The organism is Paenibacillus cremeus, from assembly GCF_007786445.1.
Taxonomy (GTDB): Bacteria; Bacillota; Bacilli; order Paenibacillales; family NBRC-103111; genus Paenibacillus_G; species Paenibacillus_G cremeus.
In genome coordinates this window covers 57672-114063 of sequence record NZ_VNJI01000020.1, presented here as the reverse complement: position 1 = coordinate 114063, position 56392 = coordinate 57672, and the positions used below count along the sequence as shown (strand labels likewise).

Annotated in this window: 60 protein-coding genes and 1 pseudogene (1 of these 61 running past the window's edge); 7 read left to right on the top strand and 54 right to left on the bottom strand. The window is 53.9% G+C overall.

Translation table 11 applies throughout. The features are described 5' to 3' along the window. Positions 1 to 189 precede the first annotated feature (189 nt). From FPZ49_RS17220 to FPZ49_RS17210, 3 genes are all read right to left on the bottom strand, one after another. Positions 190 to 654, bottom strand: a complete 465-nt coding sequence (locus FPZ49_RS17220; protein ID WP_144849144.1) for a hypothetical protein — start codon at positions 652 to 654, stop codon at positions 190 to 192. After that, positions 629 to 1450 (bottom strand): hypothetical protein, encoded by an 822-nt coding sequence (locus FPZ49_RS17215; protein ID WP_144849112.1) that lies wholly within the window; start codon positions 1448 to 1450, stop codon positions 629 to 631. The genes FPZ49_RS17220 and FPZ49_RS17215 overlap by 26 nt, the downstream gene beginning before the upstream one ends. A 280-nt stretch (positions 1451 to 1730) precedes the next feature. Continuing rightward, positions 1731 to 2192: a hypothetical protein gene (locus FPZ49_RS17210; RefSeq protein WP_144849109.1), complete on the bottom strand. Its 462-nt coding sequence runs from the start codon at positions 2190 to 2192 to the stop codon at positions 1731 to 1733. Positions 2193 to 2620: 428 nt separating this feature from the next. On the opposite strand from FPZ49_RS17210, the pseudogene FPZ49_RS17205 reads away from it, so the two are divergent. After that, positions 2621 to 3322 (top strand): annotated as a pseudogene (locus FPZ49_RS17205) (ATP-binding protein); the annotation flags it as partial. Between the two features lie 20 nt (positions 3323 to 3342). Here FPZ49_RS17205 and FPZ49_RS17200 read toward each other — a convergent pair. From FPZ49_RS17200 to FPZ49_RS17080, 25 genes are all read right to left on the bottom strand, one after another. Continuing rightward, positions 3343 to 3717, bottom strand: a complete 375-nt coding sequence (locus FPZ49_RS17200; protein ID WP_144849103.1) for a YraN family protein — start codon at positions 3715 to 3717, stop codon at positions 3343 to 3345. Beyond that, positions 3714 to 4031: an EscU/YscU/HrcU family type III secretion system export apparatus switch protein gene (locus tag FPZ49_RS17195; protein ID WP_144849100.1), complete on the bottom strand. Its 318-nt coding sequence runs from the start codon at positions 4029 to 4031 to the stop codon at positions 3714 to 3716. The genes FPZ49_RS17200 and FPZ49_RS17195 overlap by 4 nt, the downstream gene beginning before the upstream one ends. Continuing rightward, a complete protein-coding gene (locus tag FPZ49_RS17190) occupies positions 4028 to 6223 on the bottom strand; it encodes a hypothetical protein (RefSeq protein WP_144849097.1) in 2196 nt (731 codons plus the stop codon). The genes FPZ49_RS17195 and FPZ49_RS17190 overlap by 4 nt, the downstream gene beginning before the upstream one ends. Positions 6224 to 6383: 160 nt before the next feature. Next, entirely contained in the window at positions 6384 to 7004 is a 621-nt protein-coding gene (locus tag FPZ49_RS17185; protein ID WP_144849094.1) for a ribonuclease HII, read from the bottom strand. 166 nt (positions 7005 to 7170) lie between these two features. Continuing rightward, complete coding sequence (gene ylqF, locus FPZ49_RS17180; protein ID WP_144849092.1) at positions 7171 to 8046, bottom strand: ribosome biogenesis GTPase YlqF; 876 nt, start codon at positions 8044 to 8046, stop codon at positions 7171 to 7173. 33 nt (positions 8047 to 8079) lie between these two features. Beyond that, positions 8080 to 8661 (bottom strand): signal peptidase I, encoded by a 582-nt coding sequence (gene lepB, locus FPZ49_RS17175; protein ID WP_144849089.1) that lies wholly within the window; start codon positions 8659 to 8661, stop codon positions 8080 to 8082. Between the two features lie 78 nt (positions 8662 to 8739). Then, positions 8740 to 9081 (bottom strand): 50S ribosomal protein L19, encoded by a 342-nt coding sequence (gene rplS, locus FPZ49_RS17170; RefSeq protein ID WP_144849086.1) that lies wholly within the window; start codon positions 9079 to 9081, stop codon positions 8740 to 8742. 154 nt (positions 9082 to 9235) lie between these two features. Next, positions 9236 to 9988, bottom strand: a complete 753-nt coding sequence (gene trmD / locus FPZ49_RS17165; protein WP_144849083.1) for a tRNA (guanosine(37)-N1)-methyltransferase TrmD — start codon at positions 9986 to 9988, stop codon at positions 9236 to 9238. Then, on the bottom strand, positions 9985 to 10509 hold the full coding sequence (rimM, locus tag FPZ49_RS17160; protein WP_144849080.1) for a ribosome maturation factor RimM: 525 nt from the start codon (positions 10507 to 10509) through the stop codon (positions 9985 to 9987). The genes trmD and rimM overlap by 4 nt, the downstream gene beginning before the upstream one ends. A gap of 95 nt (positions 10510 to 10604) precedes the next feature. Beyond that, complete coding sequence (locus FPZ49_RS17155; protein WP_144849077.1) at positions 10605 to 10835, bottom strand: KH domain-containing protein; 231 nt, start codon at positions 10833 to 10835, stop codon at positions 10605 to 10607. A gap of 66 nt (positions 10836 to 10901) precedes the next feature. Next, positions 10902 to 11174 (bottom strand): 30S ribosomal protein S16, encoded by a 273-nt coding sequence (rpsP, locus tag FPZ49_RS17150; protein WP_144849074.1) that lies wholly within the window; start codon positions 11172 to 11174, stop codon positions 10902 to 10904. Between the two features lie 67 nt (positions 11175 to 11241). Next, a complete protein-coding gene (gene ffh, locus FPZ49_RS17145; protein ID WP_144849071.1) occupies positions 11242 to 12609 on the bottom strand; it encodes a signal recognition particle protein in 1368 nt (455 codons plus the stop codon). Between the two features lie 27 nt (positions 12610 to 12636). Further along, a complete protein-coding gene (locus FPZ49_RS17140; protein WP_144849068.1) occupies positions 12637 to 12984 on the bottom strand; it encodes a putative DNA-binding protein in 348 nt (115 codons plus the stop codon). Positions 12985 to 13095: 111 nt separating this feature from the next. Then, the gene (ftsY, locus tag FPZ49_RS17135; RefSeq protein WP_144849066.1) at positions 13096 to 14091 is read right to left on the bottom strand and encodes a signal recognition particle-docking protein FtsY; all 996 of its coding nucleotides are present in this window, start codon (positions 14089 to 14091) and stop codon (positions 13096 to 13098) included. Positions 14092 to 14118: 27 nt separating this feature from the next. Then, complete coding sequence (smc, locus tag FPZ49_RS17130) at positions 14119 to 17694, bottom strand: chromosome segregation protein SMC (RefSeq protein WP_144849063.1); 3576 nt, start codon at positions 17692 to 17694, stop codon at positions 14119 to 14121. Between the two features lie 175 nt (positions 17695 to 17869). After that, positions 17870 to 18574 (bottom strand): ribonuclease III, encoded by a 705-nt coding sequence (rnc, locus tag FPZ49_RS17125; protein ID WP_144849060.1) that lies wholly within the window; start codon positions 18572 to 18574, stop codon positions 17870 to 17872. A 97-nt stretch (positions 18575 to 18671) separates the two neighbouring features. After that, positions 18672 to 19910 (bottom strand): beta-ketoacyl-ACP synthase II, encoded by a 1239-nt coding sequence (gene fabF, locus FPZ49_RS17120; RefSeq protein WP_144849057.1) that lies wholly within the window; start codon positions 19908 to 19910, stop codon positions 18672 to 18674. Between the two features lie 117 nt (positions 19911 to 20027). Beyond that, entirely contained in the window at positions 20028 to 20261 is a 234-nt protein-coding gene (acpP, locus tag FPZ49_RS17115; protein WP_144849054.1) for an acyl carrier protein, read from the bottom strand. Between the two features lie 148 nt (positions 20262 to 20409). Beyond that, entirely contained in the window at positions 20410 to 21150 is a 741-nt protein-coding gene (fabG, locus tag FPZ49_RS17110; protein ID WP_144849052.1) for a 3-oxoacyl-[acyl-carrier-protein] reductase, read from the bottom strand. Positions 21151 to 21188: 38 nt separating this feature from the next. Continuing rightward, positions 21189 to 22130 (bottom strand): ACP S-malonyltransferase, encoded by a 942-nt coding sequence (fabD, locus tag FPZ49_RS17105; RefSeq protein ID WP_144849049.1) that lies wholly within the window; start codon positions 22128 to 22130, stop codon positions 21189 to 21191. A gap of 44 nt (positions 22131 to 22174) precedes the next feature. After that, a complete protein-coding gene (locus FPZ49_RS17100) occupies positions 22175 to 23161 on the bottom strand; it encodes a beta-ketoacyl-ACP synthase III (protein WP_144849046.1) in 987 nt (328 codons plus the stop codon). A 3-nt stretch (positions 23162 to 23164) separates the two neighbouring features. After that, a complete protein-coding gene (gene plsX, locus FPZ49_RS17095; RefSeq protein ID WP_144849043.1) occupies positions 23165 to 24163 on the bottom strand; it encodes a phosphate acyltransferase PlsX in 999 nt (332 codons plus the stop codon). Further along, entirely contained in the window at positions 24147 to 24770 is a 624-nt protein-coding gene (fapR, locus tag FPZ49_RS17090) for a transcription factor FapR (protein WP_144849041.1), read from the bottom strand. The genes plsX and fapR overlap by 17 nt, the downstream gene beginning before the upstream one ends. A gap of 210 nt (positions 24771 to 24980) precedes the next feature. Then, positions 24981 to 25154: a 50S ribosomal protein L32 gene (gene rpmF / locus FPZ49_RS17085; protein WP_144849039.1), complete on the bottom strand. Its 174-nt coding sequence runs from the start codon at positions 25152 to 25154 to the stop codon at positions 24981 to 24983. 31 nt (positions 25155 to 25185) lie between these two features. Beyond that, positions 25186 to 25653 (bottom strand): YceD family protein, encoded by a 468-nt coding sequence (locus FPZ49_RS17080; RefSeq protein ID WP_261381459.1) that lies wholly within the window; start codon positions 25651 to 25653, stop codon positions 25186 to 25188. 198 nt (positions 25654 to 25851) lie between these two features. Between FPZ49_RS17080 and FPZ49_RS17075 the strand changes: the two genes are divergently transcribed. Continuing rightward, positions 25852 to 27087 (top strand): nucleotidyltransferase, encoded by a 1236-nt coding sequence (locus FPZ49_RS17075; protein ID WP_144849035.1) that lies wholly within the window; start codon positions 25852 to 25854, stop codon positions 27085 to 27087. Positions 27088 to 27098: 11 nt separating this feature from the next. Here the strand turns inward: FPZ49_RS17075 and FPZ49_RS17070 are convergent, their stop codons facing one another. Then, positions 27099 to 28190 (bottom strand): SepM family pheromone-processing serine protease, encoded by a 1092-nt coding sequence (locus FPZ49_RS17070; RefSeq protein ID WP_144849033.1) that lies wholly within the window; start codon positions 28188 to 28190, stop codon positions 27099 to 27101. A gap of 133 nt (positions 28191 to 28323) precedes the next feature. Here FPZ49_RS17070 and FPZ49_RS17065 point away from each other — a divergent pair, with 133 nt between their 5' ends. After that, the gene (locus FPZ49_RS17065) at positions 28324 to 29628 is read left to right on the top strand and encodes a sporulation protein (RefSeq protein WP_144849027.1); all 1305 of its coding nucleotides are present in this window, start codon (positions 28324 to 28326) and stop codon (positions 29626 to 29628) included. Here the strand turns inward: FPZ49_RS17065 and coaD are convergent, their stop codons facing one another. Together coaD and rsmD are read right to left on the bottom strand one after the other, a co-directional pair. Beyond that, the gene (gene coaD / locus FPZ49_RS17060) at positions 29629 to 30156 is read right to left on the bottom strand and encodes a pantetheine-phosphate adenylyltransferase (protein WP_144849024.1); all 528 of its coding nucleotides are present in this window, start codon (positions 30154 to 30156) and stop codon (positions 29629 to 29631) included. It lies immediately after the preceding gene. Then, on the bottom strand, positions 30149 to 30721 hold the full coding sequence (gene rsmD, locus FPZ49_RS17055) for a 16S rRNA (guanine(966)-N(2))-methyltransferase RsmD (protein ID WP_144849022.1): 573 nt from the start codon (positions 30719 to 30721) through the stop codon (positions 30149 to 30151). Before rsmD ends, coaD begins: the two co-directional genes overlap by 8 nt. 317 nt (positions 30722 to 31038) lie before the next feature. On the opposite strand from rsmD, the gene FPZ49_RS17050 reads away from it, so the two are divergent. Continuing rightward, entirely contained in the window at positions 31039 to 31377 is a 339-nt protein-coding gene (locus FPZ49_RS17050; RefSeq protein WP_144849019.1) for a hypothetical protein, read from the top strand. A gap of 318 nt (positions 31378 to 31695) precedes the next feature. Here FPZ49_RS17050 and FPZ49_RS17045 read toward each other — a convergent pair whose 3' ends face one another. Continuing rightward, positions 31696 to 32448 (bottom strand): DUF1906 domain-containing protein, encoded by a 753-nt coding sequence (locus tag FPZ49_RS17045; protein ID WP_144849016.1) that lies wholly within the window; start codon positions 32446 to 32448, stop codon positions 31696 to 31698. 170 nt (positions 32449 to 32618) lie between these two features. On the opposite strand from FPZ49_RS17045, the gene FPZ49_RS35780 reads away from it, so the two are divergent. After that, positions 32619 to 32759, top strand: coding sequence for a hypothetical protein (locus FPZ49_RS35780; protein ID WP_186445878.1), 141 nt, complete (start codon positions 32619 to 32621; stop codon positions 32757 to 32759). A 155-nt stretch (positions 32760 to 32914) separates the two neighbouring features. On the opposite strand, the gene FPZ49_RS17040 is transcribed toward FPZ49_RS35780, so the two are convergent. From FPZ49_RS17040 to FPZ49_RS16980, 12 genes are all read right to left on the bottom strand, one after another. Next, positions 32915 to 33106 carry a hypothetical protein gene (locus FPZ49_RS17040; protein ID WP_144849013.1) on the bottom strand — a complete coding sequence of 64 codons (192 nt, stop codon included), beginning with the start codon at positions 33104 to 33106 and terminating at the stop codon, positions 32915 to 32917. A 646-nt stretch (positions 33107 to 33752) separates the two neighbouring features. After that, a complete protein-coding gene (locus FPZ49_RS17030) occupies positions 33753 to 34019 on the bottom strand; it encodes a DUF1292 domain-containing protein (protein ID WP_144849007.1) in 267 nt (88 codons plus the stop codon). Between the two features lie 308 nt (positions 34020 to 34327). Continuing rightward, the gene (locus FPZ49_RS17025; protein ID WP_144849004.1) at positions 34328 to 34516 is read right to left on the bottom strand and encodes a DUF3973 domain-containing protein; all 189 of its coding nucleotides are present in this window, start codon (positions 34514 to 34516) and stop codon (positions 34328 to 34330) included. 171 nt (positions 34517 to 34687) lie between these two features. Next, a complete protein-coding gene (locus FPZ49_RS17020; protein ID WP_144849001.1) occupies positions 34688 to 36835 on the bottom strand; it encodes an Ig-like domain-containing protein in 2148 nt (715 codons plus the stop codon). A 214-nt stretch (positions 36836 to 37049) separates the two neighbouring features. Next, positions 37050 to 37484: a DUF350 domain-containing protein gene (locus FPZ49_RS17015; protein WP_144848998.1), complete on the bottom strand. Its 435-nt coding sequence runs from the start codon at positions 37482 to 37484 to the stop codon at positions 37050 to 37052. A 27-nt stretch (positions 37485 to 37511) separates the two neighbouring features. Beyond that, entirely contained in the window at positions 37512 to 38792 is a 1281-nt protein-coding gene (locus tag FPZ49_RS17010; protein ID WP_144848995.1) for a glutathionylspermidine synthase family protein, read from the bottom strand. A gap of 32 nt (positions 38793 to 38824) precedes the next feature. Next, positions 38825 to 39121 carry a hypothetical protein gene (locus FPZ49_RS17005; RefSeq protein WP_315899188.1) on the bottom strand — a complete coding sequence of 99 codons (297 nt, stop codon included), beginning with the start codon at positions 39119 to 39121 and terminating at the stop codon, positions 38825 to 38827. 29 nt (positions 39122 to 39150) lie between these two features. Next, positions 39151 to 39606, bottom strand: a complete 456-nt coding sequence (locus FPZ49_RS17000) for a hypothetical protein (RefSeq protein ID WP_144848992.1) — start codon at positions 39604 to 39606, stop codon at positions 39151 to 39153. A 131-nt stretch (positions 39607 to 39737) separates the two neighbouring features. Beyond that, positions 39738 to 40235 carry a hypothetical protein gene (locus tag FPZ49_RS16995; RefSeq protein ID WP_144848989.1) on the bottom strand — a complete coding sequence of 166 codons (498 nt, stop codon included), beginning with the start codon at positions 40233 to 40235 and terminating at the stop codon, positions 39738 to 39740. Beyond that, complete coding sequence (locus tag FPZ49_RS16990) at positions 40232 to 41497, bottom strand: DNA polymerase IV (protein ID WP_144848985.1); 1266 nt, start codon at positions 41495 to 41497, stop codon at positions 40232 to 40234. Before FPZ49_RS16990 ends, FPZ49_RS16995 begins: the two co-directional genes overlap by 4 nt. Further along, complete coding sequence (locus FPZ49_RS16985; RefSeq protein WP_144848982.1) at positions 41494 to 41859, bottom strand: hypothetical protein; 366 nt, start codon at positions 41857 to 41859, stop codon at positions 41494 to 41496. The genes FPZ49_RS16990 and FPZ49_RS16985 overlap by 4 nt, the downstream gene beginning before the upstream one ends. A gap of 149 nt (positions 41860 to 42008) precedes the next feature. Then, positions 42009 to 44681 carry an alpha-L-rhamnosidase gene (locus FPZ49_RS16980; protein ID WP_144848978.1) on the bottom strand — a complete coding sequence of 891 codons (2673 nt, stop codon included), beginning with the start codon at positions 44679 to 44681 and terminating at the stop codon, positions 42009 to 42011. Between the two features lie 145 nt (positions 44682 to 44826). Here FPZ49_RS16980 and FPZ49_RS16975 point away from each other — a divergent pair, with 145 nt between their 5' ends. Then, on the top strand, positions 44827 to 45702 hold the full coding sequence (locus FPZ49_RS16975) for an AraC family transcriptional regulator (RefSeq protein WP_186445877.1): 876 nt from the start codon (positions 44827 to 44829) through the stop codon (positions 45700 to 45702). A gap of 53 nt (positions 45703 to 45755) precedes the next feature. Here the strand turns inward: FPZ49_RS16975 and FPZ49_RS16970 are convergent, their stop codons facing one another. From FPZ49_RS16970 to FPZ49_RS16950, 5 genes are all read right to left on the bottom strand, one after another. Continuing rightward, entirely contained in the window at positions 45756 to 46043 is a 288-nt protein-coding gene (locus FPZ49_RS16970; protein WP_144848972.1) for a stage VI sporulation protein F, read from the bottom strand. A 117-nt stretch (positions 46044 to 46160) separates the two neighbouring features. After that, entirely contained in the window at positions 46161 to 48215 is a 2055-nt protein-coding gene (recG, locus tag FPZ49_RS16965; RefSeq protein ID WP_144848969.1) for an ATP-dependent DNA helicase RecG, read from the bottom strand. Next, positions 48216 to 49067, bottom strand: coding sequence for a DegV family protein (locus tag FPZ49_RS16960; protein WP_144848966.1), 852 nt, complete (start codon positions 49065 to 49067; stop codon positions 48216 to 48218). A gap of 49 nt (positions 49068 to 49116) precedes the next feature. Then, positions 49117 to 50895 carry a DAK2 domain-containing protein gene (locus FPZ49_RS16955; protein ID WP_144848963.1) on the bottom strand — a complete coding sequence of 593 codons (1779 nt, stop codon included), beginning with the start codon at positions 50893 to 50895 and terminating at the stop codon, positions 49117 to 49119. Between the two features lie 78 nt (positions 50896 to 50973). After that, a complete protein-coding gene (locus tag FPZ49_RS16950; RefSeq protein WP_144848960.1) occupies positions 50974 to 51336 on the bottom strand; it encodes an Asp23/Gls24 family envelope stress response protein in 363 nt (120 codons plus the stop codon). 225 nt (positions 51337 to 51561) lie between these two features. On the opposite strand from FPZ49_RS16950, the gene rpmB reads away from it, so the two are divergent. Then, entirely contained in the window at positions 51562 to 51750 is a 189-nt protein-coding gene (gene rpmB / locus FPZ49_RS16945; protein WP_010498258.1) for a 50S ribosomal protein L28, read from the top strand. A gap of 163 nt (positions 51751 to 51913) precedes the next feature. Here the strand turns inward: rpmB and spoVM are convergent, their stop codons facing one another. The 5 genes from spoVM to pknB all read right to left on the bottom strand — a co-directional run. Beyond that, complete coding sequence (spoVM, locus tag FPZ49_RS16940; protein ID WP_014652194.1) at positions 51914 to 51994, bottom strand: stage V sporulation protein SpoVM; 81 nt, start codon at positions 51992 to 51994, stop codon at positions 51914 to 51916. A 411-nt stretch (positions 51995 to 52405) separates the two neighbouring features. Continuing rightward, on the bottom strand, positions 52406 to 52654 hold the full coding sequence (locus tag FPZ49_RS16935; RefSeq protein ID WP_144848957.1) for a hypothetical protein: 249 nt from the start codon (positions 52652 to 52654) through the stop codon (positions 52406 to 52408). A gap of 6 nt (positions 52655 to 52660) precedes the next feature. After that, positions 52661 to 53320, bottom strand: a complete 660-nt coding sequence (gene rpe, locus FPZ49_RS16930) for a ribulose-phosphate 3-epimerase (RefSeq protein WP_144848954.1) — start codon at positions 53318 to 53320, stop codon at positions 52661 to 52663. A gap of 1 nt (position 53321) precedes the next feature. Further along, on the bottom strand, positions 53322 to 54239 hold the full coding sequence (rsgA, locus tag FPZ49_RS16925; RefSeq protein ID WP_144848951.1) for a ribosome small subunit-dependent GTPase A: 918 nt from the start codon (positions 54237 to 54239) through the stop codon (positions 53322 to 53324). Then, positions 54240 to 56392, bottom strand: partial view of a Stk1 family PASTA domain-containing Ser/Thr kinase gene (gene pknB / locus FPZ49_RS16920; protein WP_144848948.1) — the 3' portion only. 37 nt of this gene lie beyond the right edge of the window; 2153 of the gene's 2190 nt are visible here — the last part of the coding sequence; its start codon lies off the right edge, out of view — the gene reads right to left on this strand; it ends in the stop codon at positions 54240 to 54242.

Genomic DNA, 56392 nt, shown 5'->3' with positions numbered 1-56392 from the left:
AAGCGCCACCAAAGTTAAAGAATCACTTAAGGCTATATAAAGACTAGAGTATAATTATATTGTTGCACAAAAGGAGCAAGGCGCACTCTTACCAGCGTGGGCCTTGCTCCTTTTCATTCCTTTAATTGATTTTCGGAAGGAGATTTGTTGATCATTTTGAATAATTAAAGATTTGAAACAATGTTGTTTTTAACTTACGATTCTCGCCGTACCTAAAGCGAAATGATGCCAAAGAATATCTTCTACCACATCGCCTTGCTTTTCTTCGCATTCCACAATTAATATGACTACTGAATTTTTACCGCGCAAAAGGCGCTTTTTTCTTTTAATAACTTTATAATAAAATAAATCAATTAAAAACCCTAATAAGAATCCTCCAAAAGTCCCGATAAGCCCCCAATAAATCGGTCCCCAGGCTAGTTTAAACCCAACACTTGCTCCAATAACTGCAAATGCAGTACCTAACATCGTTCCTGTACTAATAAGTGAAATCCCATCTGCGTTATGAATGCTATCAAACAATCTTCGCTCGGTTTTTCGATTTGTCAAAGGGACTGCAAAGATGTTTTCTTTATTGATGCCATTTTTCTCTAAAGAAGTAATCGCAAGCTCTAAATTTGTTGAGTGTTCAAAAGTGGAGAAAATTTGGATCACCTTTGTCACCTACCACTTTTCCCTTTTTTACCTTGAACTTGGGGTTTTGGAACTTTTTTATGAGATGAGTTTTTTGTTCAGAATCGAACAATTTGTTATTCTCCACTGTATTCATATACGAATCAAAAACAGCAAATCCCCACATCGAAGGCATATACAAAAGCCATTGTTTATCCAAAACTTCTGTCGCATGCGCTATCTCCCCAAGGAAAAGGTGATGAACGGCGACAAGGGTCTTTGAGAAATATAAAAAGATAATCGTCCATACAAGTGAAAAGAATGCCGTTAATATTCTGTGTATATGCAGTTGCCCAAGTCCAGGCATAAATAAAGACCAAAGGACAGACATAATAGGTTTTCGTTTGTCTAAATAATTGATTTCAAGTGCTCCGATGCTAAATGAGTTAAAGGGAGCATCCTCCCGTTCAGCGAGCAAGTAAACTTTATTCATATCGACGCAGGTTCGATAACTGTCCCAAATCCCAAATAAATAAACGGGAATATACATGAGCATCCATCTTGTGTCGATTGTTTCTTTTGCCAATTGAATATCGCCGCAAAAGGAATAAACCATGGCCAGGTTGATTTTAGCATTATAATTAACAATAACTTCCCAAATAAAAAGCACTAAGCCACGCAAATACTTGCTTAATAAAAGGTGACCAAATCCAGGGAAGGCTGCCGACCACCATGCGATAACATAAGGGTTTCGCAAATGAAATTGTGTTGTTCCAGCAATGCTAACATTGGCTTTGTAGCGACGAAACTTATTTTCAACATTTTCAAAGTTATTCATTAAATAGGCTTCCTTGCTTGCAAATTTTTGTATTTTTTATTATAACCTGTTCACGGTCATACATGCGTAGATGAAAAATGGAATTCGGTCTCGGGATAATCTTGAAATGAATCTTGCTCGATTTAAGAGTAATGGAGGAATTAATTATTCCTAACGGGAAGGAAATCTTAGAAATTAAACGTGCGAACCGACAGACTCCAGAGGAGCTTTTGAAAGGTTCTTTGGTTGTAATAAAATTAAAAAAACAAGTGGCATCTAAATCTGCCCCTTGTTTTTTCTATCAGTCGAAATAATATATTTCATTTTTATATTTAAAAATTAGCGTAAGTCTTTCCCCATCAGGATGAAGAAATAAGATTTCTTTAATATTATTTACTGTGTATTCGAGTTGTTTATTGTTATTACTTATTACCTGAAAATCAATCTCTTCTTCAGGATCCGAAGCATCCATGATCTCCTCTAAGTGGGGGAGCATCATAATCGTATTTTGTACCCGTTCCAAAAATCTTTCGTGTCCCTGTAGCTGCTTAAGCAGCTTTATCTCGTCTAGTTCGCCGCTGTAATCCACCTCGCAGTACATATCATCTATTTTGCCGCCTTCGTAATCGATAATCACTGTGACCGTCTCTGGCCTTGTATCAGACCGATCTAACGGTCTGAACTCTAACCATACTTCCTCGTGCCAGTGCGCCCTGTAATCCAAACATAGCTTTTCAAAATGTATGTCGGTGATATGATACAAACCGATATCACCTCCTCCTGTTACGCTATTGCCTTGCAGAGCTCTGTAGTGGGTTTAGGGGCCCGCTAAACCGCTTGTACGTCGCTTGGACACAATGATACGCTTTAAAGCGATTTTAGGGCAAATAACGAGCTATAGAGAGAATTTAAAGGGTAGGCTAGAGAAAAAATATTTAAGCCACTTAAAACGGATCCTAGCGCGTCTGAGAACAAATTTCGGATACCACAAAAAAGTGCTGAAATATAAAAAACGCTTAAAATATTAAAATTAATAAGGTTATGAACGATTGTGCATAATTCATAACCTCTATGGCACGATTATTTAGCTGAAAAAACCGTTTCTTCATTAATATGGAGAAACGGTTTTTTCGCTTTTGAACGTCCCTGGTCTTACGCTGCTTTTTCGAAATTTTCGGTTCCCTTTTAGTTACCGTTTCAGCTGCAGGGCTGATCGGAGGAGGCGGCATCCCCAAACCAGGTGAGGTCAGCTTAGCCCACCGGGGCGTGTTGTTTTTGGACGAGCTGCCCGAGTTTTCCCGGCTCGCGCTGGAGGTTCTTCGCCAACCGATGGAAGACCGGTTCGTTACCATTGGCCGAGCACGGGCGGTGTACACGTTTCCCGCTTCATTCTTGCTTGCTGCGTCCATGAATCCATGTCCATGTGGGTATTGGGGCAATGAGACGGACAGTCAGGGCTGCATTTGCAGTCCGCTTAAAATTACGAATTACCGATCAAAAATTTCCGGTCCACTGCTGGATCGAATCGACTTGCATGTGGAGGTGCCGCGAATGGATTACAAGGATTTAGGGGCAGCGAAAATGCAAACTTCCTCGGCTGAGATGAAAGCTATCGTGGAGCAGGCCCATGCGATCCAAAAAGAGCGATATGCCGGAAGCGGCCTCATGTTCAACAGTGAGCTCAGCGGGAAGCTGCTGCGCGAGCATGTGCGGCTGGATACCGAGTCGGCGGCGCTGCTGGAAAAATCGTTCGAGCTGCTCGGCCTGAGCGTCAGGGCGTACGACCGGATTTTAAAAATCGCTAGAACGATAGCCGATTTGGAAGGCCAACCGGCCGTGCAAAAGGAGCATGTGGCTGAAGCCCTGCACTACCGCTGCTTGGACAAAAAATAATTCCAATCTCGCGATTGGAATTAAAAGGCGCTGCGGATCTGCTCGATCGTCTGCACGACTCCGACGGAATCCGTTTGGACCGAAATGACGTCGAAGCGGATGGGGCGATCGTATTGCTTTTTTTGCAGCAAATAGACTTGTGCGGTTTCCGTGACTTGGCGCTGCTTGCGAAAATCCACCGATTCAGCCGGGGTTCCGAATTGACTCGATGAGCTTCGGGTTCGTACTTCTACAAATATTAACGTATCGCCTTCCTCAGCAATCAGATCAATTTCGCCCGACCTGCAGCGCCAATTGCGTCCGATGATCGTGTACCCCAGTTTCCTTAAATATTGCTCCGCAGCCGCTTCTCCCAGTGCACCGAGTTGTTTTTTGCTCAGGGTCGAACGGTTCACTTCGCACTCCCCCACCGCTTGGCTCTGCTGTCGGATCGATAGATAAACGTAAGCACTTCGGCTACTAGCATATACAGCTCCGGCGGAATGTTTTGATCGATATCCAGCTTGGACAGCACCTCGACCAGCGAAGCGTCCTCCTGAATCGGAACCCCGCTTTCTTTGGCCTTATCCAGAATGACTTCTGCGATGCGTCCTTTGCCTTTGGCAACGACTTTCGGTGCAGCTGACGTTTCTCTATCGTACTTGAGCGCCACAGCTTTTTTCAAGCCGGGCGAGCTCTTAGTCGTATCTTGGTTGGGATTTTTGTTCATACGCGAATATCCATGCCTTTATATGGTTTTTGCGTATAGACGGAGGTGATGGGCGTCGCCGGTTTGGTTTCGCGAGACTCTGTGGACGTTCCCGACGTGTCCGCTGCAACTTTCTCCGGATATGGACTGCATTTCATGGAAATAAATTGGTAGCCAACAGAAGCGAGCCCCTGTGCAATCTCCTCTTTACTTGCCTCCAGCAGCTGCTGGGTAAATGGAAGATTGTTATGAATATTCAAGCTAACGATACGGTTGACCACCTGCACATCTACCATGGTATCGCCCATGGCCTTCATCTGCAGGTCAAATACCAGGCGGCAGTTGCTTTCATCTAAGCTGCCGTTTTTTCCTTTGCGGGATTGGATATGGATCGCGGCAGTCTGCTCGCCGTTGGCATTCATCAAGGGCACAAAAAGTGTAACGTGTGAAAACATAGCCGTTCGGTCTTGGCTGAGCATCAGCTGCTGTCCGGTGATTTGCTGAACGGCCTGCTGCGCCGAATCCTTGAGGCTGCTGGATATGTCATCCGCCTGCGAGAGCTGGAGCAGGACGCTTTTGAGCGTGTCGGCAGCTTTGGCGTCGGCCGGCGACGCAGCGCTGCTGGCTGGGTCCGCTGTGCGGGACTCCAGCAGCTTCATGGCGTCGTGCTCATGCTCGACGCCCAACGCTTTCATCAGACGGCCCAGCACGTGGCCGTCTGATGAGGGGGCTGGCGCAGCCGCGGGCGCGGCGGGCGCAGCAGGGGCGGCTCCGGCGCTGGCAGCGCTAGCTCCTCCTGGCGAAGCACCAGCTTCGCCAGGAGGAGTTTGCGCGCCCGACGCGCCGGTTCGCGCCTCTGCCGCCGCTGGCGAGCCCTGGGCGCGGCCATCGCCGATGCGCTGCGGCGTATCCGCAGCGCCAGCGGGAGCCTGCTCAGCACTGCGTCTAGGCTGAGCTTCAGGCTGCTGCTGGCCCGGAGCAGCAGCTCGCTGAGGCAGCGGCTCCGCGCTATCCCCGTCCGCTGCCTCAGCGCCTGGTTCACCAGCAGGCGCAGCCGCCTTCTGCTGGCTGTCAACATCACCTGCCTGCAGCTGCGCGCCAGCAGCGCGGTTCACCCCAGCGCCATCCGCGGCGCCCCGCGGTGCTCCCTCAACCGCAGCGGGCACCTTTTGCTGCGGCTCTGCAGCAGCTACATCACTACCACTTGCAGCTCGCTGCGCAACCCCATGCACTCCCTCACTTGCACCATCCACCACATCATCCCCAACAAACGCACGCTGACCACCCGCAGCAGTCGCACCATCCTTACTAACTTGCTGCTGCGATTGCTGCGAATTCCCAACGACAGCTCTGCTAGCCTCCTCCGCAACACCCTGCGAGCCTATCGTCATCGCAGCCGCACCAGTTGCAGACGCCTGCTGCCCTGCTACAGCACCCCCTTGGCTCCCCCGCGGCTGCGCCTCGACTGCACCTCCAACCGTGGTTGCCGCATCATCTGCCGCTGCCGCATCATCTCCTGCAGATGCGATCAGCTGCCCTGCCGCATCCCGCACCTGCTGCACCAACTGCCTAGCGCTCTGCAGCAGCTCCCGCGTCTGCGGTGATAGCGAGGCTTCACCTTCACCGCCCAGCTCCTGCTGCACCAACGCCTCCAGTTGGGTCAACGTCGCGTGAAACGGCTCCCCCTGCACGGCTTGCCGAACCGAAAGCACGGTCTCCGGCGTTAACGGCAGCCCTTTCTGAAACGCAATGACCGCCGAAGGCAGCCATTGCTCCTGAGTCTGCTGAGTCGGCATGCGGGTCTGTAAATCAGCAAACGCCTGCACATTCTCTTTCGTCAAGCTGATTCCAGCTTGGTGAAGCGCTTGAACGAGCTGCCGATTCGCCGGGGAATCCGGCAAACCTACCGTCTTCAGCACCTCTCCCAGCGATACTTCCGCGATCGGGACATTCGAGCTTTGCATCGGCTTCAAAACCACTTGACCGGTCTCGGATTCCGGCTGTACCTGAAGCATCGTCACATCTCCCGGCTTCAGCGGCGTTTCAAGCTTAGCGCGAACCTGCACCCCGCCGATGCTCATCAAGGCATCCTGATCCGAAAACGACTGCAGCACCGTGCCCTTCACCACTTCGCCTACCTTTAGTTCAAGGGCTTTCGGCTCCGCAACCTTCGTTTCTCCAATAAAGCTCCGCATCAATCCGCTAATATTCATAACCTAATACCGCCCCCTTACCCGCTTGTCAGCCTATCCTATATAGATCAAAAGCCGGCCAAAGATCGCTTACGGCTCCTTCCGCATGCAATCCTCGCCGGCTTGTCGTTCCGGTGTACTATTTATATCGGCAATAGCCTCAATGGTTTGTAGGTTGTCGCTAAAACAACACCTGCTGCTCCACCTGAGCCTCAGCCTGGAGATTTCTCAAGAACGTCTTTCGGTGCAGTGGCGTTGCCCCAAACTCCAGAATACGCTCCCTGTGGGCTTTCGTAGCGTAGCCTTTATGTATTGCAATCCCATACTCGGGATACTCCAGATCCCACTGCTGGCACATCCGGTCCCTGGTGACCTTAGCAATAATCGAAGCCGCAGCGATCGATTGACTCAGCGCATCTCCATGGATCACAGCAAGCTGCTCGAGCTCCACGTCCACCTTTTCCGCATCCACCAATAAGAAGTCCGGTCCGGGATGGAGCTGCTCCACCGCAAGCTTCATGGCCAGACGCGCGGCCTGTTTAATGTTGATCTGCTCAATGGTTGGAACATCCACAATGCCAATGCCCACCGCAAGCGCTTCCGCCATGATGACCTCGTACAGCGCATCACGCTTTTTTTCACTCAGCTTCTTGGAATCGTTGACTTCCTCGAGCACCAGCCCTTGAGGCAAAATGATCGCGGCCGCTACCACATCCCCGAACAAGCAGCCTCTGCCCACCTCATCCACACCTGCGATGTACTGTTTTCCCTGCTGCCATAAGTCCTGTTCGTGCTCCAACACCTTGCTTCACCTACTCTTCTTCCATGCATGAACCTCATTATAACGCAGCCGCTTCCCCTCTGCCTATCCCCATTCGACAAAAAAAAATGTTCCCATCCCATTTTCAAGCCTCAGAAAAACAATAAAAATACCCCAGGGCTCAACGGCGAGCTCCCAGGGTATTCATTTAAACCATCAGCTGATGTGGTAGTTCCATACTGATCCGACCGAGCTTTCCAGCGCGCAGTTCGCGGAGAATGGTCAACGATGCTTTTTCCAAATCCACACGTCCACCACTTACTATCGCTCCCCGCTTCCGGCCAATATCCTCCATCAGCTTCACGATCGCGTCCGAATCCTCCGGGTCCGACGGAATGTTATCCAAGCCGAACCGTTCCTTCAGCGCTTCCTTATAATGAACGGCCAAGTATTTCATCGCGTAAAAGGCAATGTCTTCGATGTGCAAAATTTCTTCCTTAATCGCCCCAGTCACGGCTAGCTTCAATCCGACCTGCTGATCCTCGAACTTCGGCCATAAAATCCCCGGCGTATCCAGCAGTTCCATCTCGGTCCCCACTTTAATCCACTGTTGACCTTTGGTCACCCCAGGCTTATCCCCCGTAAGTGCGATCTTGCGTCCAGCCATCCGGTTGATCAAAGTGGACTTCCCCACGTTGGGAATGCCTACGATCAGCGCGCGAAGCGCCCGGGGATTCACCCCTTTGCGGATCTGCGCTTCAATCTTGTGCGCCAGAAGCTCCTTGCTGCGGTTCATGATTTCTTTGACGGGATTGCCGCCTACCGAATCGATCGGCAGCGCCTTGAGTCCTTGCTCCGCAAAATAGGCGACCCATTGCCGTGTGGCTTCAGGATCGGCCAAATCGCTCTTATTCAGCAAGACAAGCCTCGGCTTGTCCAGTAATATGTCATCAATCATGGGGTTTCGGCTGGACAACGGGATACGCGCATCCAGCAGCTCGATCGCCAAATCAATCAGCTTCAGCTTCTCCTGGATTTGCCTTCTTGCCCGTGTCATATGACCCGGAAACCATTGAATTGTCATTGAAGGTACCTACTTCCGTGCAGCCCGTTCGGTTTATTTAAAATGAACCAAGCTGATCTTATCGAACGGCCAAAAAATAAGGTCGGCGCGTCCTACGATTTTATCATATTTAACAAAGCCAACAGACGGGTCCCGGCTATCCGAGCTATTCGAGCGATTGTCCCCCATCACGAAAATACTGCCTTCCGGTACTGTTTGCTCCGCGAAATTTCTTGTGTTATAGGGTATCCCTTTTTTCGCTGCATCATCCAAAGCCGGCTTGATATACGTTTCATCCACCAGCTTGTTGTTTACGTACGTCTTATCGCCTTCCACTCGCACCGTCTCTCCCGGTACTGCAATGACACGCTTTATGTAATCCTTGTCTTTCGTCGCATGGAATACAACGACCTCACCATGTTGAGGCTTTGAGAATCGGTACATGAATTTGTTGACGATCAGCCGTTCACCCGTATAAAAATTCGGCTCCATCGACGGCCCTTCCACAATAAACGGGGCAAATACAAGCCAGCGAATAAAAAACACGAGAGCCGCCGCAATTAGCAGCGCTTTAATCCATTCCCAAGCTTCATTTTTGACCGGATTCGCGTTCTGTACGGTTTGATCCTGCTCCATAAGGGTTCCTGCCCTCTCGTTAACGTGGTTTTTAAAAAACGAAAAGGGGCTTGGTACTCCAGCCCCCTGTAGTTCGTCTTATCGAATTTCTTGAATTCTTGCTGCTTTACCGCGAAGACCACGAAGATAGTAGAGCTTCGCGCGACGGACTTTACCACGGCGAGCCACTTCAATCTTGTCGATTTTCGGAGTATGAAGCGGGAACGTTCTCTCAACGCCAACACCGTAAGAAATTTTTCTTACTGTGAAGGTTTCGCTGATTCCGCCGCCGCGGCGCTTAATTACAACGCCTTCGAACAGCTGGATCCGCTCGCGAGAACCCTCGATAACCTTAACGTGCACTTTCAAAGTGTCGCCTGGACGAAAGTTCGGAATATCGCTGCGGAGTTGTTCCTTAGTAATCTCCTGGATCAAATTCATGGATGACTCCCTCCTTCCACACAGGTGTTCTTGCCGCCTCTTGGGTAGTTAAACTGATCGATGTTATGCGCAGAGGACCACCGTTTTCCGTGACTAAATTGCCACAACGTTTTATATCATAGCACAGCTGCGATGGAAACTCAACTCAAATCTATTATTTTTCCGTATTTTTTTCCTCTGCCGCCTGAAGCTCTCGGAGCCATCGCTGCTCCTTCGGTGTTAGCTGTACATGCTTGAGCAAGTCAGGTCGCTTGCGCCAAGTTCTCAGCAACGACTGTTCGCGCCGCCACGCTTCAATATTCCCGTGATGGCCCGAGATCAGCACCTCCGGTACCTCCCAATCGCGGAACTTGGGCGGACGGGTATAGTGGGGATATTCCAGCAGCCCCGTGCTGAACGAATCCGTCACCGCAGAGGTCTCGTTCCCTAAGACACCTGGTAGAAGCCTTACGACACTATCGATGATCACCATGGCCGGCAGCTCGCCGCCTGTTAAGACGTAATCGCCGATCGACAGCTCGTCCGTTACCAAGTATTCTCGTATCCGCTCGTCGTAGCCTTCATAGTGACCGCAGATGAAAATGAGATGCTCCTCGCCGGACAGCTCCTCCGCTTTTTTCTGAGAGAAGGGCTCGCCCTGAGGGCACATCAGAACGACACGCGGCTTAGCCGTCAGCCCGGCCGTCACATCTTCCACCGCGGAAAAAATCGGCTCTGCCTTCAAGACCATTCCCCCGCCGCCGCCGTACGGATAGTCGTCCACTGTATTATGCTTATTGTTCGCATAGTCACGGAAATTAACCGTGTTAAGCGCCACAAGTCCCTTGTCTCTGGCCTTTCCAAGAATGCTGGAGGAAAATACGCCGTCAAACATCGCGGGAAACAGCGTCAGTACATCAATTCTCATAAATCCAACAAGCCTTCCATCAGCTCGACGACGACTTTCTTCTGCTCGATATCGACTTCCAATACCACTTCATCTATGTATGGCAGCAGCAATGGCTTACCAACCGGACGTTCCACGACCCAAACATCATTCGCACCTGGTGACAAAATTTCCGTGATGGTCCCCAGCTTCTCGCCGCTCTCCGTCTCTACTTTGCAGCCGATAATTTCATGGTAGTAAAACTCGTCCTCGTACAGGTCGCTCAAGTACTTCTCCTCAACCTTCAGCAGCCAGCCCTTGTATTTCTCCACCTCGTTGATGTCCCCGAAGCCTTGGAATTTCACGATATACATTTTTTTATGAAGACGCCCTGCCTCAACCAAGACCGGCATTGTCGTTTGCTTCTCAGGGTCAAAAAAGACCAGCTTGCTGCCTTTCGTAAACCGCTCTTCTGGAAAGTCCGTTTGAGGAACGATTTTGAGCTCGCCGCGAATGCCGTGCGTGTTCACTATTTTTCCGACCGTAAATAATTTTTCGCTCATGCTTTTACTGACCCTCCGGGACCTTTTGATAGACACCTATCCCAAACTACAAGAAAAGAGCTAGGAGCAGCTCCTAACTCTCATCTTTTCCAATTTTACGATAAAATTTCAACCGAAACGCGTTTCGGTTCCTTCACTGCAGCGGATGTGACTACCGTCCGGAGCGCTTTCGCAATACGGCCCTGCTTCCCGATCACTTTGCCGATGTCCTCGGGGTGAACGGAAATTTCATAGGTGACATTGCGCTCGTCTTCCTTCGTTGTCACGCGTACTTCATCCGGATGATCCACCAACGCCTTGGCGATAACGGTAATAAGATCCTTCATCGTACCCTCCGTCTACGTTGACGGCGGCCGTGAGCAAGCTCACGGTCCCAGCCGCAACGCCACTAATTACTTCTGCAGCTTGGATTCATGAAACTTTTTCAAAATGCCCGCTTGGCTGAACAGACTGCGAACGGTATCGGAAGCTTGAGCACCTGTTTGAAGCCATTTCAGTGCTTTCTCCTCGTCGATATTCACAGCAGCTGGTTGAGCAACTGGGTTATAAGTACCGATCTCCTCGATGAAGCGACCATCACGAGGGGAACGGGAGTCCGAAACTACCACACGGTAGAAAGGAGCTTTGTGAGCGCCCATACGCTTAAGACGAATGCGAGTTGCCATTGTTAAATTCACCTCCCTAGTAGAGTAAACTTCTGTAAACTTTAATCGGTCTAACATTTATCGTGCGTTAGAACGGAAATTTCATTCCGCGTCCAAGCTTCTTCAAGTTCTTCATCTGCTTCTGCCCTTTCGGGCCCATCATGCTGGAAAATTGCTTCATCATCTTGCGCATATCTTCAAACTGCTTAATGAAGCGGTTGACGTCCTGCACCGAATTGCCGCTGCCTGCAGCCAGACGCTTGCGCCGGCTCGTGCTGAGCAAATCCGGATTTTGACGTTCAGCTTTGGTCATCGACTTCACAATCGCGGCCACGCGGGCCATTTGCTTGTCGTCGACCTTCATGTCCTTCATGCCTTTGATCTTCCCGGCACCCGGCAGCATATCCAGCAGCTGATCCAGTGGACCCAGCTTCTTGACCTGCTCCATCTGCTCGAGGAAATCGTCGAACGTGAACTCGGCCGTACGCAGCTTGCGTTCCATCTCTTTCGCCTTGTCGGCGTCGATGCTTGCCTGCGCTTTCTCGATCAGGGTGAGCATGTCGCCCATGCCGAGAATCCGCGAAGCCATTCGCTCCGGATGGAACGGCTCCAGTGCATCCATCTTCTCGCCCATACCGACGAACTTAATCGGACAGCCAGTGACGGCTTTGACCGACAAGGCCGCACCGCCGCGCGTATCGCCGTCGAGCTTCGACAGCACGACACCCGTGAGTTCGAGCTGCTTATGGAAGCTCTCCGCCACATTCACGGCATCCTGCCCCGTCATGGCGTCCACCACAAGCAGAATCTCATCCGGACCTACCGCTTCGACGATCTGCTTGAGCTCTTCCATCAGCGCTTCGTCGATATGTAAACGACCCGCAGTATCGATGATCAAATAATCGTTGTTGTGGTCCTTCGCATGCTGCAATGCTTGCTTGGCAATCTCGACTGGATTCACCTTATCGCCGAGCGAAAATACCGGAACCTTGATCTGCTCGCCCAGAACTTGCAGCTGCTTAATCGCAGCAGGCCGGTAAATATCCGCCGCCGCGAGCAGCGGCCGGTGATTCTGCGACTGCAGCATCTTGGCCAGCTTACCGGTCATCGTTGTCTTACCGGCACCCTGCAACCCTGCCATCATAATGATGGTAGGCGGTTTATTTGAACGGGCCAGCTTGCTCTGCGTGCCGCCCATCAGCTCCGTCAGTTCCTTGTTGACGATGTCGATAACGATCATAGCTGGAGTAAAGCTTTGCAGCACTTCTTGCCCAATGGCACGTTCTTTGACCTTAGCGATGAAATCTTTGACCACCTTGAAGTTAACATCCGCTTCAAGCAGCGCAAGTCGAACTTCGCGCAGCGCCTCGTTTACATCGTCCTCCGTGAGCTTGCCTTTGCCCCGCAGCTTGCTGAACACATTCTGCAGGCGGCCGGCCAATCCTTCAAATGCCATAAGTCGTCACCTCTCTTGGGAGGAAAATTAATCCATTTCAGCAAGCCGCTCCGTAATGCTCCGAATCGAACCTCTGTCTTCAGGAAGCTCTTCGACTAATCGCTTGAGCTCGTGAAGCAGGCGCTGCCGTTCACCGTACTTCGACAGCAGCTGCAGCTTGGTTTCATATTCTTCCAACACGGACTCGGCTCGTTTAATATGCTCGTAGACCGCTTGACGGCTGATGCTGAACTCTGATGCAATCTCGCCAAGCGAATAATCGTCATGAAAATAATGCTTCAAAAAGATCTGCTGCTTCTCCGTTAGCAGAAGCTGATAAAAATCAAACAACAGATTGACGCGATTCGTCTTCTGAAGGACGCTTTCTTCTGTCATCTGTGCCTCACCCCCGTTAAGGTAAAACACTTTACAGCGAAACAACAGAACTTATCATACTGAAAACCCAATCGGTTGTCAAGCATTTATCCTTGTCAGGCAATTTCCCTATTATTCAGCGCCTTTTTCATCCTCGGAGGCGATCCATTTGCTGAACAGTGCGTGGACAAACTGATCGGAATCGAACGGCTGCAGATCATCCATTTTCTCGCCGAGACCGACGAATTTCACCGGCAGCTTAAGCTCCTGGCGAATCGCTACAACGATCCCGCCTTTCGCTGTGCTGTCCAGCTTGGAGAGCACCAGACCGGTAAGGCCGGTCTTCTCGTCGAACAGCTTGGCTTGCACCAAAGCGTTCTGCCCTGTCGTGGCATCGAGCACCAGCAGCACCTCATGCGGCGCATCCGGCACTTCGCGACGAATGACACGGTAGATCTTGTTCAGCTCTTCCATCAGGTTCACTTTATTCTGCAAACGGCCGGCAGTATCGCACAGCAATACATCGACACCACGGGATTTTGCTGCATGCAGCGCATCGAACATGACCGCAGCCGGATCGGAGCCTGCTTGCTGCTTAATCACATCGACACCCGCACGCTTACCCCATTCCTCCAGCTGCTCGATGGCCCCTGCACGGAATGTATCTCCTGCAGCGAGGAGCACCTTTTTCCCCTGCGACTTAAGCATGTGGGCCATCTTGCCGATCGTCGTTGTCTTCCCGACACCATTGACCCCGACAAACAAAATGACGGTCAGACCGGACGGTGCCATTTGCAAGCCCCTTTCCTCGTCTCCCTTAAGCAGACCGATCAGCATCTCGGACAGGATAGGCTGCAATTCGCTTGGATTTTCAATCTTCCGCTTCTTGACTTCAGCACGCAGATCGGCGATCAGCTTGAGCACCGTGTTCACACCAACGTCAGCTGAGATCAAAATCTCCTCGAGCTCTTCATAAAAATCCTCGTCGATCTTCTTGCGGCGTGAAAATAAATCCTCGACCCGGTCCACGAACACATCGCGCGTTTTGGCGAGGCCTTCTTTAAATTTATTGGTGACCGCTTCGGTTTTGGATGAAATGGTCTCTTTCAGTTTCTTAAAAAAGCTCACGAGCTCTCCGCCTCCAATACGTTCCTATTAACCCGCTTCCATGATCGCTTCGTCCTCTTCTAGCCGGACGGAAACGAGCTTGGACACGCCGCCCTCTTCCATCGTAACGCCATACAGCACGTCCGCTTCTTCCATTGTGCCTTTGCGGTGCGTGACCACGATAAACTGTGTTTGCGTTGAAAATTCCCGCAAATATTCTGCAAAACGCGCTACATTCGCTTCATCCAGCGCGGCCTCTACCTCGTCGAGCACGCAGAACGGCACCGGCTTCACACGGATGATCGAGAACAGCAGCGCGATCGCTGTCAGCGCCCGCTCACCACCAGAGAGCAGCTGCAGGTTTTGCAGCTTTTTGCCTGGCGGTTGGGCAACGATGTCGATCCCCGTATCGAGCAGGTTGTCCGGCTCAGAAAGAATCAGGTCCGCGCGACCGCCGCCGAACAGCTTCGAGAAGACGACGACAAAATGCGAGCGGATCGCATCAAAGGTAGTGCGGAACCGTTTGCCCATCTCTTCGTCCATCTCGCGGATTACCGTGTAGAGCGCAGTTTTCGCATCTACCAAATCGTTCTTCTGCGTGGAGAGGAACTCGAATCGCTCATTGACCCGCTGGAATTCTTCAATGGCTCCTAGGTTCACGTTGCCTAAGATGGCGATTTCGCGCTTCAGGTCCCGAACCTTATTCTGCGTCCCCAGGACGTCCTCCGGGACCGGATAGCGCTCTTTGGCCAGCTCAAAGCTCAGCTCGTAATCCTCCGACAGCTTCTTGAGCACGTTCTCCAGCTCGACATCCAGACGGTTCACGCGCACTTCCGTTTGGTGCATCTGTTCTTCGACCTGCCGAAGCTCTGCGCGCTGTTCCTTGGTCTTGTTCTCCTCCGCCTCGAGCTTCGTGATCCATTGGGCGCGTTCGGCCCGCTTCACATCCAGCTGCTCCGCGCAGGCTTGCTTGCGCAGCTTCAGATCGTTCAGCAGCTCAATTTGCTGCACCGACTCCTGGTCATGGCTGTTCATTTCGGATTCCAGGTCCCGCTGCGTCTTCCGGTTCGCTTCCAGCTCCGCCGTCAACAGCTCCAGCTCCGCTCGGAATCTGCGTTCCTGCTCCAAAAGCGATTGCTTCTCTTGCGTGTGGGAGGCCACCTTCACCTTCAAGTCGGTCAGCTGCGTCTGCAGCTCCTCCTTGGCAAATTCGCTCGCCTTACGGCGCACCTCCGCATCGCGGATCGCTTGCTGCAGCTCGGCTTCTTCCCGCTGCAGCCGCTCCAGCGCTTCCAAGGCGGCTCCCCGTCGGGCCTCCAGCTCGCTGCGCTCCTGCGTCAGCGATTCGCCGTCCGCGCCATACAGCGCGAGCTGCTCCGCCACCTGCTTCGCCTCTTGCTCGAGCGGCTCCAATGTAGCGCGAATCTGCTGCTCCTCGATGCGCTTGCTCTCGCCCTGCACCCGAAGCTCGTCCAGCTCGCGGTTCACTTCGGCGATTTCGCCCCGCACCTGCTCGACCTTCTTCCGCATGTCGCCCAGCTGCGCTTGGGACATTGCGATGTCCTTATCCATCTCCTCGATCTGCCGTTGACGGCTCAAGAGGCTGGTGGTCTTTTTCTGCTGGCTGCCCCCGGTCATGGAACCGCCCGGATTAACCACGTCGCCCTCCAGCGTCACCACGCGATAACGGTACTGGATGCGCGCAGCGATCCGGTTGGCGTATTCAAGCGAGTCGGCAATGATCACATTGCCGAGCAGGCTGCCTACAATTTGACGGTACGTATCCTCAAATTGGACCAAATCCACCGCAATGCCGACGAAGCCTTCCATCCCCTGCACCTGACGCTGTTCATGCTCCGGAATGGACCGGCCACGGATGACGTCGAGCGGAAGAAAGGTGGCGCGTCCCAGCTGCCTGCGCTTCAAAAACGCGATCGCCTCGCGCCCGTTCGCCTCATTGTCGACGACAATGTGCTGAAGCGCTCCGCCGAGAGCGGTTTCGACTGCGACCTCGACGTCAGCCGGCACCTTCACGAGCTCAGCCACGGCGCCCTTGATACCGCGTAAATCGCCGCGGTCCTTGGCCTTCAGCACTTCCTTAACGCCGTGCATAAAGCCGTCGTAGTCATTCGCCATCTCGCGCATCGTATCGCGGCGCGACACGAGGGCGTCGATCTTTTGCTCCCACTTGCGCACGGTTGCTTGAGCTTCTTCCGACAGGGTCTGCTTCGCCTTTAGTCCAGTGCTCAGGTCCAGGTACTGATTGCGCACATCGGCTATGCTCTTGACGGCTTCCTGCAGCCGCTGCTCCAGCTTCGCTTTCCGCTCGCTAATGCCCTCTTGCTGCTCCCGCCACTTGCGGTGCTCATCTCCGAGCCGCTCCATCCTGCGGCTGAGCGCTTCTAGCTGCTGCTCCGCGTAACGCGACTCATTGCGAGCGTTCGCCATTTCATTCAGCTTCTCGAGCAGCTCGCCCTTCAGCCTGTCCTCTTCCTCGCTGCTGAGTCCACCCGCTACGCCAAGCAAGCGGTCTTCCTCTTCCTTCAGCTTCGCTTGAAACACGTTCAGCTCCGCCGAAATGGCGGCGAGCTTCTCCCGCTGCTGGGCGATCTCCGCTTCCTTATCGAGGATGCGCTGCTCTTGCTGGGCGATTGTCAGCTGGAGCTGACTGCTGTTGGCCGCATAATTTTTCTTGCGCTCCTTGAGCACTTCGCCTTGGCCTTCGCACTTCTCGAACTCCTCGCTAAGCTGCAGCAAATCTTGCCCCAGCTTCTCGATCTCCTCGTCCAGCCGACGCGTTTCCCAGCGGTCCTTCTCGAGCTGAGCATCATGCTTGCTGACAAACCCGGACAGCTCCAGCTGCGTTTCCTTCAGCTTGTCCAATCTTGCATTGGTCTCCGTCCACGTCTCATAAATCTGCTCAATCTGGTAGACGTACATCGCGATTTCGCTGGACTTCAGCTCCTCCTTCAATTGCTTGAAGCGAACCGCCTTTTCCGATTGGATGCGCAGCGGCTCCAGCTGATCCTCCAGCTCGGAAACCAAATCATGAATCCGCAGCAAATTTTGCTCGGTTTCCTGCAGCTTCTTCTCGGTTTCCTTCTTGCGCGATTTATATTTAACGATCCCCGAAGCCTCTTCAAAAATGCCGCGGCGTTCTTCTGATTTCGTACTTAAAATTTCTTCAATGCGCCCCTGTCCAATGATCGAATACGCTTCTTTCCCGATCCCGGTATCCATGAACAGCTCGGTAATGTCCTTCAGCCGGCAAGCCTGGCGATTGATCATATATTCGCTCTCGCCGCTGCGATGCACCCTCCGGGTAACCGTCACTTCGCTAAAATCCAGCGGCAGCGACTGGCTCGCATTGTCGAGCGTCAGCGAAACTTCGCCGTAATTGACCGCTTTGCGGGCATCGCTTCCGGCAAAGATGATGTCTTCCATCTTGCCCCCGCGGAGCGACCTGGCACTCTGCTCCCCCAACACCCAGCGGATCCCGTCGGAAATGTTGCTCTTCCCACTACCATTGGGACCGACGACCGCGGTGATCCCTTGAACGAACTCCAGCTCGGTTTTATCTGCGAACGATTTGAACCCTTGCAGCTCGATTCGTTTTAAAAACAAATTGTCTCACCCCTATTGCAACTGTTACAAGCATTACTTGTCAGTTGTCAATCATTCTATTTCAACTCAGTCGTCCCTCTATTGTACCATAATCCTAGGGGATAGTAGAGACTGCTCCCCACACAAAAAAAGGCGACGGCCCGCATGAGGCCGCCACCGCTTTCCCTGACTCCTGCTATGATTGCTGCACTCTGATCTTGAGTGTTGCCAGCGCCTCTTCCGCCGCATGCTGCTCTGCTTCTTTCTTCGAGCGACCCGACCCCCGGCCGAGCAAATGCTCATGAATGTAAACTTCGGCTACGAATTCGCGCTCATGCGCGGGTCCGCGTTCGTCCACAATTTTGTACTCGATAGGGCCCATATTGTGCTGCTGTGTATGCTCCTGCAAGAATGTCTTGTAATCGGCCGTCAGCAGCTTGCCCTGGGTCGGAAGAAACGGAAACATATGCTTCTGCAGGAACGAGCGTACAACCTCCAGCCCCTGATCCAAATAGAGCGCACCGATAAACGATTCAAACACATCCGCGAGCAGCGCCGGGCGGGTCCGCCCCCCAGTCAGCTCTTCTCCTTTGCCGAGCAGCACATAGGAACCAAATTCGAGCTGCTCGGCGAAGCCGACGAGCGAAGGCTCACAAACGATGGAGGCTCGGAGCTTAGTCAGCTCTCCTTCCGGGCGATCCGGGTATTTGTCGAATAAATACTCCGAAACCGTCAGTTCGAGCACGGCATCCCCTAAAAACTCCAGTCGTTCGTTATCCTTAAAATGACCGATACGGTGTTCATTGACGTAAGAGGAATGTGTAAACGCTTGACGCAGCAGATCGGAATTGCGGAACGGCAAGTGTAGCTCCGCTTGCAAATGCTTGAGGTTACGATGCATGTTCATCACCTACATGTATGCGGTTGACCCGCTGCACAGGACCGCGATCCGGCCCTGCACAACAAGTAATAATCTAGTATAGACTGTCGGCAAAGAATTATGCCTCGTATTTCTTCATGATGATGGTCGCGTTATGTCCGCCAAAGCCGAAGGAATTCGACATAACCACCTTCAAGTCCGCAGGACGCGGTGTGTTTGGAACGTAGTCCAAATCGCACTCCGGATCTTGGTCCTCCAGGTTGATCGTCGGTGGAATGATGCTATTCTTCAGTGCGAGCGCACAGATGAGCGCTTCTACACCGCCGGCAGCGCCGAGCAAATGACCCGTCATCGACTTGGTCGAGCTAACGGCCAGCTTGTAAGCGTGATCGCCGAACGCTTTCTTCACGGCGGTCGTTTCCGACTTATCGCCTACAGGAGTCGATGTGCCGTGTGCGTTGATGTAATCAACAGCTTCAAACGGAATGCCTGCATCCTTCACGGCCTTCACCATACAGCGTGCTGCGCCGTCCGGATCCGGATCCGTCATATGATAAGCGTCGCCGCTCATACCGTAGCCGATCACTTCGCCGTAAATGCGTGCGCCGCGCTTCTGCGCATGCTCCAGCGATTCGAGAATCAGAATACCCGAACCCTCACCCATGACGAAGCCATCACGGCCGATATCAAACGGACGGCTGGCTTTCTCCGGCTCGTCGTTTCGGGTGGACATCGCGCGCAGAGCGCAGAATCCTGCGACACCAGTCGGGCTGATTGTCGCTTCGGCGCCGCCTGCGATCATGACGTCCGCGTCACCGCGCTGAATCGTCTTGAAGGCGTCTCCGATTGAATGCGTTCCGGTAGCACAAGCGGTAACTGCCGTGCTGTTCGGTCCCTTAGCGCCGGTCATCATGGAGATCTGCCCCGAAGCCATGTTGGCGATCATCATCGGGATGAAGAACGGGCTGACGCGCTTCGGTCCTTTTTCAAGCAAAATCTTGTGCTGCTCTTCCCAAGTGGACAAGCCGCCGATCCCGGAGCCGACATAGACGCCGACGCGTTCCGGATCCGTATCTTCCTTGATGTTCAAGCCGGCATCCTTCACGGCCATCAGCGATGCCGCTACTGCGAACTGTACGAAACGGTCCATGCGGCGGGCTTCTTTTTTATCGAAATAATCTTCCGGATTAAAGTTTTTAATCTCAGCCGCGATTCGCGTCGGGTATTCCGATACGTCGAATTGCTCGATCATGCTGACGCCGGAGCGTCCTTCCATCAGGCTATTCCAAAACGTTTCGAGGTCACGTCCAAGAGCGGACATGACGCCGAGACCTGTAATGACGACTCTTTGATTCACGTTGACCACCTCTATTGAAAATAACTTGCGTTATGATTTTCCGTTGAATAAATGACCTTAAGCTTGCAGGAATGGAGATAAGTCCCGTTTGTGTTAGAAACGGGACTTAAACACTTTTTAAGTATGAGATTTTATGTACTCAACCACTTGACCAACGGAAGCGATCTTCTCTGCATCTTCATCAGAGATTTCCATATCAAACTCATCTTCCAATTCCATAACCAACTCAACTACATCGAGAGAATCGGCTCCTAAGTCATCTTTAAAATTCGCCTCAAGGGTCACTTCGGCTTCATCAACGCCAAGGCGATCCACGACGATTCGTTTTACGCGATCCAAAATATCGGACATCCGGTTCACCTCCTCCTTTGGTATTATACTTAACTTATGGACAAAATGCCATAGCAAGCATGTCTCTCTGTGAAAAAAACCATTTCCAGCTGGCTCAGCGCGGGTTTACGCGTGTTTCGCCTCCCGCCCATTGTTGCCTTTGGACGTGTTACATATACATGCCGCCATCGACGTGAATCGTTTGGCCGGTCATGTACGAAGCATCGTCGGACGCTAAGAAGCGTACCGCTTTGGCAATATCCTCCGGCTGCCCCAAACGAGCCAGCGGGATTTGCTGCTGCAGTGCCGCACGCATTTCCTCCGACAGCTTGTCGGTCATATCCGTCTCGATAAAGCCCGGAGCGACGCAGTTGACGGTAATGCCGCGGGAAGCCAGCTCCTTAGCCGTCGCCTTGGTCATGCCGATGACGCCGGCTTTGGCCGCCACGTAGTTGGCTTGACCGGGGTTGCCGAGCACGCCCACGACGGAAGAAATGTTGATGATCCGCCCCGAGCGCTGCTTCATCATCGGGCGAGTCGCCGCTTTGACGCAGTTGAAGACGCCCTTCAGGTTCGTCTCGATCACTTGGTCGAATTCTTCTTCCTTCATGCGCATAATCAGATTGTCCCGCGTAATGCCTGCGTTATTCACCAAAATATCGATGCGGCCGTAGGACTCGAGAACATGCTTAAACATATCCTCCACTTCTTGAGCGGAGCCAACGTTCGCTTTCACCTTGAACGACTTGCGTCCAAGCGCCTCGATCTGCTGTACGACTTCTGCTGCTGCCGCTTCGCTGCCAGCGTAGTTCACCACGACATCCGCACCGGCTTCCGCCAGCGTTAACGCGATGGACCGGCCGATGCCTCTGGAAGCCCCCGTAACGAGCGCTACTTTCCCTGTAAGCATTGGTGATCACCCTCCCATGAAAAAATGTACCGTGCTTGTTACACCGGCGTTTCCGACTGGAACTTTTCGAGCGCTTCCAAGCTGTTGATGGAATGCACCTTGACGCTCCGATCGATCTTCTTCACCAATCCGGCCAGTACGGTTCCCGAGCCAAGCTCGACGAACGTATCCACGCCCTGCTCGATCAGCCAGGCCACACTGTCCTCCCATAGCACGGAAGAGTGCACTTGCTCAACGAGCAAATGGCGCACTTCGTCTGGCCGCTGTACTGGGCGTGCCGTGACATTCGCCACAACCGGAACGCTGGCAGACGACATCTCCACGGCAGCCAATACACCCGCCAACCGCTCGGACGCCGGCTTCATCAGCGACGAATGGAACGGCCCGCTGACTTCCAGCGGAATGACTCGCTTAGCCCCAGCTTCTTTGCCGCGCTCCACAATCGCTTGCACGCCTTCCTTGCTGCCCGACACCACGATCTGTCCCGGGCAGTTCAGGTTGGCGAGCTCGACAACAGAGCCCGACTTACTGACCGCTTGGCACAGCTGCTGCAGCGCGTCGCGCTCGGCGCCCAGCACGGCGGCCATCGCTCCCAGGCCGCCAGGAACGGCCTGCTCCATAAATTCGCCGCGCGCGCGTACAGTCCGCACGGCATCTTCAAAGCTCAGCACGCCGGCAGCTACCAGAGCGCTGTATTCGCCCAAGCTGTGGCCTGCTACAAAGTCCGGCTGCACACCGTATTTTGCCCGGAACAGCTCCAGATACGCTACGCTCGTGGTGAGCAGCGCCGGCTGTGTGTTCACGGTTTTTTTGAGCTCATCGTCCGGTCCTTCAAAAATGATCTTGCTCAGCTCGAACCCCAGCGCCGCATCGGCTGCATCAAAAATGCCGCGAGCCGTACTGTCTGTCTCATAAATGTCTTTGCCCATGCCTACGGCTTGAGCTCCCTGACCCGGGAATATAAACGCCACTTTTCCCACTATGCTTCAGCTCCCTTCACGACATCAACCCATTCAAGCCATGCTTACCAAACGAGAACGGTAGCGCCCCATGTCAAGCCGCCGCCGAAGCCGACCATCACCAGACAGTCGCCCTCTTTAACCCGTCCGCCTTCTACGGCCTCTGCCAGTGCCACTGGGATCGATGCAGCTGACATGTTGCCGTATTTGTCCAGGTTGATCATGCACTTGTCCTCGCTCAGACTCAGCTTCTGCAGCGCAGATTGGATAATCCGGATATTCGCTTGGTGAGGCACCAGCAAATCGATATCCGATTTTTCCATGCCCGCCTTGCGCAGTGCTTCCTCCGCCGCGCCGCCCATAATACGTACGGCAAATTTGAATACTTCCGCTCCTGCCATATAGATGAAGTGCTGTTTACCTTCCAAGCTTTGCGGGGACGCCGGGCAGCGGGACCCTCCACCTTGCACCTTGAGCAGTGGACCGCCGGTTCCGTCGGCTCCGAGCTCGAACGCCTTAAAGCCGCGGCCTTCCGGTACAGGACCCAGCACGACCGCACCTGCGCCGTCGCCAAACAAGATACACGTATTCCGATCGGTGTAATCCGTAATTTTCGATAAGCATTCCGCCCCGATAACGAGCGCATATTTATAAGTGCCGGTTGCGATAAAATTGGCTGCATTGGCCAAGCTGTAAATAAAGCCCGAGCAGGCGGCGGACAAATCGAACGCTGCCGCTTTCTTTGCTCCCAGCTTCTCTTGCAAAATACATGCGGTGGATGGAAACGCCATGTCCGGCGTGATCGTCGCCACGACGATCAAATCCAGCTCTTCCGGCGCGATCCCCGCGTTGGCTAAAGCGATCTTCGAAGCTTCATAGGCCAAATCGGACGACGCCTGTACCTGCGATGCGATCCGGCGTTCACGAATGCCAGTACGCGTCACGATCCATTCGTCGTTCGTATCGACCATCTGCTCCAGCTCCTGATTGGTCAGGACCCGCTCCGGAACATATTTTCCAGTCCCAATAATGCCTACCGGTAGTAAATTCATAGCCTACATCTCGCTTCCCTTACTAATTTCCGTCGATATGCTGTTCACCAGGTCGTTCTTCAAGGCCAGCCGCGCTTGACGAACCGCATTCTTGATGGCGATGCCATTGGACGAGCCATGGCTCTTCAGCACCAGCCCATTCAGGCCAAGCAGTGGTGCAGCACCATGCTCCGTGTAGTCCATCTTTTGGCGCAGCTGCATGACGCCTTTCTTCACGACAGCCGCCGCCAGCTTGGTGAACACATTGCGCATAAACTCTTGCTTGAGCGTTTTCATGACGACCGATGCCGTGCCTTCCATCGACTTTAGCATAATATTACCTGCGAATCCGTCGCACACGATGACATCGCAGGGTCTAAGCAGTACGTCGCGGGCTTCCACATTGCCTACAAACCGAATCGGCGCCTGCTCCAGCAGCGGATAGGCCGCCTTCGTCAGCTCGTTGCCTTTCATCGCCTCGGTGCCTACATTCAGCAGGCCAACGGAAGGCTCGCTCAGTCCATGCACCTTGCTGCGGTAAATGCTGCCCATGACCGCATACTGCACGAGCTGCTCCGGCGAGGCATCCATATTGGCGCCCAAATCCAGGGCAAGCACACCTGCCCCATCCATCGTCGGAATCATCGGCGCCAACGCAGGACGTTCAATGCCCTTCATCCGGCCCACAACCAGCAAGCCTGTCGTCATCAGCGCTCCGGTGTTCCCTGCCGAGATCATGGCATCTGCTTCCCGCTCTTTCACCATCCGTCCGGCGACCACCATGGAGGCGTCTTTTTTGCGGCGCACGGCTTTGACCGGCTCGTCCTCCGCTTCGATCATTTCCGTCGTATGATGCAGCACCAGGTTCTTAAGCTTTTTCCCTTGCAGCAACGGTTCGATGACCGCCGTATCTCCCACGAGCACAATCGTCGTATCGGTCCATTCCTCCGCAGCTGCGATTGCTCCTTCTACGGTTGACTGGGGTGCGTGATCGCCGCCCATGGCGTCAATCGCTATCCGCATGAAGCTCCCCTCCATCGCTACGGTCTTTACTTGCGTGATAAATTATAAAATTCCCTTGGAACACCATTTCATCCCCGACATATGTAAACACTTCGACCTTGGCCTTCCCTTTGGAGATGGAACGCACGTAGGCTTTGGCGATACATTTCTCCTGAAGCTTGACCGGTCTCACAAACCGAATATCCGCCGCAGCAGTCAGTGCCACCTGATCGTTGATGAGCGCCACGGCCAGCGAATTCGCTTGAGAAAAAATATGATGCCCCCGCGCGATCTTCGTTCTGGAGAACACATGCTCCTCTTTGATTTCAAACATAGAAATACCGCTCTTGTCGAGCTGCAGGTCAATGACATCTCCAATGACCTCATGCAGCGGCAATGAGCGGACCTGATCGTAGGACTGCTCCGCCATCAGCTTCATCCGCTCCCGCAGCTCGGGAATGCCAAGCTCAAGGCGATCCAGCCGGATCGTCTGAATGCTAACGTGAAACTGGCGCGTTAAGTCTTCGTCCGTGATAAAAGGGTTTTCCTCAATCGCTTTCGTAAGCTGCTGTTGGCGCTGTCTTTTAGGTAAGCGTTCGATGACGGTAGCACCACCTTTTTTGGGCATGGCAGGGCAGCCCCTTCCTATGCGGTATGATCTGACACTTCATCTTATGACCAAGTAATAAGAGATAGTATAATGGATTAGGGACAAAAATGGAAGCAACCCCGCGCAAAAAAAATAGCCCCTCACTAAGGGACTTGTCGACTGGCCTGAACGGCTGTGTCAACAAGCACCCCAAGATGAGGCACTATCTCTTCTCATCATCCAATGCAATTATTGGCTGATGATCTCTCTTTTCTTATAGTGACCGCAAACCTTGCACACACGGTGAGCCAATTTCGATTCTCCGCAATTGTCGCATTTCACCATACCTGGTACTTCTAATTTAAAGTGAGTCCGGCGCTTGTCACGGCGCGTCTTGGATGTTCTCCTTTGAGGTACTGCCATATTCCCACCTCCTTCAACGAATTCAACACGGTCAATCGTTCTTAAAAAAATCCGCCAGTCCAGCTAGACGCGGATCCACCTTGTCCTGTTTACAGCCGCAAGCCTGCTCGTTCCGGTTATTGCCGCAAACGGGGCAGAGGCCTTGGCAATCTGCACTGCAAAGCGGTATGAAAGGCAGCCCCATCAAAACAACTTCCGCCAATATCGGCTTCAGCTCGATTCGATCGTCCGAGACATACAGTACTTCTTCCTCGTCGTCCTCGACTTCTTCCTCATCGGATGGGTCAAAATCCTTCTCCTCACCCTTCACAAACGTTTCATGAAACGGAATGGTTAAGCTCTGCCGCACCGGAGCCAAGCAGCGGGAACACGATTGCTCCACATCAATCTTCAGCTCGCCGGATACTTCGGCTCTCCCATCTTGATTCCGTGCTTCCAGCTGCACATGCAGCGGTCCGAATCCGAGCAGGTCGCCCTTCTTCGGTAATACATCAGTCAAGTCTTCCGTTCCTTCCACTCGGATGGTGCCTTTAGAGACTAGGTCTTTCAAGTGTATGAACATGAGTATCACCCCAAACAAACAAAGATTATTATAGCCACTCCGCTTCTGTTTTGTCAACATTTTCAGTTCGTGATATAGTGAATTTCATACCGAAGTTTGGAAATATGTGACTTGACTTGTCTTACGGAGGGTCTTATGCGTACCGTTGGCTTAATTGTCGAATACAATCCGCTGCATAACGGACATTACTATCATTACCAACAATCGAAAAAGGTAACGGAAGCGGACGCCGCCATCTGCGTCATGAGCGGGCACTTCCTGCAGCGGGGGGAGCCCGCCGTCGTGAACAAGTGGGCCCGCGCCGAAATGGCGCTGCACATGGGCGTTGACGTCGTCCTAGAGCTGCCGGTCGCCTACTCCGCCCAGCCGGCGGAATGGTTCGCCTACGGCGCTGTGTCCGCGCTCGACGCCACCGGCGTCGTCGACAGCCTTTGCTTCGGCAGCGAAAGCGGCGACATCGGCTGGCTGAACCAAGCAGCGGAGCTGCTTCATCAGGAGCCGGAGCCGTTTCGCGCGCTGCTGCAAAGCGAGCTGAAGGCCGGAGCGCCGTATCCGGCAGCCTACAGCCGCGCGGTCGCCCGGCTCATCCCTGGCGCCGACGCGGAAGAGCTGGCCAAGCCGAATAACACGCTCGGCCTGCATTATTTGATCGCGCTGCACCGCTTAGGCAGCTCGATTGTGCCGCAAACGATCGGCCGAACGAAAGCCGGATACCATCAAACAGACATTACGGATCGACAAATCGCAAGCGCTACCGCTATTCGCAAGCTGCTATTCGAGGAGCGCTCGTTATCGGGGATTCGTCCCTATGTACCGCCGGGCACGCTTGCCATCCTAGAGCGTGAATGGGCAGCCGGACGCGCGCCCATCGACTGGGAGCGGTACGCACAGCCGCTCCTGCTGCAGCTCCTGCATCATACGCCAGAGCAGCTCGCCGGCTTCCACGAAGTCACCGAGGGGCTGGAGCATCGCCTGCGGCGTGCTTTAACCGAGCTGCCGACATGGTCAAACGGCGGCCCTACGGTGGAGTCCCTGCTGTCGCTGCTCAAAACCAAGCGTTACACCCGTACGAAGCTGCAGCGGACGCTCACCCGGATCCTGCTGAACCATTCGAAGCAGGAGCTGTCTTCCGAGGTGCTGCGCCGCGGCGTCCCTTATTTACGTGTGCTTGGGTTCTCCGGCAAAGGCCGCGAGCTGCTCAAGCGGATGAAGAAAACCGCCAGGGTCCCTGTCCTGACCAAAGTAACGGAAGGCGAACATCCGCTGCTCGACCTCGAGCTTCGCGCGACGTCCGTTTATGCGCTCGGTTACGAGGCGCCCGGCCCGCGCGATTTGTTTCGCGATTACTACGAGCCGCCGGTGCAGCTCTAGCTTGGTTAGATTTATGACTTAGGCGTAAGTCCCGCCAAATAGTTCAATGCGTCGTCCATCGTGCCTACGGGGACGACTTTCATTTTTGTATGGATCTCTTCCGCCCGCTTCACCGCATCAGAGTAGTTCGGGATGGATTGGCCTTGCAGCTGCGCATCCTTCGGTGCGAAAAAGATTTCCGCCCCCGCCTTATCCGCCGCTACGATTTTATGCTGAATGCCCCCGATGACACCGACCTGTCCCTTGGGATTAATCTCGCCGGTCCCTGCGATTTTGTAGCCTTTCGTGATGTCCTCGGGCACCAGCCGGTTGTAGATTTCGAGCGAAAACATCAGTCCGGCGGATGGCCCTCCGATGTCACCGGCTTGAATCGTCACCTGCTTATCCTCCGATTCCGCCTTGATGCTCTGCACCTCAGCCGGCACAATTCCGAGCCCCGCACGCTGCGGCTGCCCTTCGGTCGGTTTGGAGCCATCGTCATTCGGCAGAACCCCCAACTGAATGTCCTTCGTCGCCGTGACACCTTTGCGCTTGTAGCTTACGGACACCGTATCGCCCGCTTTTTTCGACTTGAAATAGCCTTGCAGCTCCTCTAGCGTGGTAACCGGCATGTCGCCGACCTTCACTATGTAGTCGCCCGCTTGCAATACCGCATGTGCCGGAACGTCCGGGTACACCTGTTGAATGACGATGCCGTCCGTATTGATTTTATACGGGACCTTCAGTTTGTTGTACGCCGCCTGGATCGCATTCGCCTGTGAAGACAGCATCACCACTTCTTGCCTCTGGGTGTATTCCTGCTCGGTTTCGTTCTTGCGAAGCAAGTCCTGCTTCATCCGCAGCTCCTGGTACGGCTGTACGAACGTCATCAGGTAGCCGAACAGCGTTGCGTCCGCCACCCGTACCGTTGTGAGCATAAATTGCCCTTTATCCTCTGCCGCCGGCTGTTTGACATGCACCATCGGCTCCAGCACTTCCGCCGTTCCCGGTTTAAAGATATACATCGGCAGCGGTAAAAAATAAACCAGATACACGAGCGCAATCGCACTGAATACCGAAAATACGATGCGTGAAGCGCGTTTCATCTGTCTAGCCTCTCCCATTCTCCTCGCCCCCTGCCCGTTCGCCACGATCTCTTTCTAGCCTACGCTAATTGTCTCGAACTGATACTTTGGTCTAAAGCATGCGGACAAAGCGTAAACATGTACCATTCTATTGTGCGCTGGAGTGATTTGGATGCAACTACGGCAAGCCCTGTTCTCTCCCCGTCTCGCTACGCTCTTACTTGGGGGTTCCGCTTTGGGGTTAGTGGCCGGCATTATTTTGTTTCCCGACCGTGCGTTCCAGGCGTCACTTCAAGGTCTTCATCTCTGGTGGAAGCTGGTGTTCCCTGCGCTGCTCCCTTTCCTGATCATTACCGAGCTGCTGCGGGGTCTCGGCGTGCTGCATGGCCTAGGCGGGCTGTTCGAGCCGCTGATGCGCGCCTTGTTCCGTCTCCCCGGGATCGGCGGCTGGGTGCTGTCCCTCGGCTATACCTCCGGCACGCCTGCCGGGGCTGCCGCCGTCGGCGAGCTTCGCAGAGATGGAACGCTTACGCGAGATGAAGGAGAGCGTCTGCTTTCCGCCTCGCACGTGCTCAGTCCCGTCTTTATTATCGGCGTCGTCGGCACCGGCTTTTTGCAAAACCCTACGTCCGGACTAGCCTTAGCCATCATTCACTACGTGTCCGGCTTCGTGCTTATGCTGCTGCACCGCTTTGGGATCGGCCTTGGGGCGAAAAGCGCCGTACCGGCCAAACAGGTGCTGCCCGACCCACCCAATGGCCCTGCCCGAGCCAGCTGGCTCGCCCATAGCTTCCATTCGATGCGCCGGGCCAAAAGCCGCGATGGACGCACCTTCGGCAAGCTCCTGGGCGATGCGGTGATCGCCAGCATACAGCAGCTTTTTATCATCGGAGGCTGCATCATGATGTTCTCCGTTATGCTGCAAATCCTCTCGCACCTCCAGTTCGGCACAATCGCAGCCAGCATCGGCGCGCTTCTCGGGATGAATCCTACGGACGCTTCCTCGCTGTTCACTGCGATGCTGACCGGACTGCTGGAGCCGAACTTGGGCGCTTTCGCCATGGCCCAGCTGGCCCAGCCGCTTTCGGACACCCTTCCCTTTAGCGGCCAGTATGCGCTTCTAAGCTTGTTTCTCGCCTGGGGCGGCTTGTCCACCCATGCGCAGGTGAAAAGCTTGACCGCTTCGACCGATCTGCGCTTCTCTCGCTTTCTGGTCTCTCGCGTTCATCACGGCGGCATCGCCTTCGTGCTGACGATCCTCTCGTGGACGCCGTTAACGAGCTGGCTATCCCGCGAAATAGAGCAGCCCGTCTTCGCCGGCCGTCCTGCCCTTAGCACCGGCTGGTTCAATGATCAAAGCAGCCTCTGGTCGATGGTCAGCCCGATGCTGCTGCAGTTCGGAGTCATCCTTTTGCTTCTGCTGCTGCTGTCTATCTTCACCGCCAGCCTGTTCAAGTCAAAACGCCGAATCGGTTGACTATGGTTTTGCACTGTATTTGGCTCTCAGCGCCTTCTCTACCTCTGCCGGCACCAAGTCGGTTACCGGCCCGTGAAAACGGGCTATTTCTTTTACAATGCTGGAGCTTAAGTAGGAATACTGCGGTGTCGACGTCATAAAAAAGGTTTCTATATCCTCGCTCAGCTTCCGGTTCGTAGATGCCATCTGCAGCTCGTACTCGAAGTCCGTTACCGCGCGCAGCCCCCGGACGATGAGATTCACATTTTTTTGCTTCATATAATTAATCAGCAAATCACGGAAGCTGTCGATCTCTACGTTGGGCAAATCAGAGGTCACCTGGCGCAGCAGCTCCTTCCGCTCGTCGACTGTAAACAACGGATTTTTGCTGGTATTGTTGAGTACTGCCACAATCAATTTATCGAATACCTTCGCAGCCCGGTGAATGATATCCAGATGGCCGTTCGTCACCGGATCGAAGCTCCCCGGGTATACCGCCGCCCTAAAGCCATGCTGTTCGAAGACAATTACTTGTTCCTTTTCATCCATCTATCTCAGCTCCCTTAACGTTACGGTAAATCGTGATCGCCGTATCCCCATACTCCGCTCGGCGGATCCATTCCAGCGCACCGACCGGCTCCTCGTACTTGTCCTCCGCATCATGCTCGATGACTACACGGGCTCCGTCCGACAGCAGGTTCCCCTGCAGCAGCTCTTCGAGCAGTTCAGTAATAATCTTGAGCTTATATGGCGGGTCCAAAAACACCAGATCAAAGCTCATTTCCCTTTTGCTTAGCGCCTTCAGCGCTTTCTGTGCGTCATTACGGTATACTTCCGCCTTGCCGCTTAGTCCGGTTGCCTGCAAATTGAGGCGAATTGTGTCGATCGCTTTTTTATCCAAGTCCGTCAACACGGCGTGCTCCATCCCCCGGCTGAGCGCCTCAATGCTTAGTCCCCCCGTACCTGCAAACAGGTCCAGCACATGCCCTCCGTCAAAATAAGGGCCGATCATGCTGAACACCGCTTCCTTCACTTTATCCGTTGTGGGCCTTGTTCCCATGCCCGGCACCGCCTTGAGCGGCCGTCCCTTGGCACTGCCCGATACGACTCTCATCCTGTGTCATCCTTTACCCCTTAATAGTAATGCTATCGTACCATAAACGTCTTCTTTTGCACAAAAAATCCAAAAAAATAATGTCGGATTTCCTCGTAAAACATATTTTCGTCACCCATATTATGACAAAGCAAATAGCGGAATGGTATAATACCTCCTACTGAGTTGACCTTATGAATGGAAGCAGGCGATATCCATGAGTAGGCCGTAGGCTCTACTGTATAAAGAAATAATCTAATGGATATTTTATACAAAGAAACGCTATGAGATCATTTTATGCAACTGAGGGAAATTGACTCGGGGAAGGATGCTTTTTCATGATTTCTTTTGTTAAATGGATTTTGATGGTGGCTTCCATTTCTATTTTGTTGGTTGGATGCACAACACCCAACAAATCGTCGTCTAATACATCTAATCCAGCTGCAACACCGCAGTCGGAGCCTGAAATTACGTGGAAGCAGTTTGACGATTTGCAGCTGTCTCTTAAATTCGACGATGTAACCAAGCAGCTTGGTGCGCAAGGCAAATACGTTGGTGACCAAAACGACAAAAAAGTATACGAATATAAAATTAAAGATAAAGCTGATACTTATGCCCAATTATTTTTTAGCGGGGGAGAAATTGTTGATAAAGCTTCATTTGTTCGAGCCAAATAAAGTGAAATATGAAAAGACCTTCTCGTTTAGTGAGAGGGTCTTTGTTTGGTTTTTATGTTAGGGCTGGTGGGCGCTTTTTCAGCTATAAATGATTTCAGGCCCCGTCTCGCGACGAGGCCCTTCATGGGAGAGGAGAAACCGGACGAAGAGCTTATGGGGAACGTAAGTCTTCTCCGCGGTTGTCTACGACATTTTCGGATGTCGATGATATTAGGATGGTCCGTTTTGAAGAAGAATATACATCCGCTGGTAACATTTTTTGTGAATTATTTTTGTGAAGGAGCTTCACAGGTTTTATCGATTTCATGGACCACTTTATTAAGCGGTTGGTTGACCTGATGCCTTGCGCAGCTCATTGGCTAGCCGGTGAAATTCCTCACGTCCTGCCGGATCCTCGATGGCCATATAGCCCGCGCTCAAGTAAGCGATCACTTTATTGGCATCTTCTGGCGCCAGCTGCGGCTCTGCCGGTTCGGGAGTAATCACGCCCCCAACCTTCCACCCTCCCGCATCTCCATTCGATTCATCCAAATCAATTTCAATCCCGTTTTGGGAAATGTCATTCTGGTACTGATAAATGCTGATCGGGTCGAACTTCTTGCCCCCGCTCCAGGCGTAGGTCTGCATCAGCTTGCTCGTTACGCCGCGCTCATACATCGCTTTGACCACGGAGTAGGAACCGTATACACCGAGCTCGTAGCCGTTGATTTGTTCATTAAACGCCCGCATGTACGCCTCGATTGCGTCAAAATCGTTCGCCGAAGCGTCGTAGTCTACTGCAGCGTAAATGGTCGAGCCTTCGGGCTGCTGAACCTCCCCGGCATATTGGAGCGCGAGCTGGCCATCTTCCGTTCCTGCTGCTGCTCCTTCACCTGCCCGATTGGCATAGCGTTCAAAAAAAGAGACGATGTACAAACCTGCATCCGTAATGTCCTGTGCCTCCGCCGGTGAAAGTCGTTTCCATGAACCGGGGTCCGCCAGGTAGCGACCGACAAAGATATACCCTTGACTAGCAAACACTTGAGCTTTGGCAGCACTAAGCGGTGTGGAGCAATCGAAGCCCTTGGCCATAGTGAATCAACTCCCTTTTTTTATAACGTATGCTTCGGACTTCGAATCGGCGATTTTCTTCCGCTGCTGCACCGCGTTTTTTCCTAATACACCGGTTTAAAAAGTTACGTACACCCCCGTATGTTTGCCGCATTTGCATCATAAATTGGGCCTAAGGGGGTTGATGACTTATGTTCACAGAGGAGCCGTTATATTCGGTGGTAACCAATGATCAAACCTATTTTTTTGCCACGGCGGATGATTTTTATGACTTTATGGCGGAGCACAGCGACCATCTGACCATTAACCGAATCGAGAAGTACGAGAACTAGGCCCCCGACCGTGGCCAAAATTTCAGCCGCAACCGCCTTGTGCGGTCAGTCGCTGGCTCAGTGCTTAAGAATGGACGTGGGCTTAATCTTAATCCATGAACAATGAAAAACGCTGATTCGTGGAATCAGCGTTTCGTTGTTTTATGAGGCCCCCGCTACGTAAAACAAAGAATCATCATCAGATCCTGCTCGTGAATTTCAATCGTCCCGGCCGAGCTGCGAGTAAACTGATACCCTCTAGATTCCATGTTTTGAATAATGTACGCCATTCGGTGTTGATCCAAGCCAAGCAGGCTGGAGGCCTGGTTCAGACTAAACCCTTCTTCTCTCTCCACCATCTCGATCATATAACACCCGCCATGTTCATTTTTTCTGCCTATGGATTACTGTATCACCTTTGCACCAAAAAGGATCTCGAACCGTGTCGAGTAACCCGGCTCCTGCTTGGAGTTTCACGAATTGTTCAAAAAAGACCTCTCTCGAATCATTTCCCGGGCAACCGCAGCATTCGCCTTTTTCTCTGAGCTTGCGACAACCGATGGTCGGTGACCGCTTGGTGAGCGTGTTTGGTCATCTCCATAGTTCCTAGGGGCTATTTGTGCTGCCTATGGGCACCCTTTTCCTGCTTTGGGCATAGTGTATTGTGTAATTTCATGAAGGGAGCATATTCGATGTCTGAAGAGTTGTCTCGCCCTGTCGTTCATAGCGGCCATACAGGAACATACATCGGTCACACCGGTCATACGGATTATTATCCTCATCATGGCTACCACGGCTATCCCCCTTATCCGCTAGTCGTACCGATTCCTGTTCCCTATTCCCCTTATCCTTACCCATATCCGCCAGCTTATCCATATCCCTACCCATCTCCTTACCCCTATCCGTATTATCCAGGCGCATACCCAGGAACTTATCCATCGTAAGCCCATGAAAAAAGAACGTTCCCCGGTTGATCGGGAAGCGTTCTTTTTCCTTTTCTATGACGGCTTCATATTATTCCGGCTCCATCGCCTCGTCAAAGGCCGCAGACACCTTCTCAAATTCCTCGTCGCTCTCGATAGCCGACAATTCATCATTGTCCGCCACACGCAGGAAAAAGACATCGACATCCTCTTCCGCCGACTCCTCTTCCAGCTCGTCCAAATAAGCGACCGCTATGTAGTTCTGCTCCTCGATCGTTAGCGCGCCCAGCACTTCGACTTCCTGCTCCATCTCTTCTTCATCCACAAGGGTGAACACTTCGCCAACTTCAATTGCCATCCTGCATCCTCCTTTGTTGCAACGGTTATCGCAACCTAGAAAAAGAACCCCTTGCGGAGTTCTTCTTAACGGTGAATGGATTCAGTTGGTACTCTTGCCTAGAACCTCTTGGTCAGCTCGGTATTTACCATAACGCGTTATCCGTGTCTTTGGCACATCTCCTCGCTTCTATGGTCGATTCAAGAACAACTTCCCTGGTCTTTCTCGTCAGGATAGCCCAACGGAACAACACCTCACTACTCACCGTCGTAATGTATTATGTCCGTTTGCTCGCTGTTTATTCACTGTTCTGCCCTGCTGTAAAATTTCTACGCGGTTGCCGACTGTACCTGTACCTGCGCGGGCTGGCTTGCGCATATGGATTGCTGACATACGCCGGCTGAATACAGCGTATCGTTGATGTATCGAAAGCCCGTCTTGAAGATCCATTCGCTCGTCATTTCGAGCGTCTTGTAATTAGAGTGATGGATTTCACCGCAAAGGATACAATAATACATTTTTCGACCCCTTTTCCCATATAACTTCAATTATAGACAATATATATGATTTGAACATGCATTTTATGACGCAATTCACTTAAAATTTCTTTAGAATTGGATAGGATGAAGGGAAAATAAAAAACAGCATCCGCACTAGATGTACGGAATGCTGCTCGTGTCGCCGGTCTCCTAATTGACTGTAACGCGGATACTGACGGTTTTCTTATTGAATGTAGCTTTGATCGTTGCCGAGCCTTTCTTCACTCCTGTAATCACACCGCCGGATACGGTCGCCACATACGTGTTAGAGGACGTCCAGATCGCTTCTTCGGTTTCGTCGACCGCTGCCCCATTGTCATACAATGCTTGAACGTGAACGACTGCCGTTTCCCCTGCTTTCACCTTCACCGATGTGTCGGAAGCCTGCAGCTTCATTAGCTTTGGAACGACCTTGACTTGAATGCTCAGCGGCTTGCCCTGGTACGAGCTGGTAAGGGTCGCTGTCCCTTCTCCGACCGCTTTGACAAAAGAGCCCTTGGCGGACGCAACACTGCTATCCGAAGAAGTCCATACGACCTTGGTCGTAAGCAGCACTTCGTTCCCATCGGCGTAAGCGCCTTTGACACGGATGGATTGGCTGCGCCCGGGATTTAACTCAATGGACCCCGGTTCCACCGTCAAGCCGTCCAGCGGTTCTTCCAGCAGAACCGGAATGGTCACGCTTTTGTTCAAATAGGTTCCCACCAAATTGACTTTGCCGCTGAGCAGCGCCTTCAGCTTGCCCTCCTTGACCAGCAAGTTCGGCGATGACGGCTTCCACGTAATGAGTGAGCCGATATCCTGTTCAGTGCCGTCTTCAAAAATGGCTTTGACGGATGGCAAGCTAACTTCGTTCCCGACAACGATGCTCAGGTTCGTCATCTCGGGGCGTACGACTAACACTTTTTCCTGCACGGTCACTTTCACCGTATCCGTGAATCCTTTCATCGTGACCGTCAGCTGAGCCGTTCCAGGATGGACAGCCACCAGCTTGCCATTTACGGTTTTGGCGACGTCTTCGTGATCGGATACCCATTCAGCCAGCGGTGAAAAGTCAAGCTCCTCTTCGTCCAGGTCTTGTCCATTCACCGATGGAAGATCACGCATTTCATCTTTAAACAAGGTGATGTCTTCCGAATCGATGGTCACTTTGGAGATGACGGGCAGAACCGTAACGGCGAGCTCTTTCGTCAAGCCGCGATAGCTGATTTTGATCGTGCTTTTTCCCACCGCCTTCGGTGAGACCAAGCCGTTGCTGACCGATGCTACCATCGGATTGCTGGTGGACCAGCTGGCCTGCAGTGTAACCTCTGATCGGCTTATCGCATCGTTGCTGACAAACGAGCTGAGCTGTACCGGCGAATCGGAGGTAAACATGTACAGGTCCTTTTGCGGTGAGACGATCACCGCTTGATAGGGAAGCCGTATGATCACTTGCGTATCCGCAGTGACGCCCAAATAACTGACCGCCACTTTGGCCGTACCCGCGCCCACCGCCTTGAGCTTCCCCTTCTCTACGGTCAGCACGGAGGTATTGGAGGTTGTCCACGTCCCTTTGTCCGTCACCTCTTCATAGGAACCGCCCGTTAAGACGGCTTTAGCCTTCAACGCCGTGTCCTCTTGGCCTACCATGAGCTCCAGTCCCGCAGCACCTTCGATTTGCAAGGACGTGTAAGGGGATGCGACGTTCACTTTGACGGAGTCAGACAGTCCTTTGTATTTGACGGTGATCGTAGTCGATCCTTTCCCGACTGCTATGATCATGCCATTGCTTACAGTTGCGACAGTCGCGTTAGAGGATGTCCATGCCGCATCGTCGGAAACATCATACGAATGGCCATCCGCTTCCACTGCGAACGCGTTCACTTCCATCGCCGGTGCTCCGAGATCCAAGTCGATGGCGGTATCGGTGCTTAACTTCAGCTCCTCGAACAAAAAGCTGGACGTGGCGCTCAAGGTCAGCGTAAAGCCTTTGTACTTGGCCGTGATCGTTGCATTTCCTTTGCCGAGCGGCGTCAGCAGCCCTTTGTCGACTTTCACGACCTGCGGTGCGGACGATACCCATACGGCGTCGCTGGTCACGTCTTTTTTCGCTTCCGCCCCTTCAATGGTAGCCAGCACTTTCAGCTGCGCCGTTTGCTGCTCGACATACAGAAACACAGGCGTTGCGTTCTCGAATTCAATCCCTTTGACATCGCCATTTGCTGCAAAAGCTTGCATCGGCGCTATCAGGCTGACGATGAGGGTGAACACCAGGCTCAACCACCCGAGACGCATCTTCTTGTCTAACCGGTACATCAGTATTCTTCTCTCCTCTCTAGTTCACCTAAGTGCAATTTGATCCCGATTTCATGTAACGGTCAGGGTCATAGTTTTTATCGTCAGCCGTTCCTAGAAAATTTAGGAAAAAATTTTTGTGGTTTCTGCAACCTTTTGGCGATTCCTGTCGTTTATAATTGTTTACACAGGAAAAACCGCCAGGACTAATCTCCTGACGGTGTCACGCGATGCTTTAGTAGCTGATTAGCGAGGCCATGAGCAGCCCCGACGCCAAGCTTAAACAAAAAGAAAAAATGCCGACCGCTACATTGCCTTTAGGAATTTCAGCCAGCACTTTAAACGGTGTCAGCAGCTCGAAGAAATAGAAAATGATAATTTGAAATGCAATGCCGATCAAGCCCCAGACAATCAAATCAAGGAGCCCGAGGGAATGATACACGGCCGAAGCAAGTACGAGCACCTGACCGATCATTTTTCCGCCCAGATCGTAGGCTGCCGCTTTTCCTGCCGCGACCTTCGCCGGATCAGTCACTTCCCCGCCATGGCGGATCAAGCCGAATTCACTGTACGGTGTAGTCAGGTTGAAAAACAAAAGGCCCACGCCCATCAGCGGCACCGTCACTCCTAAATAAATCAAAAAATTTACGATCGCAGCCCATTGCGTCATTCGGGTCATCCCTCCTGCGGTGGTGTGTCAGCTAAGCGCTGACGGTAAATAGTACGACAGATTGCTCGTAATGCGTCCGCCAACCCGGGCGATCACCGCAGCGCCTCGGCCGTCGATGAGGAAGCAGCCCCATAAGAGTCGGCCATGATATGGCCCGGCGAGCGTCTCCACCTGAACCTCCGGCAGCTCCGCGTACTGCTGATAAACCATCGGCTGATCCGAATATTCGCTCTCGCCGTTCTTCTCTTGAATAGCTCCGCTCTCACCGTAAATCGTCACTCCGCTGCCCTCACGGCCGAGTATCGGCTTCGCTACATACGCAGTGCCTTCCTCGAAGCACGGCTCCAGGTACGTGGGGAGCATGTAGGTTGCGATCACCTGATGTTCCTCTTGCGTAAAAAATTGCCCCGCTTCATGCAAATTCCAGATCAGCGCCTGCAGCGCCTTCGTTTGCGAAACGAAGCCCGACGGCGGGTTGATCACAGCGAGGTAACGGTCCGCAATCAGCCTTAACACATGCTTCCCGGTCGGGTAGCCGTCCTCATCACGGTCCTCCGCCAGCTTCTCGATCGCATGCAGCCGGTACAGCACGTCAACCGGCTCGTGCTCCCCCTGGCTCCCGTCGGACGCAGGCGCCCATAGCCGCTCCCCCGCGACGCGAAGGTCGGCTAAAGGCACGAAGCGGGCTCCCGGCACACCCGATTGTGCGAGCAAGTAGCGGGTCGTTCCCGCATCCTCTTCGTGCCAATCGAGCGCGCTGAAGACGACCCGCTCCGTCCGGTCGCCCGCTTCGCGGTATACGCCGAGCAGCCGGCGAAAGGCGTCCTGCAGCCGGCCGCTGCAGTCCTGGTTCGGGTCCACGGCCCCGTACGCTGCGCAGACGCGGCCGTTGACGTGGAACGCTTCCACAATGCCTGTCGGCGTATCGCTGTTGAACTCCAGCATTTTGAGCCCGCCCGGCGTGTACGCAAAATCAAACCGGCCGATCAGCGTCGGCACGGCAGGATCATAGCGCAGCGCGATCGCACCGAACGCCGCCTCCGGCAGCCCGAGCTCGGACCACAGGTCCGGTGGTCCCTGCTGCACCGCAGCTGCCGTCTTGGCATAGACGCGCCCTAGCGCTTCTGCTGCGGCCAGCAGCTCCCGGTGCTGCTCACGCGGCAGCCGGTATAGTCCCGCCAGCGCATATTCCTCATCGTACATGCGGTCCCAAGTAAACACGCCTTCCTGCCGAAGCGGGCCATAGATCGCTTCCCGCCGAAGGGCATACTCGCTCGGCAGCGTCTCGCTTCGACCTGCTGTTGTCATCCCTATGATTCTCCACCTTTCATCGCTGTTCCTTAAGAGCTGGACGAACCGCTGCTGCCAAGCCCGCCATGCGAGCCTGACGAAATCCCGCCGGTCGAGGTGCCAGATTTCCCCGAGCTGCCACTGGAGTTAAAGTAGGCACGGCCGCCGCTGCTGCTGCCACTGCCGTTATCGCAATAGCCGTCGTTATTCTGATCGACGCAATTGGACTGCGAGCCGGAGCAGCCGGTCGCGCCCAGAAGCAGGGTCGAAGCCACGAACAGCTTCAACATTTTAGGAGTGGACAGCGTTCGCTTCATCGGCTTTCCGCTGTCTTGCTGCTGTTCCAATGGACAATCCCTCCTGTCGGTTTCAATGTTCAGTGGTTCGGAACGGCGTAGAACACATACGTTTCCCGGTCCTCATCAATCTCAGCCGAGGTGCGGCACCACTCCGTGTCCCCCACCATCAAATAATTTGCCTGCAAATGCAGCAGCGCCTCCTGCGGATCAGGGAAGCTGAACGTGCGAATGAGCGGATAATCGGCGGTTCCCTCTTGATACTCCCTCAGCTCCATGGTGATTGCCCGACGACTAAAGCCCTTCGGGGTTCCCCATAATGGCATCACGCGTTCGTCCTCGGCCTCTTGGACATAGATCACATAGCATGAAGCTTCGACAGCGCAGGACGTCTTCTCATACACCCGCCCATCCTTGATAAAATAATCGCACGCAAAGCGAAGCAGCACCTCGTCTTTGCCGATCCGGTCATAATAATACAGCAGCGGATACGTCTCACTGCCCTCGGCATACAATCGATATTCCAATCGGGACACGGCTATCAGCACTCCTTTCTTGTTCTATAGTTGCTGGCTCTACTCTAATCTGTATCCATTAATACGCATAACATGAGAAAAGGATGCGGTCGCCACCATCATACGAAGCGAGCACATCCTTTTGGGCTATATTATTTAGGCTTGGTAGCCGCCTCTTGAAGCAGCGTGACAAGCCCCTGCACGTAATGTCCGATTTTGACGCTGATGCCGGCCTTCATAAACTCTTTGGTCATGATCAGCCGATCCTCACGGCCGCGGCACACGTACCGATAGTGAAGCGCGGCGTCATCCTTGGCCTCGTCGAAGACGCGGATATCTCGCTCGAGCAGCGCCTTCTTCGTTTTCTTTACATCCTCGCGGATCGTGATCGCCAAAATTTTGGTCGCGGCCGCGTACATCAGCTTCAGCGTCTGCGAGGAGCGTTCCACATCCACGCTGATCTTTTCGACCATGCGAAGAGCCATCGGAAGCAGGATCGAATCCCGGATCATCTCGAGCTCCTTGCGGCTCGGCGGCTCCTGGTTCAGCGAAGGCGCACCCTGGTGACTCGACATCGATTGTTCTTTATGCTGCGGGAGCATCATGCGGCTGGATTCCCACAGCCCATTGCCTTCGAGTTTCTTGCTCATCTAAAATGTCCTCCGATTTTCTTCGACCTGTCGAGCGCCTGCCCGGATGCGGTGACCGACGAGGCGCGGACGATCGCGGCGCTGCCGTACCGGTCCTTGATCTGATCCGTGGCCTTATCCAAGGCTCTGGATTTCACTTGATCCTGGAACAGCGTCAGCTGATAGCCGTCATCGTCGATCAGATTGCTGAGCATGATGCCAATGCGCCGAACCGGCATTTTATCCCAGTACCGATAAAACAGCACCTTAGCCGACTCAAATACCGCGTTCGTATTGTTGGTGGGGTCCGGCATCTTCATTTGGCGGGAGAAGCCCGTAGGCGCCTCGTAAGGGCTGCACATGCAGCTGACCGACACCACCCACCCCATATAGCCCTTACGGCGGCAATCCCGGCACACCTCCTCCGTCAGCTCCAGCAGGATCGTATCCACCTCGGAGGTCTCGATATAGTCTCTAGGCAGCGTCATCATATGGCCCACGGATTTGGGCGGCGTATGGAACGTGCCCGGCGTCACGGGAGAGTCGTCAATTCCGTTCGCGGTTCGCCACATAACCTCGGCGTGAATATCGCTTTGCTTGCCGAACCGCAGGCGGAATTTTTCTTGGAGTTTCGGCAGCGGGGTCTGCGCAATATCGCCGATCGTATGCATGCCCAGTCGGGCAAAATGCGCACTCATCCGGGAGCCGACGCCGAACATTTTGTGCACCGGCTCGCTCCAGAGCTTCTCAATATCGGCTTTGTGTAAAACAAATAGGCCTTCCTTGTTCTTCTTCGCCCAGATGTCCGTGGCAATTTTGGCGAGAATTTTATTGGAGCTGATGCCGACTCGCACCCAAACGCCGGTTTGCTGCATAACCTTTTGCTGAATAGAGCGGGCAATCGTCAGAGGATCCCCGAACATGTGCAGGCTTCCGGTCACGTCCAGAAACTGCTCATCGATAGAGAAAATCTCCACCAGATCCGTATATTCCTTATAAATGTCCGTAATCATAAGGGAAACATCGATATAATGCTGCATGCGCGGACGCATAACGACAAGCTCCGGACACTTGGCCAGCGCCTCGCCCAGCCGCTCCGCCGTCGTGACGCCAGCCTTCTTGGCAATCGGACAGGCCGCCAAAATAATACCCGAACGGCGCGCCGGGTCGCCGGCCACCGCCACCGGCTTCCCCTGAAGGCCCGGATGATCCGCCTTCTCCACACTGGCATAAAAGCTCTGGCAATCCGCCAGAAAAATCGTTCTTTCGCTTGTTCCCGTCATTGCAACCGCCTCCGCAAGTTCATCAGCATGGTCATCAGCTCCGCCTTCACCAAGCTTCGCAGCATCCGAAAATGATGAATATAGCCGCGAACCTTGTATTCCACTTCGATACCCAGCGCATTCATTTCGGTCGTCAGCACTTTAATGTCCTGCCGCTTCATTCGGCTTCGAACGGTTTGCAGTTCCGGATAAATACAATTTTGCACTTCCTGAAGATAATAAATCACATGATGGTACACCAGCTTATCCTTGTACAGCTTGAGTTCGTCAATATCTCTGGCCAACATATCCAGCAAAATGGGCAGCAATGTGTACTCCTTGATGACTTGAATATCTTCTTCGGTTTCGACTCTTGGATTCATACCCATTATTTCACCACCATGATGCGAACATATATTCTTATTATATATTATATACCGAACATAGGTTCGTTATGCAAGTGAATATTTTTGAATACAAAAAAACCACGACGATGGTATTATCCAACCTCGCCGTGGTCTGTTTTGATTTATTAGCTGCTGATCGGGTAGGTGAAGTGATACTGACCTGATCCAAGCACCAGCCGCACGCCTTGGTCGGTCGTCTCCGCAAGCCGCACCCCTTCAGCGTTTATCGCCGGGGAGCCGCTTTCCAGCAAGCCCTCCGTCCGGGCGTCCGGCAGCAGAACGCTGGCGTTCGTATTCGGCGGCACCGTGACTTTAACCTCCAAGGTCCCACCCTCCAGCTGCCGCCAAGAAGAGCCGATCTCGCCGTACATCGACTCCATACGGGCTTCCGCCCAAGTGAGTCCCGGACTGACGTGAGGCCGAACAAGGAACTGCTTGTAGCCCGGCCCGGCCTCATCCGCCTGAATACCGGCCACATAACGGTACAGCCAGTCGCCGATCGAGCCGTAGGCGTAATGGTTGAAGGAGTTCATATCCCGGCTCCAGAAGCTGCCGTCCTCCTTGATGCCGTCCCAATGCTCCCAGATCGTCGTCGCGCCCTTCGTAATCTGATACAGCCACGAAGGATAATCCGTTTGAAACAGCAGCTTGCAGGCGACATCGTGGTGGCCGTTCTCGCTCAGCACCAGGTTCAAGTACGGCGTGCCGACAAACCCGGTCGTCAGATGCGTCTTGCTCTCCTCCAGCAGCGCCAGCAGCTTGTTGACCGCACGGTCTCTCGCCGCTCCTTGGACGAGTCCGAACATGAGCGCCAAGACGTTAGCCGTCTGCGTCGGAACGGACAGCCGTCCGGATGGCGTCACGAACTCCTCCGTGAACGCCTCTACGATCCGGCCCAGCAGCCGCTCGTACTCGCTCGCATCCTCCTCCTTGCCGAGCACCTTAGCGGTTTTCACCAGCAGCGACGTAGAGTAGGCATAGAACGCAGTGGCGATGAAATCCCGGTCGGTAGCGCCAATATACGTATCCGGCTTCGAATCCAGCCCCAGCCAATCGCCGAAATGAAAGCCGGTGTTCCACAGGTACGGATCAACGCCCTGGCTGCGAATGTAGCCGATCCAGGCTTTCATGCTTTCGTACTGCTCCTCCAAAATGCGCGTATCCCCATAGCTCAGGTAGAGCGTCCATGGGCAGATGACGGCGGCGTCGCCCCAGGCAGCGGAGGAATGCCGGCTGGCCGGATCGATCTTGGACAGCACATCCGGTATAACAAATGGAACCCCGCCGTTATCGAGCTGATCCGCCTTCAAATCCCGCAGCCACTTGGTGAAAAACGGCGCGACATTCATCAGAAACGAAGCCGTGCTGATAAACATTTGCGCATCCCCGGTCCAGCCAAGGCGCTCGTCGCGCTGCGGGCAGTCGGTCGGCACATCGAGAAAATTGCCCTTTTGCCCCCAGAGGATGTTATGCTGCAGCTGGTTGACCAGAGCATCGGAGCAGGCAAAATGGCCCGTTCGCTCCATCGCCGAATGCAGCACGACACCGGTAAAGTCGTCCAACCGGACGTCATCGCCAAAGCCGCTCAGCTTGACATATCTGAAGCCTTGGAACGTAAAACGCGGCTCGTACGTCTCTTCCTGCTCCGATCCTATAATGTACCGCACATACTGCTTAGCGCTGCGCAAGTTGTCGGTGTAAAAGTTGCCTTCGTGGTCCAATACTTCCGCATGCTCCAAGCCGACTTCCTGACCGGCTGTGCCCCGAACCGTAAACCGAACCCAGCCGACCATGTTTTGCCCGAAATCGAGCACCGTTTCGCCTTTAGGGGTTGTGATCAAGGCAATCGGCTTCAGCGCCTCTGCTTTCTGGACAGGCACGTTCTCCTGAGCGATGATAATCGACTTGTCGATCGAAAACGCAGTCGCATTCCCCCACTCGCTGTCGTTAAACGAAGACAGGCTCCAGCCCGGTGTTTCCAGACGCGCGTCGTACGTCTCCCCGTGATAAATCTCGGACATGAGGATCGGGCTCCCCGCCGTTTTCCACTGTTCATCCGAGACGATCACATCCTCCCGCCTGTCGGTATAGGTCACGTGGAGCTGCACCAGCAGGGCCGTTTGATCGCCGTACAGCTGCTTTTTATCCTTCCAGCCAAGGAAGCCTCCGTACCACCCGTTGCCAAGCACCGCACCGATCGCATTCGCCCCGTTTTGCAGCAGGCTCGTCACATCGTAAGTCTGGTACTGCAGCCGATGCTCATAGCTGGTCCATCCCGGGGTAAAATAGCTGTCCCCGACCCGCTGCCCGTTCAGCTCGAGTTCGTATACACCGAGGGCGGTAGCATACAGTCTAGCCGACTGAATAGCGCCGCTGACCTGAAAGGTCCGTCGAAGGTATGGACATGGCTCCTCTGCTATCCCGCTTCCAGCGGGCACACCGATCCACTGCGCCTGCCACGCCGAGTGCTGAAGCAGCCCTGACTCCCAATACGCCGGAGCCGACCAACCGGAGCAAGCCCCCTGTCCATCCCAGGCCTGGACCTGGTAGTAATAACGTGTGCGCGGCTGAATCGTCAGCTCCGTTAATGCGATATGGACCGACTGCTCCGACTCCACGCGTCCCGAATCCCAGATCGCGTCCCCTTCCGGCGAGCCTTCCTTCACTTGAATTTGATACGCAGACTGCACCACACCCCGGCGATCCGAGCGGAGCTGCCAGCTGATTCTGGGATGCGCCACATCCAGGCCCAGCGGATTGTCCAAATATTCACAACGAAGCTTCGTCACTTCCAACATGCCAGCCACAACCTTTCACATAGTTCATTCGAGCATTATCGAGTATAATTATATTGGAAAACGGTTTCACTCAGTCCTTGTAAAAGCGACATCCGATCCCGGCAAACACGCCAAAATGAACGAACTAACGCGAGGTGCACCTGGCATGAAACGACCGCAGCAAACCTTAACGGCTGAGCGGGTTTTCGGCAGCAGCTTCCATATTTATGTCAACCGGGCGGTGGAGGACTTCGACCTGCCGCTTCACTCGCACGATTTTATTGAATTCGCCTATGTCGCTGAAGGCAAAGGGTTTCATCACATGGAAAACCAAGTCGAGACCGCGAAAAAAGGCCAGCTGTTCATCATTCCGCTGGGCATCTCCCATGTGTTCCGGCCCAGCTCCGCCGATGCGCAAAAAAACCCGCTCGTCGTCTACAATTGCGTCTTTACGCCACAGGCCTTGGATCAAGTGGCCGTCCTGATCGACGATCCGCACATTACTGAGCAGGTGAACCGACTTAAGGGAGCTTCGCTCTCCCCTTCTTCCATCATGGACGCGACCGGCGCAATGGAGCCGCTCTTCGTGAAGCTTCATCAAGAGTACGCGCTCACCCGGACAGGCTCCCACACCTACCTGTACGCGCTTCTTCTACAGCTGATCGTCGAGGCCTATCGCCTTCAGCATGAGCTCCCAACCCTATCCGTTTCGAGCGAAGGCGCAGCTCATTTCTCTCATGTGCTTCACTATGTAGACCGACATTACGGCGATGACCTCACGCTAAGCGACCTGGCAGAACGATGCCAATGGAGCGAGCGCCATCTGCAGCGGCTGTTCAAGCAGCACACCGGCCAGACCTTCCGCAGCTACCTGCAAAATGTCCGCATCCACCATAGCTGCCACGCCCTCCGCACCACGCAGCACAAAATCAGCTCGATCGCCATCAGCGTCGGGTACAAGGACATCGACTCCTTTATCGGCGTCTTCAAACGGATCGTCGGCGTCAGCCCGCAGACGTACCGCCGGCAGTTCCTGATCTGACCTGGGGGCTACCTCCACCTAAAGAACCGCATAAAAAAAAGAGCATGCCCGCATCAGCGGAACATGCCCCACAGTTTGATCAAGTGAAACGTATTGTTCGGATCAATTTTTTGCGCGATGACGAAATTGACCAGCTGCTCGGTTTGCTGCTCCGTGACCTTCTCCCCGAGCACCTTAGTCAGCATCCCGACAAAGCGGCGCACCTTAACGCGGTCCTGCAGATCGTACTTGGTGACACCTTGCAAAATCATTTTTACCCGTTCCTTCGTCTCGGGATTTTTCATCTTCAGCTTAATCCGCTCCACTTGCGCAGGATCAAACCCATACTTGGTATAGCTCATGCCCCGCACCTCCTCTGTGCAGCGCACCGGACGAGCCGACGCCTGCTGCATCCGTTTGGACAGATGTCACACAGTAAAGTCTATGACGGAGTGCTTGGCCATGTGTACCTATTTCTTTTAATCGAGCAGCTCGCTATTAAAAATGTGCTCCCGCTGCAAATACTGCTTCAGCGGCATAAAGACGGCCTCCGTCCAGAAGTCGGAGCGGCCTACCAGCGCCGCGGCATCGTCGCGCGCCTGCTCCATCACCTCAAAATCGGTGACCATATCGGCGATCCGGAACTCCGGTGCACCGCTCTGCTTCGTGCCGAAGAAGTCGCCCGGCCCCCGCAGCTCGAGGTCACGCCGCGCGATTTCGAAGCCGTCGTTCGTGTCCGTCATCGCCTTCATGCGCTCTTTCCCCACCTCATTCTTCGGGTCGGCAATGAGCACGCAGTAGGATTGATGCTCTCCTCGCCCGACCCGTCCGCGCAGCTGATGCAGCTGCGATAAGCCGAAGCGGTCCGCATCGTAGACGATCATCAGCGTCGAATTCGGCACGTCCACCCCGACCTCGATGACCGTGGTGGAAACCAGCACATGCACGCGGCCGGCGCTGAATTCCCGCATCACTTCGTCCTTTTCGCCCGGCGTCATGCGCCCATGCAGCAATCCGACCCGATACTGCGGAAATTCGAATTGAAGCTGCGCATGCACATCAATGGCGTTCTGCACGTCGAGCTTCTCCGACTCCTCGATCAGCGGACAAATCACGTACGCCTGCCGCCCTGCGGCCACCTCGCGCCCGATGAAGCCCATCACCCGCTCCAGCATGTTCGGCGTTACGGAGTAGGTTTTGATCGGCTTGCGGCCTTTCGGAAGCTCGCGAAGCGTGGATACGTCCATATCGCCGAAGGCGGTAATGGCGAGCGTCCTCGGAATCGGTGTCGCCGTCATCGTCAGAATGTCGGGGTTCATCCCCTTCTGACGCAGGACACTGCGCTGCTGTACGCCGAACCGATGCTGCTCATCCGTCACGACGAGCCCGAGCTTGCGGAAGAACACATCCTCCTGAATGAGCGCATGCGTGCCGATCACGACATCGACCATCCCCATCTGCAGCGAAGCCAGCACGTCCCGGCGCTGACGGTCCGTCAAGCTTCCGGTGAGCAGCGCGGTCTGAATGCCGTACGGCTCAAACAGCCGGTCCAGCGACCGCTTATGCTGCTCGGCGAGAATTTCCGTCGGCACCATGAGCGCGCCTTGGTAGCCGGCCTTCACGACGGCAAACAGCGCCGCGGCGGCGACAACCGTTTTGCCGGCGCCTACATCGCCCTGCAGCAGGCGGTTCATACAGTGCGGCCGCTGCAGATCCTGCAAAATTTCGGCCAGCACGTTTTTTTGCGACTCCGTCAGCGTAAAGGGAAGCGCACGCACGAAGGCACGTACGCCGGGCAGATCGACCGGATGCGCCACCCCATCCGCGCGGGAGTGATTGAGCGCGCGGTACGCCTGCATCTTGAGCTGGAACAAGAACAGCTCCTCATACACCATGCGGCGCCTAGCCCGCTGCCCCTGCTCCATCGAGCCAGGCATATGCAGCAAGGTTACCGCATGCTTCCGCGGCAGCAAATCGTATTTGCGCAGCAGCTCTGGAGGCAGCACCTCCGGAATCAGCTCCGTGAACTGCAGCAGCGCCTGCTGCATCGTCTGGCGAATCCACTTCTGCGTAATGGAGCCGGTGATCGAATACACCGGCTGCAGCGTGCCGATCTGAGACGCTCCCTTGCCGGGAAACTCCACTTCGGATACGGTCAGCTGCAGTCGTTTCAAATCCCATTTTCCCGTCAGTACAATGTCCGCGCCCGCCGTCAGCTTCTCCTTCAAGAAGTGCCGGTTAAACCATACGGCGGAAATGAACAGGTTGTCCACCACGATTTTGCAAAGCATGCGCGACTTGGTGCGTCCATACATCTGCACCTGCGGCAGTCCCGCAATCGTTCCTTGCACCGTGATCTTGTCCCCGTCCTTCACCTGCGTCAAATCGCGAAGCGTGTAGTCCTCGTAGCGGAAAGGATAATAATCAAGGAGCTCACCCACACTCGAAATGCCGAGCGCGAGCAGCTCCTCGGGCTTCTTGCCTTTGACGCCGGACACCTTCGTGACCGGAAGCGAATACAAATCGACCGTCATCTAAACGGGCACCGCTATCGCCGCTACGGTTCCGGGTCCTGCATGGGTGCCGATGACCGGCCCCAGGTGCGTGTAATGCACATCCCGCACCTCAAACTGAGCGCGAAGCAGCGACAACAGATCCTCCGCCAGCTCGCGATCAGTGGAATAAAGCATCGTTACATGAAGCGCCTGACCGGCGAAGTCTTGCTGGAACAGCTCGATGATACGATTCATCGCTTTCTTCTGCCCGCGCACTTTATCGACGGAGTACACTTCGCCCTCCTCCGTAATTGAAAGAATCGGCTTGATGTTCAACAGGGAGCCGACGAGCGCCGCTGCTTTTCCGATCCGGCCGCCCTTTTGCAAATTCTCCAACGAATCCACCAAAAAGTACAGCCTCATATCCTTGCGAAGAGAAGCGATCAGCGCCAAAATCTCTTCTTTACTCTTCCCTTGCCGAGCCGCCTCTGCGGCAGCAACGGCCAAATAGCCGATGCCGTAGGACGCCGATTTGGAATCGACGACGGTCACATCCGCCTCCTCGATCATCGATCGGGCCAGCACCGCCGATTGGTACGTTCCGCTCAGCGCGGACGACAGATGGATCGAGATGATCGGTCCATCGCCTTCTTCGGCCAGCTGTTTGTACGTTTCCAGAAACTCCACCGGCGAGGGCTGCGAAGTCGTCGGCAGCGAGCCCTTCGACTCCGCCAGCCGGACATAGAACTCATCCGGCATCATATCCACCGCGTCGCGGTAAACCTCCGAGCCAAACAGCACCTTGAGCGGCACCATGGCAATCCCGTATTTCTCCCTCAGCTCCGGCGAAATATCCGCCGTGCTATCCGTTACAATTCGAACCTGTTTCAATAAGGTTCACCCCATTTTCCAACATTGAGCGTCGTGCCGTTACTCTATTTTATTCCGCGGAGATGATGTAGTAGTACAGCGGTTGACCGCCTTCATGTACTTCTACTTCCACATCCTCGAAGGTCTGCTCGATGTGATCCACCAGCGTCTCCGTTTGCGCAGGATCGGCGTCCTCTCCCGTGTACAGCGTCACGATCTCCGCCCCGCTCTCCAGGAGGCTAGCCACCAGCTTCTTGCAGGAGTCAAGCAAATCCGGTTCCGCAGATACGATTTTACTATTATGAATACCGATATAATCGCCTTGCTTAATCTCGATGCCATCCATTTGGGTATCGCGCACCGCGTAGGTCACTTGACCGGCCTGCACCTGCTGCAGCACCTGCTGCATCTCGTCCGCGTTGTCGTCCGGCGCCGCGGTTTCTTGGAATGCGATCACTGCGGCAATGCCTTGCGGGATCGATTTGCTCGGGATCACGATCACTTGCTTGTCTTCCACAAGCTCCACCGCTTGCTGAGCGGCCAAAATAATATTCGAATTGTTCGGAAGCACAAAGACCGTCTTCGCGTTCACTTCCGCAATCGCCTTGACGATATCCTCCGTGCTCGGATTCATCGTCTGGCCGCCGAACAGCACTTGATCGACGCCCAAGCTTTTGAAAATACCGGAGATCCCTTCCCCGACCGAGACTGCTACAAATCCGTACGGCTTGCGGTCCACCTGCGGTGCAGCCGGGGCTCCAGCGCTTACAGAAGCCTTCGCCTCTTCTGCTTCCTCCATTAAGATGTGAGAATGCTGGTCGCGCATATTTTCAATCTTGATGCGGCTCAGATCGCCGAACTTCTGCGCCAGATTCATGACCGTCCCTGGGTATTCGGCATGGATATGCACCTTGACCAAGTCTTCATCGGCCACCACCAAGAGCGAATCGCCCATCGCAGACAGCTCCTCGCGGAAGCTCCGCTCATTGAAAGCGCGGCTGCCAGGCTTCAGTGTCACGATAAATTCGGTGCAGTAGCCAAACTCGATGTCCTCGGTAGCGAGCTTCGCTTGAGCACGCGTAGGCTCCCCATGTCCATGTCCATGCGCACTTGCATGCGGATGCGCCTGCGCGGATATCGGGGCTTCTTCCGCCGGGTCCTGTACGATCGCTCCGAGCGCCGCATACGGGACTTGAGCGGGGACGTGCTCTTCCCCTCCGGATTGCATCGCCGAAACAAAGCCTTCATATATATAAACAAGCCCTTGACCGCCCGAGTCAACCACTCCGACCTGCTTCAAAATGGGCAGCATGTCCTGCGTTTTAGCCAATGCTTCTTGTGCTTTCGTTAACACCTCCGCCATGACGGCGTTCACATTCGTCTGCCGCTTGGCAGTCGTAACCCCCTGCTTCGCCGCTTCCTTCGCGACGGTCAGGATCGTCCCCTCCACCGGCTTGACGACGGCCTTGTAGGCCATGTCCACACCGCTTTGGAATGCCGCAGCCAACTGCTGGGCGTTCGCCGACTCCAGTTCCGTCACCGCCTTGGAAAAACCGCGAAACAGCTGCGACAAGATGACGCCCGAATTGCCCCGCGCGCCCATTAACAGTCCTTTTGCCAGCGCCTCGGCCGCTTTTCCCAGATGCTCGGACGGACGACGGCGAAGCTCCTCCACTCCAGAGGTTAAAGTCAGATTCATGTTCGTTCCCGTATCCCCATCCGGCACCGGAAAAACGTTGAGTGCGTTGACCTTATCCACGTTTCTTTGTAGGGCGGCGGCACCAGCCTCCACCATCAGGATAAAATCACGACCGTTAATTTCATTTAAGCGCTTACTCAAAAACACCATTCCCCTTCCTGCAATTGCCCCTGTTCGAGACGTGCCCAGCCAAGCCAGCAACCGGTATTCCCGGCTGACAGGCCGCTGTTATTGCGTTACACGTACGCCTTGAACGAAAATATTCACTGTGTCGACCTGAAGACCTGCCACATCTTTGAGCATGTATTTTACCTTGGATTGCACATTGTGTGCAACAACGGATATTTTCGTACCATAGCTGACGACAATATATAAATCGATGGTCAATACGCCTTGCTCATCCCGATGCACCTCTACGCCGCGGCTCAAATTGTCCCGACGCAGCAGCTCGGCGATCCCGTCCTTCAGTTGGTTCCGCGAGGCCATACCTACGAGTCCATAACAATCCAATGCGGCGGAGCCAGCAAGCACAGAAATCACTTCATCCGTAACAAAAACTTTGCCATATTCTGTAGACAGTTCAATAGCCATCTCCATACAGCTCCTTCGATATAGATTAGGATGGACTATTTTTCATTGTACTATAGATAAGTCGAGAAATAAATAAAATTGGTGAACAGTGGAGAAAATCCCATGTTCCGCGTTGACGGGGCTAATTGGGCTGTGATATGATATTTGAGTGTGTTTTCAAAGTGATCACGAAACATGTGAGTTATCGAAGACGGAACGTCGTCGGAGCTTTAAGGAGGTGTAACAATGTCCCGCAAATGTTTTATTACTGGTAAAGGTCCAGGTACTGGCAACCACGTTTCCCACGCGAACAACAAGGCGAAGCGTACTTGGGGAGTAAACGTGCAAAAAGTCCGCATTCTGGTGGACGGAAAGCCGAAGCGTGTTTGGGTAAGCACCAAAGCGTTGAAATCCGGAAAAGTAACTCGCGTATAATCAGCGGACGCACATGCGATCGCAGACAAAAAGCACCTGCTACAGGTGCTTTTTTAGTTGGTTTCTTCGCATCAACCTTGACAAACGCGCGCTCGTCCCCGGGACGACGGAGACGTTTATCCCCTGGTTTTTGGCGGATGCCTAAGTATGAACACGCACACCTTCAGTTTTTGCTGAATGTATTAAGTACGGCCTTGACAAATCCACCTAAAAATTTAGGAAGCTTAATCGTGTAAAATTTCATTCGTCATCCTCCTCCTTCCGGCTTCGCTTGATGCCAAACCACCCTCGTCAGTCAAAGCAAAACCATTTCCTTTAAACACATCCTTATTCTATTCCGCTCGGATCCAAAACGTTCCTTTCCCGCTGCAGATGATCCTCCGAGCGATAGAGACACTCCCAAATCATTGTTACAATGTATGAACCGGCAGGGGGGATTATTCTTCCTTTTGGCTTTCGGCCGCAACAAAAAAAGACCGCGATATAGGGACTGTTGACAAAGTCCTTAGCTAAATAAAATGCTGATGATTCACTACAATATATAGTGGATCATCAGCGTTTTTAATTCCATATATTGTATCACCAAGAGGTGAAGTGCCGTTTGTCAACAGTCCCATATACGCGGCCTGATCTTGAGCCATATGACCTGGCAGTCCTATGCAGCCTGCTGCTGTTGCATGGTGAGATAAATCGCATAGAACACAGCAAAGATGAAATAAAACAGCACCGTGGTAACGACGAACGCAATGCGCATGCTTCGCGTTTCATACCGTTTAAAGAACTGAATTCCGACATATAAAGCGCCCAAGGAAAAAAGATACTTCAATAAGTCCTGAATTTGCGAGAACAAGGTGAGCATACCTGCGCACAGCAAGCTAAATCCGATCACAACCAGCGTCCGCATCTCGTCTTATCCCCCTTCGCCCCGAAGGCTTCGAATCGCACGTGCCCGATCCGCTTGATTGAATACCGCATTGCCGGCGACCAGCATGTTCGCTCCCGCCTCGATCACCTGCTTAGCCGTCCCTTCGTTGATCCCGCCATCCACCTCGATATCAACGTGCGACAATCCCCGCTCCACAAGCATCTGGCGCAGCGCCTTAATTTTGGGCAGCATGCTTGGGATGAACGCCTGTCCCCCGAAGCCGGGGTTGACCGTCATTAGCAGTACCAGGTCCAGCGACTCGTCCAGCACATGCTCCAAAGTGGAGAGGGGCGTGGCTGGATTCAGCACAACCCCGGCTTTGATCCCTTGTTCCTTAATCAAATGCAGCGTCCGGTGCAAATGCACGCAGGCTTCCACATGGACCGAAATCAGATCGGCGCCCGCCTGGGCAAAAGCAGGAATGTACCGGTCCGGCTGTTCGATCATCAGATGGACATCGAGCGGCAGCCGGGTTTTGGGACGAATGGCTTCGACCACCAGCGGCCCAATCGTAATATTCGGAACAAACTGGCCGTCCATGACGTCCACATGAATCCAATCCGCTCCGCCGCGTTCCACGTCGGCAATCTCTTGCCCCAGTACGGAGAAGTCGGCGGATAAAATCGAAGGAGCAATCCGCAGCATGTCAGTACCTCCTCTTCTTGTCTCGGATTTCCCCTAAAAATTGCAAATACGAAGCAAAGCGCGAGGCAGCGATCTGCCCCTCCTCCTGAGCCTCCCGTACCTTACAGTCCGGCTCGTGCAGGTGCAAGCAGCCCCGGAAGCGGCACTGCTCGGCATACGGAGCAAACTCCCGGAAGCAGGCGCTAAGCCCCTCGGCGTCGACCTGCAGGAAGTCCAACTGGCTGAAGCCCGGGGTATCGGCGACGACCCCACCATTCTGCAGCCGGATCAACTCCACATGGCGCGTCGTATGCTTGCCGCGGCCCAGCTTCATGCTGATCTGGTTCGTCTCCAGCTGCAGCCCGGGCACCATGGCGTTCAGAAGCGACGATTTCCCTACGCCCGATTGTCCGGCAAACACGCTGATGCGCCCTGCCAGCCGGTCGAGAACCGAGGTCACGCCGATGCCTTCTTTGGCACTGGTCACCGTGAGGGAATAGCCGATCGATTCATACAGGCGAATCGCCTCGTCGAGGCTCACCGTCGACTCCCCCGACTCGGCACCGTCCACGTCCTTCGTCAGGTCATGCTTGGTCAAGCAAATATGCGTTTCCAGACCAGCACTCTCTGTGTGCACCAGAAACTTATCCAGCAGCGGCAAATTGAGCGCCGGCTCGTCGATGGAGAACACGAGCACGGCCAGATCCACATTGGCAATCGGCGGCCGAATCAGCTCCACGGTCCGGGGCAGGATCTCATCGACCGTGCCTTCTCCGTTTTCCGTCAGCTCATACACCACTCGATCACCGACCAAGGGGGAAATGCCGCGTTTTTTGAAAATACCGCGCGCGCGGCACTGGATGGAGTCGGTCGATTGCCCGTCCTCCGAGAGAACATAGTAATATCCGCTTAATGCCTTAACGATTAACCCGGTTGGCATTTATCCGCTTCTGCCTCCTGTACCTGGTGTAGCGCCGCCCGGACTGCCGGCCGGGGTCTGGCTGCCCCCGGCTCCGCCGCTTGCGGGCGTTACCGGAGGCTTAGTGCCGCCCCCTGTAGTTGCAGGCGGTGGAGTCGGCGTAACCTGACCCGGCGACGGTGTCGGGGACGGCGTTGGTGTTGGGGTCGATCCGCCCGGCGTGCTCGGCGTTCCCGGCGTGATCGGCTTACCGCTCTTTTGCGCCAAATAATCTTGATACGTCACCGTCATAATATCCCCGATATTATTATCGACCTTGATTTGAATCACGGCCTTCTTCTCAGGGGAAACGACCAAATTGACGTCCACATTTTCCGGCTTCGTCACGTTGTTCATCGTCTGATATTCATAATTCTCGTATGCTGCGTCCGTCAAAATAATTTTGATCGTGGATGCCTTGCCTTCCCGCGCCGGCTTTACTTGAACGGGAACCTTCATCGGTCCGGCTTCGTCCGGCAGGCCCGAACTGACAGTCAAGCTAATTTCCGCCCCCGGCGACACGCTGTCGTTCGGCTCATACGGGAACTGCTTGATGACCCGGCCCTTGGACACTTTATAGCTGGCCTCGTAGTTAATGCCGTCTTTCGCCAGCTTCAAGCTGCTCACCAGAATCGTATTCTTGGCTTCCGCCTCGGTCTTGCCGACCAGATTCGGCATCGGAATCGTTTCCTTGCCTTTGCTGACCACGAGCTTGACCGTCGCCGTCGCCGCATCGATATCGTCGTTTGCTAAAGGCGTTTGCGTCATGACCGTATCCGGCTCGACGTCCATGAACTTTTGCTCCACGCTAATATTTTCCGGCTTGATCCCGAGATTCGTCAGAGCAAGCTTCGCTTCCGTCAGCTTCTTCTTGACCACATCCGGCATCTTCTGCTTTTCCGGCCCTTGGCTGACATACAGCTTGATCTTGCTTGGGAGCTTCACCTTAATATCGGATTGGCTTTGCCGGATGACCGTGTCCTTCGGAACGTCCTTCGACGGTTCGTAAGAGACCTCGGAATCGAGCCCTACGTCCTTCAGCTTCTGCTCCGCTTCCGCCAGCGGCAGATTGACAACCTTCGGCACCGTCGCCTCTGGCACCGTCATTTGGGTTTTAGCCCACCCTACGGCATACCACATTCCGCCGAGCAGCACGATCAGGACGATAGCCCAAATGAGCGGCTTGACCCAGCGATTCTTCTTTTTTTCCGGTTGCTCCTCCTCGGGCTCCTCGTCTGAATCCCCCGCCTCGGCGGCGGCAAATTGTCCTGGCCGAAGCGCTGGCATGACCCGTGTCCGCTCCTCGTCCAGTTCATCGTCGTCGACAAAGCTGACCTTGGGCTCATTGCGCCGATTCGGCAGCAGGCACGATTCCAGATCGCTGAGCATCTCCTTGGCCGAGCGGTACCGCTCCGAGGTGCTTTTGCGCATCGCCCGCAGAATGATGTTCTCCACGCTTTGCGGGATCAGCGGATTCACCTTGCGCGGCTCCTCCACGTCCTCCTGCAAATGCTTCAGCGCCACGCTGATCGGGCTTTCGCCGAGAAACGGCAGTCTTCCCGTCAGCATCTGATACATCACAATCCCCAGAGAGTACAGGTCCGATTGCTCACCAGTCGGCGTCCCTTTGGCATGCTCCGGTGAAAAATAATGCACCGACCCGACCACCGAGCCGGTCTGTGTAATGGTTGAAGATGTGACGGCCCGGGCGATCCCGAAATCGGTTACCTTTACACGGCCATTTTTGCCAATCAAAATGTTGTGAGGCTTAATGTCGCGATGGATGATTTGATTGTGATGCGCATGATCGAGGGCATCGCAAATCTGACCGGCGATATGAATCGCTTCCTCCACTTGGAGCGGCGCCTTTTCCTTGATCAGATCATTTAACGTGGTGCCCTCGATATATTCCATCACAATGTAATGCACGTCTTCCTCTTGACCGACGTCATAAATGCTGACTACATTCGGATGGGATAACGAGGCTGCGGCTTGCGCTTCACGGCGAAATCGTTGAATGAATTCCTCGTCGTGCACGTACTGCTGGCGCAGCACCTTCACAGCGATATGCCGATGCAATAAAATATCTAGTCCCTTATACACAATGGCCATGCCGCCGCCGCCGACCCGCTCGA

What these genes read in the sequence shown, in the direction of transcription:
- FPZ49_RS16990 (WP_144848985.1), bottom strand. Translation starts at nt 41,497, where the DNA reads ATGACGGGAACAAGCGAAAGAACGATTTTTCTGGCGGATTGCCAGAGC.
- recG (WP_144848969.1), bottom strand. Translation starts at nt 48,215, where the DNA reads ATGACGGTCGATTTGTATTCGCTTCCGGTCACGAAGGTGTCCGGCGTC.
- FPZ49_RS16975 (WP_186445877.1), top strand. Translation starts at nt 44,827, where the DNA reads ATGAAACGACCGCAGCAAACCTTAACGGCTGAGCGGGTTTTCGGCAGC.
- rpe (WP_144848954.1), bottom strand. Translation starts at nt 53,320, where the DNA reads ATGCTGCGGATTGCTCCTTCGATTTTATCCGCCGACTTCTCCGTACTG.
- rpsP (WP_144849074.1), bottom strand. Translation starts at nt 11,174, where the DNA reads ATGGCAACTCGCATTCGTCTTAAGCGTATGGGCGCTCACAAAGCTCCT.
- FPZ49_RS17025 (WP_144849004.1), bottom strand. Translation starts at nt 34,516, where the DNA reads ATGTATTATTGTATCCTTTGCGGTGAAATCCATCACTCTAATTACAAG.
- FPZ49_RS17100 (WP_144849046.1), bottom strand. Translation starts at nt 23,161, where the DNA reads ATGAATTTACTACCGGTAGGCATTATTGGGACTGGAAAATATGTTCCG.
- FPZ49_RS16935 (WP_144848957.1), bottom strand. Translation starts at nt 52,654, where the DNA reads ATGCGGACGCTGGTTGTGATCGGATTTAGCTTGCTGTGCGCAGGTATG.
- plsX (WP_144849043.1), bottom strand. Translation starts at nt 24,163, where the DNA reads ATGCGGATAGCGATTGACGCCATGGGCGGCGATCACGCACCCCAGTCA.
- FPZ49_RS17215 (WP_144849112.1), bottom strand. Translation starts at nt 1,450, where the DNA reads ATGAATAACTTTGAAAATGTTGAAAATAAGTTTCGTCGCTACAAAGCC.
- rimM (WP_144849080.1), bottom strand. Translation starts at nt 10,509, where the DNA reads ATGAGCGAAAAATTATTTACGGTCGGAAAAATAGTGAACACGCACGGC.
- fapR (WP_144849041.1), bottom strand. Translation starts at nt 24,770, where the DNA reads ATGCCCAAAAAAGGTGGTGCTACCGTCATCGAACGCTTACCTAAAAGA.
- FPZ49_RS17040 (WP_144849013.1), bottom strand. Translation starts at nt 33,106, where the DNA reads ATGATCGAGATGGTGGAGAGAGAAGAAGGGTTTAGTCTGAACCAGGCC.
- rsgA (WP_144848951.1), bottom strand. Translation starts at nt 54,239, where the DNA reads ATGCCAACCGGGTTAATCGTTAAGGCATTAAGCGGATATTACTATGTT.
- FPZ49_RS17045 (WP_144849016.1), bottom strand. Translation starts at nt 32,448, where the DNA reads ATGGCCAAGGGCTTCGATTGCTCCACACCGCTTAGTGCTGCCAAAGCT.
- rplS (WP_144849086.1), bottom strand. Translation starts at nt 9,081, where the DNA reads ATGAATTTGATCCAGGAGATTACTAAGGAACAACTCCGCAGCGATATT.
- FPZ49_RS16950 (WP_144848960.1), bottom strand. Translation starts at nt 51,336, where the DNA reads ATGGCTATTGAACTGTCTACAGAATATGGCAAAGTTTTTGTTACGGAT.
- ylqF (WP_144849092.1), bottom strand. Translation starts at nt 8,046, where the DNA reads ATGACAATTCAATGGTTTCCGGGTCATATGACACGGGCAAGAAGGCAA.
- rnc (WP_144849060.1), bottom strand. Translation starts at nt 18,574, where the DNA reads ATGCATCGTAACCTCAAGCATTTGCAAGCGGAGCTACACTTGCCGTTC.
- FPZ49_RS16995 (WP_144848989.1), bottom strand. Translation starts at nt 40,235, where the DNA reads ATGAGCAAGAAACTCGAAGGCAATGGGCTGTGGGAATCCAGCCGCATG.
- acpP (WP_144849054.1), bottom strand. Translation starts at nt 20,261, where the DNA reads ATGTCCGATATTTTGGATCGCGTAAAACGAATCGTCGTGGATCGCCTT.
- FPZ49_RS16980 (WP_144848978.1), bottom strand. Translation starts at nt 44,681, where the DNA reads ATGTTGGAAGTGACGAAGCTTCGTTGTGAATATTTGGACAATCCGCTG.
- FPZ49_RS17020 (WP_144849001.1), bottom strand. Translation starts at nt 36,835, where the DNA reads ATGTACCGGTTAGACAAGAAGATGCGTCTCGGGTGGTTGAGCCTGGTG.
- FPZ49_RS16985 (WP_144848982.1), bottom strand. Translation starts at nt 41,859, where the DNA reads ATGAATCCAAGAGTCGAAACCGAAGAAGATATTCAAGTCATCAAGGAG.
- ffh (WP_144849071.1), bottom strand. Translation starts at nt 12,609, where the DNA reads ATGGCATTTGAAGGATTGGCCGGCCGCCTGCAGAATGTGTTCAGCAAG.
- FPZ49_RS17195 (WP_144849100.1), bottom strand. Translation starts at nt 4,031, where the DNA reads ATGAACAAAAATCCCAACCAAGATACGACTAAGAGCTCGCCCGGCTTG.
- FPZ49_RS17140 (WP_144849068.1), bottom strand. Translation starts at nt 12,984, where the DNA reads ATGACAGAAGAAAGCGTCCTTCAGAAGACGAATCGCGTCAATCTGTTG.
- spoVM (WP_014652194.1), bottom strand. Translation starts at nt 51,994, where the DNA reads ATGAAATTTTACACGATTAAGCTTCCTAAATTTTTAGGTGGATTTGTC.
- rsmD (WP_144849022.1), bottom strand. Translation starts at nt 30,721, where the DNA reads ATGAGAGTCGTATCGGGCAGTGCCAAGGGACGGCCGCTCAAGGCGGTG.
- trmD (WP_144849083.1), bottom strand. Translation starts at nt 9,988, where the DNA reads ATGAGAATTGATGTACTGACGCTGTTTCCCGCGATGTTTGACGGCGTA.
- FPZ49_RS17155 (WP_144849077.1), bottom strand. Translation starts at nt 10,835, where the DNA reads ATGAAGGATCTTATTACCGTTATCGCCAAGGCGTTGGTGGATCATCCG.
- lepB (WP_144849089.1), bottom strand. Translation starts at nt 8,661, where the DNA reads ATGGAGCAGGATCAAACCGTACAGAACGCGAATCCGGTCAAAAATGAA.
- FPZ49_RS17030 (WP_144849007.1), bottom strand. Translation starts at nt 34,019, where the DNA reads ATGGCAATTGAAGTTGGCGAAGTGTTCACCCTTGTGGATGAAGAAGAG.
- FPZ49_RS17010 (WP_144848995.1), bottom strand. Translation starts at nt 38,792, where the DNA reads ATGACAACAGCAGGTCGAAGCGAGACGCTGCCGAGCGAGTATGCCCTT.
- rpmF (WP_144849039.1), bottom strand. Translation starts at nt 25,154, where the DNA reads ATGGCAGTACCTCAAAGGAGAACATCCAAGACGCGCCGTGACAAGCGC.
- FPZ49_RS17015 (WP_144848998.1), bottom strand. Translation starts at nt 37,484, where the DNA reads ATGACGCAATGGGCTGCGATCGTAAATTTTTTGATTTATTTAGGAGTG.
- FPZ49_RS35780 (WP_186445878.1), top strand. Translation starts at nt 32,619, where the DNA reads ATGTTCACAGAGGAGCCGTTATATTCGGTGGTAACCAATGATCAAACC.
- rpmB (WP_010498258.1), top strand. Translation starts at nt 51,562, where the DNA reads ATGTCCCGCAAATGTTTTATTACTGGTAAAGGTCCAGGTACTGGCAAC.
- FPZ49_RS17070 (WP_144849033.1), bottom strand. Translation starts at nt 28,190, where the DNA reads ATGGGAGAGGCTAGACAGATGAAACGCGCTTCACGCATCGTATTTTCG.
- coaD (WP_144849024.1), bottom strand. Translation starts at nt 30,156, where the DNA reads ATGGATGAAAAGGAACAAGTAATTGTCTTCGAACAGCATGGCTTTAGG.
- FPZ49_RS17075 (WP_144849035.1), top strand. Translation starts at nt 25,852, where the DNA reads ATGCGTACCGTTGGCTTAATTGTCGAATACAATCCGCTGCATAACGGA.
- FPZ49_RS17065 (WP_144849027.1), top strand. Translation starts at nt 28,324, where the DNA reads ATGCAACTACGGCAAGCCCTGTTCTCTCCCCGTCTCGCTACGCTCTTA.
- FPZ49_RS16955 (WP_144848963.1), bottom strand. Translation starts at nt 50,895, where the DNA reads ATGGTGTTTTTGAGTAAGCGCTTAAATGAAATTAACGGTCGTGATTTT.
- FPZ49_RS17050 (WP_144849019.1), top strand. Translation starts at nt 31,039, where the DNA reads ATGATTTCTTTTGTTAAATGGATTTTGATGGTGGCTTCCATTTCTATT.
- FPZ49_RS17190 (WP_144849097.1), bottom strand. Translation starts at nt 6,223, where the DNA reads ATGAATATTAGCGGATTGATGCGGAGCTTTATTGGAGAAACGAAGGTT.
- fabG (WP_144849052.1), bottom strand. Translation starts at nt 21,150, where the DNA reads ATGCTTACAGGGAAAGTAGCGCTCGTTACGGGGGCTTCCAGAGGCATC.
- FPZ49_RS16970 (WP_144848972.1), bottom strand. Translation starts at nt 46,043, where the DNA reads ATGAGCTATACCAAGTATGGGTTTGATCCTGCGCAAGTGGAGCGGATT.